The following is a 57671-nucleotide window of genomic DNA, read 5'->3' as shown; positions in this document are numbered from 1 at the left end:
TCGTTGAATTTACTGGGAGGGCTTAGCCTCTCATTTTTACTTTACACTTTCATAAGACCCTATATATTCCAGCCCGAAATGGAGGATGAGAGCTGGCAAAAAGCCAGAGATCTTGTGCAACGTTATGGCGACTCGTCCCTGGATTATTTTAAAACTTATCACGATAAGCTGCTTTATTTTGGCAGAGATACGGAGGGATTTATAGCTTATCGGGTAGGTGCGGGTTTCGCGGTTGTGCTTGAAAAACCGGTTTGCAATGGTGAAAAGGCTATGGTTTTGCTGATTAAGGAATTCGATCAGTACTGCCGGGAAAATGACCTGGAATGTGCGTATTACCGCTGCGATGAAACAGCACTTCCTGTTTTTCAGTCTCTTGGCAAAAATTCGATCATCATCGGTGAGGAAGCCGTGATTGATTTAAAAACTTTTACGCTGGAAGGTGGTGATAAAAAGTCGCTGAGGAACGCTGTGAAAAACATTGCCAATAAAGGTTTTGTGACAAAAGTCTATACCGCCCCCGTGAAGGACGGCGTACTGCAAAGGTTAAAGGCCGTAAGTGATGAGTGGATTGAAACGACGGGTTATAGCGAGATGGTTTTTTCGCAGGGGATTTTCAGTAAGGAAGAGCTGAGGGGACAAACGATTATTGCACTTGAAAACGACGAAGAGAAAATCATTGCCTTTGCCAATATTATACCGGACTATGTCATAGGCGAGGGGACCTATGATCTGATTCGGAAAACGAAGGATGCACCGGGGACAACGCTGGACGCGATGATGGTTGAGATTATCAACTATTTTAAAGCCATGGATTTTCAATATCTGAATATTGGTATGGTTCCGCTCTCTGGCGCCGAGGCCGGGAAAGATATCACAGAGCGGGCTATCAAATTCGCTTATCAGAATGTTAAACAGTTTGGCTACTACAAATCGCTGAGAGAGTACAAGGACAAATTTTCGCCTCAATGGAAGAGCAAATACCTCATTTACGATGATGCTTATGCTTTGATCAGAATTCCTGCGGCGCTTAATAAGGTTGTTAAAATGAAGAAGGGGAGTTTATGAAAATGAAATTGTTTTTAATCCTCACCTTGCTGGCCAACAGAGCCCATGCCATGGTTGTCGATTCACTGGAATTTGGGATTTTTGGTAAGATAAAAGTTTATCAGCCGAAAAGTCCGCCGAAAGAGCTGGTACTTTTTGTAAGCGGAGATGGTGGCTGGAATAGCGGCGTCGTGGATATGGCCCTGAATTTCGTTGATCTGAATGCAACCGTGATTGGCATCGACATCAGGAGTTATCTTGGCAATCTTGGAAAAACAAAGTCGGCGTGTTATTATCCTGCGGCCGATTTTGAAAACCTGAGCAAATTCATCCAGAAGAAATATCATTTCAGGAATTATACGAATCCGGTTTTGCTGGGATATTCCTCAGGTGCCACTTTGGTTTATGGTATACTGGCCCAGTCTCCCGCAAACACGTTTTCAGGTGCGATTGCGCTGGGTTTTTGTCCTGATATTCAAATTCCCAGGCCGTTGTGCAGCGGCTCGGGGTTGAAAGTGCATGCCTTGGGAGGCAAAAAGGGTTTTTACCTTGAAGCCAATACCAATTTGTCAGAGCCGTTTTATGCCTTACAAGGAATGACGGATCAGGTGTGTGACTTTAAGGCTACGGCCAGTTTCTTAAAAGAAATTCCCAATGCAAAATTGATTGCGCTCAGCAAGGTAGGGCATGGCTTTTCTGTTAAAAAGAACTGGGTTCCTCAAATGAAACAGGCTTATGCGGAAATTGTAACAAAAAGTGCTGCCGAGACTGCGAAGGATAAAGAAGAAATAGAGGAAAATCAGATGAAAGAATTACCGATCCATGTGATACCGGCTGCGGGAAATCCGGAGAAACCCATGGTGTTTTTTATCACCGGAGACGGAGGATATACCAGTTTTGACAAATCCTTTTGCAGTGAGCTGGCGGCGAAGGGTATGCCTGTGGTGGCATTGGATGCCTTGAAATATTTCTGGAATGAAAAAACACCGGCATCCGCAACGGCAGATGTCGAAAAACTGATTAACCTTTACAAGGAAAAATGGCAAAGGCAAAAGGTTGTTTTGATCGGCTATTCGTTTGGAGCTGATGTGCTTCCCTTTGTTTTTAACAGAATGGATAAGAAGTTACAGGAAAACGTCGCGTTGCTGGCCATGTTGTCCCCCTCAACCGAGGCTGATTTTGAAATACATATTACCGATATGCTCAATCTGTCGGTAGGAGGTAAAGAATACAATGTGATTTCGGAAATTGAAAGGATGAAAAATGTCCGGAGTTTATGCCTGTACGGCTCGGAAGAAGAAGCTGAGATCAAAGGAAAAGCTGCTAACCCGGATCTCAGTTTTTCCATAATTTCCGGTGGGCATCATTATGACAATCAGTTTAAGGAGCTGGCAGAAATAGTAATATCGAAAACAGCAAAGTGATTGGACGTTAAATATTTAGCAGCTCGATGATAAAGTTGTTTTGAATATGTCTTAATTACCACGAAAAGTCGCTGATCCTGAAAAAATCAAAAAATATTTTATCACTTTAGGTAATTAAAAAGAAAACGACCAGTCAGTGACCAGCCGTTTGTCTGTATTATTATTAACCTATGATAAAATGTCTGGCACGGAATCTAATTTCGTGTCAGATTTTAATTCCGAAAGAAACGACAAAACTACGTCCGTCTGATGTCCAGATCCCTGCGCCCGGATACATTGTTGGCCTTTTTGTATAATATTTTTTATCCAGAAAATTGTTTACTCCAAACCTTAACGTGTAATTTTTGGCAATACGCAGCGTGCCGTTGAAATCCCATATACCATAGGACGGCACCTTTCCCCGCGCACCATTAACCGACGGTTCAATAGTATTCAGGGCATCGGAATACAATTCGCTTACATAACTGTATTGTAAAGTTGCAAAAAGCTTGTTGTGTGCAAATTGCAAACCATTTCTGCTGATCCAGGTCGGCACGCCTTCCAGTTTATTTCCTTTGACATCCGTATTTTCGTTGTTCAGAATAGAACGTCCTTTGAGGTAATGCGCATCGAAATAAGATGTTGAAGTGAAGACAGAAAGTTCGGTTTTGCTGCCTTTTGTGCCAATGGTTGAAAAGGGAGTATATTCTGCATAAAGCTCAACTCCTTTGGTCATGGTATTACCTGTGTTCGTGCGCAGGATATAAGCCTTTCCCTGGTCGTCCGAGAGGGCGAGCGTCCCCATCCTGTTTTTGTACAACATCTGAAAAACGCTCAGATCGTAGGAAAACACGGATCCTATTTTTCCGTTGATACCTGCTTCGAGATTATAACCTTTTGCATCTTTCAGATTTTTGTCAACCTGCTCCAAAACAGAGCCAGGGATAATATCTTTGAAAACCACCGGACGATAAGCCTGAGAAAAACCTGCATAAATCCGACTCTCCGCACCCAGTTTGTACTGCGAACTGATACCAAAAAGCGGGAATTTATGCTTAATGCTATTTGGCAAAGCCTCCGGCTGATAATATGTGATCGTACCGGTCATGTCCGTAGCACCGCTTTCAACACGGAACCCTGGCGAAACGGTCAGCTTTGGCGTGATGTACAACAGATTTTCCACAAAAACAGCAACGTTTGTGGTTTTCATATGAAGGTCTCTGCCCCAAACCGGATTTGTCAGCGTCAGATCGAAATCATTGCCCGTTGTACCTTTGCCGAGCTGTCGGCGGCGCAGGTGATTTTTCATCAGCTGCACCCCGCCCGATACAAAACTGGTAAGTCCGGCGACACGGTATTGGTGCACAAGACGCAGTTCGGAGGTGAAACTTTTGAAGTTATCAATATCAACCTGTCTGTTTTTGTACTGATTGGTGGTCGGGTCGATCACGTCCGGAACGTTGGCAAAAGCATCGATCATCACACTGTTCCGGCTTCCGAAAACGCCTGAGTTGGTCAGGCGCAGCTTGGTTGATGCGTTTAATTTCCAATCTGCCACAATGGAAGGAACGTAGATATCCGGGTTGAAATAATTGCGGGAACGAGTTGCCTGACGAGAATCTTCCGCAAACATTGCATCGGTTAATGGTCCGGGAATCTGGTAAACATAGGAGGAACGGCCCAGTTCGGCTTTAACCTTGAATGACTTGCTGAATTCGTAAGTAAGGCTTGCAAACTGGGATTGCGCATCCGACCTGGCGTTTTTACGATATCCGTCGGAATGTCTTTTCTGATAGTATGCCGAGTAGGTCAGTTTTCCGACTTTTCCGCTGATCGCGTTATAGGAACTGAACAAACCAAAGGAACCGCCGGAATTTATGGTCTCAAAAGTAAATGCTTTGGTCGTGTCGGGTTGTTTGGTTACATAATTGATCATCCCGCCAAACTGAGCACCATATTGTAACGACGCTGATCCGCGCACAAGCTCAATACGCTCGATCGATTCCATAGCCGGGCTGTAATGACTGGCCGGGTAGCCGTACATATCGGAATTGGTGATGATTCCGTTCTGCCGGATATTGTATTCCCACGAACGGTGCGGGTCGAGTCCGCGGGTGGAGATGTTAATCTGATTGCCGCTGCCGTCCATATCATATACAAATACGCCGGGAATTTTTGCGAAAATCTGACGGCCGGTTTTTTCCGAGATATTGGCGTTTACACCGCCCAGTTGAATTACCTCATTTTTCTTTCCAGCTGGCAGGTAAACACCCTGTACATCAGGCAATCGCTCTACCTGAATACTATTTTTCTTTTCTTCGATCACGACTTCTTCCAATCGCTGGATATCTTCACGGAGCGTGACGGTCACATGATTACGCTCACTGGCCATAACCTTGGTTTTCAGCTTCTGCGAAAAATAGCCAACCGAAGAAATATGGAGTGTTTGTTCGCCAGCCAGTACCGCTTCGATTGTAAAAAAGCCTTCCTTGTCCGTAATTGCCCCTTTTTTTGTTTCTTCGATTCGTACACTTACACCTTCAATCCCTAATCCGTTGCCGCCAATAATCCTGCCTGTGAGCGAATTTTGGGCATAACAGATTACGTTTACCAGCATAAGAAAGGCCAAGGTCAAAATCCGTCGCGGGTTGGTGGTGGAAAGAAGGTTTTGTTTTTTTATAGTAAAAGTTTTCAAGAGCATATGGGCTATCTGGTATTCTGATTAATCATGTTTTATGCAGGTTTGCTTGCTCACGCAATGGCGGGAACAAACAATCGTTCAGGGCTATAACCCGGAGTATCAATGTGTAAAACACGGAGAAAACCATGCCCTATACATCTCACACCTGGAAAAAGCCTGACAGGATTTCCTGAGAAGTAAAAACGTAATTTAAATCAGATCCGGGGGAGGAGACTGGATGCTTGCAGCGGGTATTAAAGGCCGTTCTGCCACATAATGGTATGTTGCCGGAGAAGACCATTCAAAAAAGTAAAATGTATGCTTCCGGCCAATGGCCATGTACTCTTTCAGGAAGTTTTTAAGAATAGAAAGCGGCAGCCCTTTGTGGGCGTCGTTATTGGTGCTGGCTTCATCATCAAACGTTGAAACGAGGCTCCAAAAGCGTTCGCGTGCAGTCTGACTAAATTCGCAGTGCACGTACAAGGTGTCATTTACAATTTGCCTGGAAACGATTTTATAGTATTCATTACCTGTAAGAAGTTCTTCATCCGATGGTTCCGGATTCTGCCAGTTGTTTAAATAAGGCATCGCCAAGGGGAATTTTAGCAGCAGATCGTTGCTGTCTGATGCTGCGGACCGGTTTTCTTTTTCACTCAGTCCCAGTATATTATATACGGAAAACCCCATCATATTAAAGAAGAGGAGTCCGAAGAGTAATATGGAAACAAGTGTTTTCAAACGGCCGGGTTTTTGAACAAAAAGCTTATTATTACAAATATACTTTGAAGTCGATGAAATTCAACTCTTTATAATCCGGTCCCGGTAAAATTATTTCAGCGTTTAAGAAGTTTTAGCGAACAATTTTCTTTGTCGCAGTTTTACCTGTTTCGTCCACAGCTTTGATGATGTATAAACCGCTCACAGTTTGGCGAAGATCCAGCTGCTCACTCCATTCCAGGCTTTTAGCGGTTGTTTTGATCTCTTTTACCACAGTGCCTTCCAGACTGATTAGCTGCACTTTCAGGGTTGTAGGATTTTTGCTCGAAACTTTCACCGTCAAATAATCCTGCGTAGGCACCGGATATGCTTCAACGGCCAGCGTTAATTCATCGTAGTTTTTATCCGGAGTCCCCGTGATAACCCCTGACTCCGTTGCCGGGACGTAAGGCGGAATTTCGACCACAGGGCCTGGTTTATCAATAACCGAAATCACCCCTTCACGGTATGATTCCGAAATTTTAATGCCACCTCTCCATTCATCAATAACGACTGCATATACATATTTCCCTAAGGCTTCCGGTGCATTCCAAATCAGTTTTTTATCGGCCTGGTCGATAGAAAATGTTCCTGTTTTGCTTACATCATTAGGGTAAACGTAATTGTAATCGATCAAACGAACACCGCAGGTCCCCGGGGAGGGAGCACTTAATTTCTGCAAATGAGCCGATACGCTGTCGGCATCGCTGTTCACCGGCTTAAGATCAATTTTGAGCACCTGTTTTGCACCCGTGGAAAATAGCGGAAAAGGTAGCTCTGGTGTGTTATTCGAAACGGATGTGTTTATGACGGTCCATAAAAACATTTCAGTCCCAAAGCCGGTATAATTGAGCATTCCGTCTGTCCGGTTTGTAATGGAAGAGGAAATCTGAAAGACTCCCGTGGACGGATAGGTATGCGTTAATTCGTAGATGCCCACTGAAACGCCCTTTGAATCTCCGGTTAACTCTGTATAGCTGATCCTGTCCGCCTGCCCGGTATTACCATCACCGAAACAAACCAGAACATTGCTTTGCGCGCCAGCTGCCGGGGCGCCACTCACTGCATCAAAATAAAGCTGAACCTTGATTTTGTAGGTCAGCCCCGAAGTATTGGTTGCGTGTATATCACCCCCAAGCAAATGCGTTGCTGAGCAAATGGAAGTGGTTATGAAAAAAAGTAAAATCGTTTTGTAAAGGGTCTTCATATAGAATAGGGTTTTTCGTCGAGAAGTCCGTATGTAACTCTTCAACGAAAGAAATGGAACAATTCGTATCTGCAATATAATAGAATTGTCGTTGTCATCAACCGGTTATTTAGAATTTGAAAAAAACATAAATTTAAGGCGCTGATAACCTTTAATCTATGTTTTTAGATTTTTTGAAATCGCTGAATTTAGAGTAGAGTTGCCTGCGGTTAAACTTTTGGCATGGATAAGATTTCGAAATTTTAAAGCTACTATGGAATGAAAAAATTACTGACCAGTATGGCTATGCAGGCAGTCATATCTTTTGGCGCAGTTCACGCACAGCAATCCGACTGGAAAATTGTCGAGGGAAAAATTGTAACACCATGGGCTGAGAAAGTGAATGCTGCGACACCCCATCCTGAATACCCGCGTCCGCAGCTGGTCCGTGAAAAATGGGCGAATCTTAACGGGCTTTGGAATTATGCAATTATTGCAAAATCCTCATCAGATACAAAACCTGCGGCCTTTCAGGGAAGGATCCTGGTGCCTTTTGCGGTGGAGTCTGCATTGTCGGGCGTAGGGAAAACGGTTGGCAAAGACAGTGTGCTTTGGTATCAGAAAACCCTTACGCTATCGTCAAAATTGAAGAACCAGAATATTTTACTTCATTTCGGCGCTGTTGACTGGGAATGTGATGTTTTTGTAAACGGAAAAAAAGCGGGTTCGCATAAGGGCGGTTATGATGGATTTTCCATCGACATCACATCGTTTCTTGTAAAAGGAGAGAAACAGGATCTGGCGGTTCGTGTCTGGGATCCGAGCAGCGATGGCCCTCAGCCCCGCGGAAAACAAATCAAAAATCCGAACAGTATCTGGTACACACCGGTGACAGGAATCTGGCAAACGGTCTGGCTCGAAACGGTACCGACAACCTACATTGCTGCTACAAAAAACACACCGGATATCGATAAAGAGTCTGTTACGATAAAATCGGTTGTTAAAAATTCGCTCGCAGGTGACGTGGTTAAAGTGACAGCGCTGGATGGTGCTTCTGTGATTACAGAAAAGGAGGTGTCTCCTGAGGAAGACGCTGTTCTGGATATCAAAACACCGAAGTTATGGTCGCCGGATACGCCGCATTTGTATGACCTGAAAATTACGCTGATCCGGAAAGGCAAAGTTGTGGATGAGGTAAAAAGCTATTTTGCCATGCGTAAAATATCGATGAAACCGGATCAGAACGGGATTCAGAGAATGCTGCTCAACAATAAGTTTGTTTTTCAATATGGACCCCTGGACCAGGGCTGGTGGCCGGACGGACTTTATACTGCACCAACGGATGAGGCGCTGAAATTTGATATTGTGAAAACAAAGGAAATGGGTTTCAACATGATCCGGAAACATGTGAAGGTGGAACCGGCAACCTGGTATCGTTATTGCGACCAGCTTGGCATGCTCGTTTGGCAGGATATGCCGAGCGGGGATTTGGGAAATCGTTGGGAGCCAAATCCGGGGATAACGGGAAATGAAACGGATCGTGATCGTACGCCTGAATCTGAAAACATTTACAAGACAGAGTGGAAAGCAATCATGGATGCGACCTACAATTTTCCGTGTATCGTGGTATGGGTTCCATTTAACGAAGCATGGGGTCAGTTTAAAACGGAGGAAATTACGAACTGGACGATGAACTACGACCCGAGCCGTTTGGTTAACAGTGCGAGTGGTGGCAATTTTCTTCCCGTAGGACACATCATGGATCTTCACCATTATCCGGCGCCGGTAATGCCGAGACCGGATTTATTCGGAGCGAAGCAGGTGATCGTGTTGGGCGAGTTTGGCGGTTTAGGTTTACCGGTTGATAAACATACCTGGCAACAAAAGGATAACTGGGGATATCAGAGTTTTAAAAGTAAAGAGGAGCTTTACAAAAAATACGAGTCTTTCATCAACAGTTTTGAGCCGCTGATCAAAAGAGGGCTGTCCGCTGCGGTTTACACACAGACAACCGATGTCGAAGTTGAAATCAACGGATTAATGACCTATGACAGAAAGGTGATTAAAATGCCGGAGGCAAAACTTAAAGAAATCCATTCCAAGTTGTACAACACGGCATGGGGAAATGTGAATCCGTAATAAGTTACTTTATATTACAAAACGGCCCGGGATCTCCGGGCCGTTTTTGATTATTTATTGTTTCAGTTGAGCCTCTACGACGGCAATAGCGACCATGTTGACGATTTCACGTACCGAACTTCCCAGCTGAAGAACGTGTACCGGTTTTTTCAAACCTAACAGGATAGGCCCGATCGTTTCCAAATTCGCGGCTTCCTTCAAAAGGTTATAGGCGATATTGCTGGCCGAGAGATTTGGGAAAATTAAAGTGTTGGCTCCTCCATCGACCAGGTCGCTGAAAGGGTGATGTTGTTTGAGAAGTTCTGTGTTGAAAGCCAAATGCGCCTGCATTTCACCTTCAACGATCATATCTGGGTTCCGCTTTTTCAGAATGGCAGCGGCTTCACTCATTTTCTCCGCATCCACGCCGCGCGCACTTCCGTAATTTGAATAAGTTACAAGCGCAAGTCTTGGCTGAATGTTGAACCTTTCGACAGTTCTGGCCGTGAGTTCGGCAATTTCAACAATATCATTGACGCTTGGATCCAGGTTAACTGTTGTGTCCGAAAAAAAGAGCGGCCCGCGTGGTGTGAGCAGAATGTACATACCGGCCACTTTGTTGACATGATCCTGTTTTCCAATCACATGCAAAGCCGGACGGATGGTATCCGGATAAGTTCGGGTAAGTCCTGAAATGAAGGCATCTGCGTCACCGTTCTCGACCATCATGGATCCGAAATAACTGCGGTAATAAATCGCCCGCTTGGCTTCAAGCGGAGTCATCCCTTTGCGCTTCCGTTTATCAAAAAGCTTGGCAGAATAAGCTTCTATGATCTCCGAATTCTCCTCGGCACGTGGATCGATGATTTTTACATCCTTTAAGTCGAGCTTGCTTTCATCAATCAGGTGAAGGATCATTTCTTTGTTACCCAGCAAAATCGGCGTTGCGATACCTTCGTCGCGTACCTGCTGTGCGGCTTTCAAAACCTGCAAATTTTCAGCATCAGCAAACACAACACGTTTAGGAGATAATTTCGCTTTGTTGAGTATGACGCGGGAGAGCTGTTCGTTGCGTCCGAGTCTGCTGGACAGTTCCTGTTCATAGGCCTCCCAGTCAGTGATTACTTTGCGCGCAACACCGGTTTCGATTGCAGCTTTTGCAACGGCAGGTGCCACGGTTGTGAGCAAGCGGGGATCAACCGGCTTGGGAATGATGTAGTTTCTGCCAAAAACGATATTGGTTTCTCCGTAAGCCAGGTTAACGATATCAGGAACCGGTTTACTGGCAAGGTCAGCCAGGGCATGAACGGCCGCCAGTTTCATGGCTTCATTAATCTCCGTAGCTCTGACATCCAGCGCACCCCTGAAAATGTATGGGAAACCCAGTACGTTGTTCACCTGATTGGGATAGTCAGATCGGCCGGTTGCCATAATTACGTCTTCTCTTGCCTCAATGGCGTCAGGATAGGGGATTTCAGGGTTTGGATTTGCCATTGCCAGCACAATCGGATCTTTCGCCATGGACCTGACCATATCCTTGGAAACAATATTCGCAGCCGACAATCCGAGAAACAGATCGGCCCCGACCATCGCATCTTCCAGCGAGTCATAGGCAACATCGGTCGCGAATTGTTTTTTCATTGCATTAAGGTCGGTGCGCCCATTGTGGATATGCCCCTTGGTGTCAAACATGGCGATGTTTCCCGGTGTGGCACCAAGTGAGAGGTATAATTTGGTACAGGATACCGCAGAAGCTCCTGCGCCTGAAACCACAATTCTAATATCTTCAATATTCTTTTTGACGATCACAAGAGCATTCAGCATAGCGGCGGCACTGATGATCGCGGTGCCGTGCTGGTCATCATGCATGACCGGGATATTGAGCTCTTTTTTTAAACGTTCCTCGATTTCGAAACATTCAGGAGCCTTAATGTCTTCAAGATTGACGCCGCCAAAAGTGGGTTCAAGAATCTTGACCGTTCTGACAAATTCGTCGACATCTTTGGTGTTAAGCTCGATATCGAAAACGTCGATATCTGCATATATTTTAAACAGCAAACCTTTCCCTTCCATCACGGGTTTGGAAGCTTCCGGACCTATATCGCCTAACCCTAAGACCGCCGTACCATTACTGATTACAGCAACCAGATTGCCCTTGGCAGTATATAAATAGGCATTTTCGACATTGTCCGCAATTTCCAGACAAGGTTCTGCAACGCCGGGCGAGTAGGCGAGAGAAAGGTCTCTTTGGGTGTTATATTCTTTGGTGGGAACTACCTGAATTTTGCCAGGTCTGCCTTTTGCATGGTACTGCAAGGCATCTTCTTTTCTTATTTTTTTGTTCATACCATTGTGAAAATTTTTCACACTAAGGTACAAACATTCGTTGCAACGCAATGAAAAAAGCCGGTTATTATAACCGGCCGGGATTCACATAAAAAGGTCGTTGATTTGTAGCTCAGAAAGCCTTTTTAGATGAAGATATATTTTTGCTTTCGAATGAAGATTTGGCAAATTTATTTCGCTCCTTGATGATTACCGATCTTCTTTTCAGGTAATGTGCCAGCACCATGTAGGCGATGAACATGCCGATATAAATGTACAGTGAAGCGGTATTGGAAATATTTCCGTGGAATGTAAAGAACAAAGCCGTGTTGAGAATGGTGATCATCCAAAGCGTAAAGGAAGCCCAGAAGTGATTTAAACCAGAGTCAATGAGGATGTGGTGCATGTGGTTTCTGTCGGCCACAAAAGGCGAACCGCCTTTGACGATACGGACAATAAAAACGCGCAGTGTATCAAAAATAGGTACGATCAAAAGTACCATCACAATAATAGGTGCATTGAAATAAGCCTGGCTATCGTTTTTGTAGCCAACGTTGAGCGACAGGAATTCCACAGCGAAAATCGACAGTAGATATCCGATGATTAGAGACCCGGTATCACCCATGAATATTTTACTCGTTTTCGAAAAGTTAAAACGCAGAAAACCAAGCAAAGAACCAGACATCGCAAAAGCAAGACAGCCAAACGAAAAATGGTCGTTCAGAATAAACCAGATTCCAAAACCCACACCGGCGATGAGGCTGATACCACCGGCAAGACCGTCAATTCCGTCGATCAGGTTGATGGCGTTGATGATGGCGATGAAGATAAACACGGTAAGCGGGATGCTAACGAAGTAAGGGATCTGGTGAATCCCGAATATTCCATAGAAATTATCAACCTTGAAATTCCCCATAGCCACCAGGATCAGCGAAGCGCAGATCTGGACCAGAAGTTTTTTCGTGGAATCCAGGGCCAGAATATCATCTTTAAGGCCGAGAAAAAACAGTATGATCACGCCCGTCATGGACAGACTGATGATATTGGAATCAACGATATTTTCCGAATGAGGCCAGAGAAAATAGGCAATCAACGTAGAAGCAAAAATGGCGATACCTCCCAATGTCGGTGTTTCTGTCTCGTGTGAGCTCCTGAAACCCGGTTTTGCCGTTAAATGCAGCAAATTAGACAGGTTGATGATAATGGGAATGGAAATGATAGACAGGAAACAGGCAATAAGGAAGGAGAGGATACATTGATAAACATCATGGTGAACCATGTTGTTAAATGATCCTTCGCTTACTATATATGTTGGTAGTTGTAGTTCCATAATTCTGGTTGTTGAACGATCCGATTAAACAATCCTATTTAAATCTGATTTTCATCTCAAATTTGACGAATTTCCCGGAAATTTTAATGCGCTTTACCGGAGGAATTCAAAATACTTATTTAATGGCCTGTTGTGATTATTTAAAGGTTTAGTATGTGTTTTTGTATAATTCTGGTCTTATATAAACTGTAAAATTTTCCTCGCCGGTTTTAGCCAAAGTGTAAAAGGATAAGGTTTTAATCCATTGATCTTCCACGCTTTCCTGTCATTTTTGTTTGCATCAAGGCGGTTCTGAAAATTGCTGTTACTGACACCACCCGTTCGCATTTTTACGATGACACTAGGAACATATGCAAGCTTTATGCCATGCTTGTAAATCATACGTAACATCAGCTCATAATCGGCGGCACTTCCCATATCAAGCCGGAAATTACCGTACTTTTCGTAACAATTTCTCTTTAAAAAGAACGTCGGGTGCGGAGGCATCCAGCCCATTAAAAAGGAATTCGGCTTATACTTGCCCGAGATCCATTTCCTTTTGATAACCGACTCGTCCTGCGCATCCACATAGTTTAAGTCTCCGTAACAGGCATCTGCATCGTTTTTTTTCGCGGCATTAACGATTTCGGAAATCACCGTATTACTGGCGTAAAAATCGTCCGCATTCAGGATACCGATCAAATCTCCCGTTGCAAGTTTAATGCCTTTATTCATGGCATCATAAATTCCTTTGTCCGGTTCACTCAGAAATTTCTGAATCTTACCACCGTAAGACTCAACGACTTTCTTGGTTCCATCCTTTGAATTTCCGTCGATAATAATATACTCAATCGAATCAAAATCCTGTTTAAGAACCGATTCAATGCAATGGTTTATGGTTGAAACGCCATTGAAGACGACCGTTATAATACTAACTTTCAATGTGTCAGATTTCTTGTTTTAATAAATACACAGGGGTTTCCCTGATAAATTCCATAGGCTTCCAGATCTTTGGTGGCGACAGAATTCACGGTCAATACAGCATGCGAATGAACAGTTACTCCCGGGCAAACTGTGGCTCTGGCGCCGATCCAGGCTCCGCTTTCAATCGTTATCGTTTTGACAATCAAATCAAAGCCTGGCTTTGTGAAATTATGATTTCCTGTCAATAACATGGCTCCCTGGCTTAGACAACAATTGTTGCATAAAGTAACGGTTGTGAGGTTGTCAATCCACACATTTTCGCCGATCCAGATGTCACTTTCTGCGATAAAAAACCAGGGGTATTTGATGTTAACCTTGGGTTTGATCGTGACATTTGAACCAATTTTTGCTCCAAATACTCTCAATACCAATATTTTAAAAAACATTGGTATGGGAAGGTATGTATTAATTGTAATTCTTCCAATAATGTACCACGCAACCTGTTTGAAAATGTTACCAGGTTTGTACCAACTGTTGTTATAACTTGACAGACTGGTTTGGGCTCTGGAGGTCTTTTCCATATTCTGTCCTAAAATGTGATATTATATCGTTCTTCTCTTTTCCGGCCCGCTGATAAACTTCATAAATTTTGGCATCAACCAGAAACCGGTACCAGAAGCCTTGGAGGAAATGCCAGATTAATCCTTTTTTCCCGTCCAGAAAACCTCCCTTTACGATAAACCGGAATAAAAAATACATAAACGGCCTCGTGAAAAGGGGCAGATTCGCATACTTTATTTTAAGATAACGCGTCCTTTGCTCCTGGCTGCCCCAGAAATTGGGAGTAACCGTTTCTTTATTGCCAAAGTTATATTTTATATTTAATAAATCTATGACTTCACGGATTGCGTAATTATTATGTTTCTGTGTCCACCAGGTTAAATTATTCAGATTATGGTCGACGATATCATTTTGCAGCTGCGCCGTGGTGCCACTGCTTAACTTGATATGCTCGTCCATCCATAGTTCCTCACACACACCAAGTCCGCGGCGCCAGATCCTCAATAGCCAGATCGGGTAATAACCGCCGTGGTTGATCCACTGGTCCATAAAAACGACGCGTCTTTTAACATACAACCCCGAGATATTTTCAGGTGTCGATGCCAGTGATGTTTTTAATTCTTCGGCAAGTTCGGGAGTGATATATTCATCCGCGTCCATTCTCATCAGCCATTGCGTCTGATGCGGATTATTCTGAATACCGTAATTAAACTGGAAGGCGTAGGAAATCCAAGTATTCTGAACGACAACAGCGCCCAGGCTTTCGGCTATTTCAACTGTGTTGTCGGTTGAGTAAGAATCAATTATGAAAATTTTATCCGTAATCAGCAAAAGGCTTTTTATGCATCGGCCTATGTGTTTTGATTCATTATTCGTTAAAATGATGACGGATAAATCAACCATATTGTGGTCTGGAATTGTGGAAATTACGGTTTAGTGTATGTTTTACTCTGCCAAAGGTAATTACATTTTTTTAATTTTCTTGTACTCTTCCAATAATTGGTTTGCAACGACGGTGATGTCAAAATTCTCCGTCACCATCCTGAAAGCCTGATTTTTTAATTGATCAGCGTACGTTTTATCTTGCAATATTTTAAGAAGTCCTGCTGCTACTCCTTCGCTGGTCAGCGGAGTTAGATAAGAAGCATTGTATTTTTTGATGTAATCGCCAAAACCAACACGGTCAGAAACCAGCGTGGGTACTTTGGAGGTCATCGCTTCAAGCACAGCAATCGAAAAACCTTCGGAATAGGAAGGAAGGACGAAAAGATCGGCATCTGCCAGTGCTTCTTTTTTGATCGTGTCGGTAAGCATACCTACAAGTTTGATCCGGTCTCCCAGATTATGCTTGTTAATAAATTCCTCAGTTTCTGCCTGATAACCGTCATCCGGCCCGGCAAGGATTAACACCGCATTTGGCAATTTTTCATATACCTGCTGAAAGGCCGGAAGCAACAGATCCAGGCCCTTTTTAATATTAAGACGCCCCATGAACAGCACCATTTGCTGGTCCGGACGGATGCCATGTTTTTTTCTGAAAATTCCCTTTTCCGGCAAATTAATGTACTCCGAAACCTTCATTCCGTTGGGAACGATCACCATATTGGCCGGGCGATAGCCAAGATACCGGATCACATCTTCCTCTTCATCGGTATTATTAATCTGAATCAAATCTGCCTTGCCCAGGATTTTTTTCTGATACAAAGCTGTAACAATATCTTTTTTCCACTTGCTGTGTGCAACCGCCCAGCGGTCAAGCAAACCGTGAATGGTGATTACCAAGGCCGCTTTATGCGGGATCAGGAACGGTGCCAGACTTCCAAAATGCCATATCCCGTGCATATGGATAATATCATACCGGTGAATGTTCTTTTTGAGATAATCATACATTTCGATCGAAAACTCGCGGTAGAAATTACTGATCGGCGTGGTGCGCTTGCATGGGATCAGTCCGGCGCCCTCCGGGGCCGGGTACATTTTTTCGCCCGGGGTCATCGGGCTTAGAATATCTACCTCGTGTCCCTGGCTTAATACCTCCGTGGTGTGGTCGTAAATAATTCTTGCAGGGCCTCCAATAGCCCAGGTATAAGCACAGATATTTAGAATTCGCATAATTTATATAATGTGTAATAACTTGTTACCGGTTCACCGATATCCGTCGTGTCAACCTAAACTTTTGTAACAGGCTACCATTTCTTTGGCAACAGTTTTTGATGAAAATGGTTTTATTAATGCCAGCGATGCGTCGCCCATGGGCTCTATCTTTTCAGGATGTTTCGCAAAAAACTGCATGGCGTTTTCTAATTGTGATTTGTTATCAGGACTGAATGTAAAGCCGTTGACATTGTCTTTGACAAGATCTTCTGCACAACCGCACTTTTCGGATACGATCACCGGCATACCGCATACCATGGCTTCGTTGACCACCAGACCCCAGGGTTCTGACTTACTTGGCAATATCAGCACATCGCTTTGGGCAAGCCACTCCGGAACTTTATACCAGGGATGGCCGCCTGCAAAGATGATGCTTTTATTTTGAAGATAATCTCCGGATAGTAATTCGAGGCTCTTTCGGGCTGGTCCATCCCCGACAAACAGCAGGTTCCAGTCCGCTCCGGCCGGTTTTTCTTTCAGCGATTTGAATGTCTCAATTAACATTTCCAGATTTTTCTCCTCAGCCAGCCTGCCTACATATACAAACTGCCTTTTTGTTGGTGCGGACAAATCCTGATCAAAGGCTTTTTTTGCTTTTTCAAAATGAGTTCTGATAATGTCTTCATCAATGACCGCAGCGTGTTTGACCGCGATTTGTGATTCTTTCACACCTAACGAAAGCAGGTAGTCCGCAGAAGATTTTCCGAAACAGAAAAAGGCGTTCGCATTGCTCACGATCCAGCTTTTGATCTTTTCTTTAATCGGCGAACGGTTGTGGTCCATCGTGGAAGATTCTGACGAGAGTACTACTTTCACGCCCTTCCATCTTGCGTAGACCATCAGCGCAACCTGGGCGTAGTCGAAATACCCGGTTACATTTAAAATCGTTGGCTGAAATTCATTGAAAGTTTTAAAAAGTGCTTTTACGCGTTCCTTGAAACCGACAGAATCCAGACTGCGGTTGAACAAAACCTTATATGGGTAATCATACTTCACCGTTTCGTCATCTTTCATGACACTTCTGCTCGCCTCATGCAGTGCAATGTGGGCGACAGAAAACACGCTTCCCGGCTCGGATGAGCTCAGGTTCGAATAGATTTCACTAAAAAGTTTAGACTTATAATGCGCCCATAATTGATTGTGAATAACCAGTATACGCATTATTGTTTCGGTTTTAAGTAGTCAAGAAATAGCGGGTAGAGGTTGTTTGCCAGAAAAACCTGACCTGCATTGTTAAAATGCACAACATCCATTTTGCGATAAAGCTTTTTAGAAATGCCAAACTGAAACTCGTCAATAAGTCTGACGTTATTGTCTCTGGCAAACTTAATGATTTCGGCTCCCTGGTCGTTGAAACGGCCGGAATCAATTTCCGAAATCTCAGGATGCAGATATATGAAAAACGGAATGGAATTTTCCTTTGCTATATTTACAAGCTGCTCATAACCCGGGTTAAATCCGATTCCGGACTTCCTAATACCCGCATCCGGTGTTGCAGGCGGCGGCGTGGCAACCGCAACAGATGTCGTATCAGTCTTTGGTTTTTGCGCAACCGGATCAGGTTCTTTTTGAGTAGAGAAAAACGGGATACGTTCCGAATAATACTCTACGTAATAGGGGTACAGGTATTTATAACGGTCCCACACTTCCAGAATCGCCGATTTATATTGTTTATTCGGCATATTGGGATCAACACCAACAACCATCTCATGGCCCATGATATCATGTGCATCGTGGCTGCTCGTCACCAGACAAATCAATTTTGCCTTAAACAATCCGAATTTTTTCAGGTAAGCCGCCACGTTATCAGGGCCCCAGGAGCCCGCGGAGATGTTTAATACACGAACACGCTTGTTTAATTTGGCTGAAAGCCGCTTTTCCAGGAAAGTAGTCGCAAGGCTGTCCTGATCCGTCAAACTGCCTCCATTGACAACCGAATCACCTACGAGTAGGATTGTGATGGAATCAGCAGGAGAGATAGCCTCATTACGCATGGAGAAATTATTGGTGCGAACGACGTTTCCAAATCGCTTTACTTCCTGATTTGGAGCGTATATATATTCAAAGTCAGGATCAGAAACATAGAGCGGAGCATTGCAAAATCCATATTTAAAACGGAGGACAGCCTCGGCAACGCCTGCAACGATTATCAGAAAAATAATAAACCTGAAAATAAATTTTAGCATAAAGTAATTCTATTTTTGCGATGTTCGCAGATGCAAATTTATAATTACTTTTTCATTTTTGATTTTTTATTGAAATTCGCAGCATGATTTCTACTAAATATCGCAAAACAGTTACGTACACATTACTAGGTTTAGTCATATTTTTCATATTTTGTTGCAGTGTAGTCTATCCGCCTTTCCATGGATACTACACCACAGATGAAAATTTTGTCGCCGATTCTGGCGTCCTGCTGTGGTACGGCAATACCCCACGCGGCCTCGACTGGCCGGCAGCGCCGAGTATGCTGTTTTACTTTATTGCCTTTGGAGCGTCATGTTTCATGTCGGTGCTCCAAAATCTGGGCAGTATCACCGGACTTATTTCCGTATTTGATATTTTTGATAAGCAAGCCTACCAATTTCTGGCAGACCGTGAGTCGTTTATATTGCTGGGCAGAGGTTTTCAAATACTTGCCGTCGGGTTAATTCTCTGGCAAACTGCAAGCGTTATTTACAAACGGGATCATGTGCTGTTGACGGATTCTGCACGGTTTTTCCTGCCGGTTATTTTTATTACGTCAACACTGGTTTTGGACACAACGCCTGTGTTAAGGCCTGAGGCACTTGCCGGTAATTTATTTATTTTGCTGATCGCCAGGATCTTGTTTTCGAAAAGGCTTACGTCAAGAGAAGTCGCGATCGGATCCGTAATCTTTGGTCTGATATTGGCTGAACGATTGATATTTGCATTTTTTGTACCGTTTTTTATTGGCGCCGTCTTCTTGCTTTCCGATGAGAAAAAATTCAGAGCCGTGTTGTTCTCGTTGCTGATGATGTTGTTGTCTTTTATTGTTTTCTGTCCGTTTATCATCTCTGATACGCTGGTGGTTCTCAAATCGTTTGTTGGGGGGATCATTGCCAAAATCAATGACAAACCCATGGGGACTTTATTCAATATGGAGTATATCGGCCTGTATCTGAGCCAGCCAGTGAATTACATCATTCTGGCATTAAGCGGACTGGGAATTTTTCAATTGCTGAAAACCGGAAAGCTGGTTTATTATTTACTGATCGGTAACTTGTTCTTGTTTCTCTTTCTCGTTTTAAGGTCCTCACTCATTTACGATACCCATGTATTGCCAGCCGCCGTGGTCAATATGTTTCTGATTGGTTTGGGGTTAAGTTTTGTCGTGGAAAAAGGCAAAACAGTTGGATCGAAGCTGGCTTTGGCCATGGTTGTCATGGTTGCTGTGGCCAATATTAGTGCTTCTTACGGATATCATACACGTGTGCACAAGAGAGTGAATATGAATGATGCCCATGACTGGATCCTGACGTTACCATCTGGGACGAAAATGCTGCTTAACCCTGAATTTGAATTCTTTATTCCAAAAACATATAATTGTTTGCTGCGTGAACAGGAGCAAAATATGGATAAACAGAAAATGATCAAGAAGCTAAATTATCTTTTGGGAAGTAAGGCTGGTATGGAGGTGGACGGCAAGGATCTGCCGATTATCGCCAATGCATTTGCGTTCGAAGATGAAAGGCAATACGATACGGAATACAAAATATTGCTGAAATACACGCAGCAGGAAAAACGAAAAGTATACGATTATGACATCTATTTTGATGCCGTAGAACTTGCAAGCCACAGCATCCAGACAGAAATAGCTTTTCAGGATTTCAAGGATGGTAAATACGAGTACGTAGTAACCGAGAAAAAACTCGACGGATTAGAACCCGTGAAAGTTTTCGATAAAGAATGGGGGAGTCCTTATTACGTTTACAGGGGAGAGAAAAAGTGAATCGGGAAATTTACAACCTGTATTCGTTATCATATAAAATATAAATTGTGCAAAAGGCCGTTCTTTTAGAATGGCCTTTTTTGTATATTACATATTGGCAATAGCTTGTTCACATTGGCTTAATCATGGGGTAATATAGGCAATGCACTTTTGCGCCTTGATTACGCATTAAGAGTTATTTTGAATACAAACGGATTGAGTTATTTACTTCATTACAACAACCTGACCTGGTTCTCAATACTTTCTTTTCAGACAAAAGATTTATTTCAAACGTTTGCAAAAAATTTCAAACGTTTGCATTGGGGTGTAAGCTATTTTATATTTTTTATATCAATAATACAATTTGTAATTTTGGTATACAATCTTACTCATACGGTATACAAACCCTTCCTGAATAGTTTATTATCAATCTTTAAAATCAAATAATCCACATTATGAGACAAACTCTATTAGTCAGCAAAAGAGGTATCTGCTGTTGCTTTTTGTCCTTCACTGCGGTGTTAAGCCTGAACGCAAATGCGGGCACACTCTCTGAAAATAAGCGGCACGGTTCCTATTTGTCTGTAAGGACAATGAAAGACATTCCACTGAGTGGAAAGGTAGTTACTGCCAACAACGAGGGACTTCCCGGTGTGACAGTAGTGATAGCGGGAACAGACGGAAGTAACAAACAAGGTACGACGACAAACGAAAAAGGAGAATTTACCTTCAGTGCCCTTGAAGCGGGTAAAAGATACACCATTGATTTCAGCTACATTGGTTTTGAAAAACAATCGGTAACAGATTTTCTACTGACCGAGTCAAACAACAGTTCTGTTAAAGTGACGCTGAAAGAATCGGCTTCCGATTTGAGTGAAGTTGTTGTGGTAGGTTATGGTAGTACTGCTAAAAAGGATATTACCGGATCCGTTAAATCGCTAAAAAGCTCTGAATTTAACACGGGGATTATCAACTCTCCTGAACAGTTGTTTCAGGGAAAAGTGGCCGGTGTAAACGTAACGTCTGCAACCGGAGAACCGGGTGGTACGGTTAGTATCGCTGTTCGTGGTCCAGGCGGGGTTCGTACGGGAAGTACGCCGCTGTTTGTCGTGGACGGCCTTGCGCTGGACAACAGCAGCACGGGTGGATCTACCAACCCGCTTAGCTTTTTAAACCCACAGGATATCGAGTCCATTGATGTTTTGAAAGATGCGTCTGCAACGGCGATTTATGGTGCAAGAGGCGCGAATGGAGTTATTTTGATCACAACCAAAAAGGGTAAGTCCGGTATGGCAACCGTTAATTACTCAGGCAGTTTTGGAATTTCAAAAATGGCAAGACCATTGGATATCTTGTCAGCAGATGAATTCCGTACCGAGGTAACCAAGTTAGGCGGTACGCTGATCGATGGAAAAGGTGATACTGACTGGCAAAAGGAAATTTCCCGTACCGGCATTACGCAAAATCATAACATATCACTGGGCGGGGGAACCGACAAGCTGACGTATTATGCTTCGGTAGGTTTGCAAAAACAGGAAGGTATTCTTAAAAACAGTAATCTTGACCGTTATACCGGTAGAATTAACCTGAACCAGAAGTTGCTTAATGACCGCGTTAGTCTGGATATCAATCTTAACGCGACCAATACCAAGAACCTGCGTCCTGCACAAGGGATGATCGGTGCGGCGATTTCGGCAAATCCAACTTATCCGGCATACGATGACAAAGGTCAGCCATTCCAATATGTAGATGGTACCAACCCTTTGATTACCCTGGCATTGGAAAAGGACCTTACGACGACAAATCGTGTGATCGGTAATATTTCTCCTTCGGTGACGATTATCAAAGGCCTTGTCTATAAGCTTAATTTTGGTATCGATAACTCAACTTCGACGCAGGATCTCCAATCGCTCGCCAATAAGGTGCCTTTTCAGGATGGTCGTTTAGAAACCAGGGACGTACGAAACAGCAACAGACTGATCGAAAACTATATCACCTATACCATCGACAAGAATAATCATAACTTCTCTGCGTTGGCGGGTCATTCTTATCAGAAAATATCGTTGCGAAAAAGAACTTACAGCATCAACAAATTTCCGGTGGGTGGGGTAGAACCTATCTACAACCCGGGTACCGGACAAGACATCAGCCTGCTTAACAACCGACCAACGGGAGAGGCCACGCTGAACGAATTGCAGTCATTCTTTTCAAGGGTTAATTATGCCTTCAAAGACAAGTATCTGGTAACGGCAACGGTTCGTGTGGATGGTTCTTCGAAATTTGGTGCCAATAACAAGTACGGGGTTTTCCCTTCGTTCTCTTTGGGATGGAGACTTTCTGAGGAAAACTTCCTTAAATCATCTGCGTTCAGCGATCTGAAAATCCGTGCAGGCTGGGGACAAACCGGTAACCAAGAAATTCCTTCCAAAATCACCCAGGCGTTGTTTACTTCAACCATTACGGACAAAACAACTTATCCTTTATTCAATGCCGGTGCTTATTTTGGCGGAACGACTTATGCCCGTTTGGCAAACCCGGACATTCAGTGGGAAACTTCGGCTCAAACCGACTTAGGTATTGATTTTGCCCTTTTCAAAGGAGCATTGAGCGGATCGATTGACTATTTCAGAAAAACATCAGAAAAAATACTTCTGGAAGTAATTCCGTCCGATCCGGTACAGCCCGCCGGTACGTTCTGGACTAACGTTGACAATATGAAAATCATCAATGAAGGAACAGAAATCGACCTTGCGTATAGAAAATCGCTTGCGAACGGCATACGATTTGGGCTGGCGGGTAACATTACTTTTATCAAAAACAATGTTAAAAATTCTCCTTATTCGGTAATTCCATCGGGATCTGCCCAGGGATCAGGACTTACGTCTGCAACGATCAATGGTTATATCAGCGGCGAACCTATCGGTACGTTCTATCTGAAAGAGTTTATCGGCTTTGATGATAAAGGTATCAGCAAATTCAGAGATGTGGACGGTGATGGCATCATCACGGATAAGGATCGCGTTGCGGCAGGTTCTGCACTTCCTACCAAAATGTACAATTTCAGCGGAAACATCGGTTTCAAAGGATTTGACCTTACTGCCAACTTCAACGGTGTATCAGGAAACAAGCTTTACGACAACACGGCCAACTCCAATTTCTATAAGCTGAGATTGTCAAAAGGACTTAACGTGATACCTGAGGCCTTTGCGAATGCAGAAGAATCAACAAGCAACTCGGCTCCTGTATCGACACGTTACCTGAAAAATGGCGCGTTTTTAAGATTGAATAACCTTGCATTGGGTTACAACCTGAACACAACTGCTTTGGGAATCAATAAGTGGGTCCAAACGATCCGTGTTTCGATCACTGGCCAGAACTTGTTTGTTGCCACCAAATACAACGGCTACGATCCTGAGGTGAACAACGACAGATCGATCAACGGTATCACTTCTTACGGTATCGATTACCTGAGCTACCCAAAAGCGAAGACGGTGATTTTTGGTTTAAATATTGGTTTTTAATCTTACGACAATGAATAAGAAATTACCCATCATACTGACGGTTGCAAGCATGCTGATGATTACCAATGCCTGTACCGATTTGAAAGAACAAGTGCTGGACGAAACGTTGGGTTCAACACTTACGGACGAACAGACTGCGAATGGACTTATTGCGCCGGTTTATGCGCTTTTGCCTGAGCTTCATAAGCATACCAATTATTTCGCTTTACAGGAAATTTCTACGGACGAGGCGATTTTGCCTTACCGCGGAGGTACAGACTGGGGTGATAACGGTATCTACTTGGCTCTGCATGCGCACAACTCTACCAGTACCGATCCCAACATCAAAGCTACCTGGGACCAGCTTGTACAGAGTATTTCGAGATCCGTTACTGCGATTACAACGCTGGCTACGGCCAAGGATGCCAACTCGGCATTGTTTCTGGCTGAGGCACGTGGGATGAGAGCTTATTATTCTCTGATGACGCTGGATTTGTTCGGGATTGTTTTCGTAAAAGAAGATCCGGGAACGCCTTCTAAGATTGTTCGTGGTGCCGAGGCGGTTTCCTATATCGAAAAAGAATTGCTTGCGATCGAACCGCTTGTGCAGAATAAAGCAGCGGTAGGTCCGGGAAGGTTAACCAAGGCGGCAGTTTGGGGACTTTTGGCAAGATTATATCTTAATGCAGCCGTGTACCGTGATATTTACGCAGCTCAGTTTACTTTTGCCAGCGGTGATATGGACAAGGTAATCGAGTACACGGATAAGATCATCGCGCTGGGCGATTACAAATTATCGGCTGATTATTTCTCGATTTTCGGGAATGCAAATCATGATAATTCAGAATTGATTTTTGCCGTTGATCAGCGCCCTGACCTTAACGGTCACAACCGTCTTGCTTACTTCTCGCTTTCCGGTGATCAGTTTCCTTTGGCGGCTTTCCCGGCGGCAAATGGTACAGATGGTCCTGCAATTACTTCCGATTTTTATCAGAGCTGGGTTCAGGCCTATGGTACTGTTGATCCAAAACGTGATCCGCGTTTTTATCAGGAAAATATGTCGGCTTATTCAAACCCGGCGGATACATGTATTACGGATGCAAGCTACAAAGTTAACCGTGGGATTCTTCGCGGACAGCAATATGGTGCGGTACGTGTAAACGGAGCATTTTTAAGATGCCCTGATGGAAAACTCAGAATTGGTAAACTGACAAACCTGAGCCGTAACCGTGCAGACTTGCCGGTAATTTTCACAGAGAAAATTGACTTTACAACGGCTGGCAGTGGTTACAGTTCCGGATATCGCGTTGAGAAATATGAGTTCAGCCGGGTGTCTGATACGGGTAGAAACAAAGGTGAGGCAGATATTTCAATTTTGCGTCTGGCTGATATCTATCTGATGCGTGCGGAAGCGAAGTTGCGCAAAAGTGCCGGTGATGCAACGGCCCTGGCTGATGTGAACACCGTGAGAGCTGCGAGAACATCGACCACGCCTGCACCTGCACTGACTTCTATCACGCTTGATCTATTGTTCCGTGAAAGAGGTTTTGAATTGTACTGGGAAATGGTGCGTCGTACTGACATGATCCGTTTCGGTAAGTATGAAGGCACATGGACGGAAAAAACAAACACCGATGTTCACAAACGTATTTTCCCGATTCCGCAAACGGCAATCGACGGAGCTTCAAACCTTCCGGGTTATATGAAGCAGAATACGGGTTATTAATATCCGGCGATTGAGCTGATACTTTTCAGTTATTTACAAAAAGAGTTTTGCGGAAATTTTCCGCAAAACTCTTTTTGTTTATGATTAGGAAAGGAATTTTGGTATACTTAGTAATAATTTCAACAGGTGACGAATTTGGTAAAACAGTTGATTTTAAAATCATAAAAAGTGATATTTTATCATCAGTTTTTATGGCCTGAAAGATATTAAAAACGGAGAACTCTATTATGAAGCGCGACTTAACAAGATGGATAGTAGCCCTGGGTTTTTTGACTGCACTGCTGTATGTAGGCAGGGCGCTGTTCATACCCTTGTGTTTCTCCTTTTTGATAAGTTTCGCCTGTTACCCGTTATGCCGCTGGCTGGAAGACAAGAAGGGTTGGCCCCGATCATTGGCCATAACGGCCTGCTTGCTGGCACTTTTGGCATTTGTCGGCCTGCTGACTGCCGTGGCCGTTATTGGCATTGCCGAGCTGGCGAATCAGAAAGAGATCATTAACGATCAGCTTCAGATAGCCAATCAACAGTTCAGACAGTTTATGACGGATCAGTTTTCAATTTCGAAGGAGAGGCAGGATCTGTATTTACAACAGCTGGGAACCGATGTGTTATCGTCGCTTGCCGGTATGTTACGATCATTTATGTCATTTTCAGCCTCTGCACTGGCTACGCTGGTTATCATTCCCGTGTTTGTGGCGCTGATTCTGGCTAGCCGGGAAATATTGGTAGCCGCTTTAATGAGTGCAGTTCCTTTAAAACACAGGATGATGTGCCACGAAATTCTGCATGAAAGCATCACTACTTTTTATGAATTTGTGAAAGGAATGGCTATCGTGTACCTGTTCGTTGGGATTATGAATACGGTGGGGCTGGTCGTACTGGGAATTCCCAATGCGATGTTTTTTGGATTTCTGGCGTCGATCCTTACCATGATTCCTTATGTCGGGATACTCATTGGTGGTGCGGTTCCGGTTGCTTTGGCGCTAACCGATAGCCCGGCGAAAGCTCTGGGCGTGGTGGCGATTTTTACCATTGTGCAGTATCTGGAAGCCAACGTGATTTTCCCACGTGCTGTTGGGCACCGGCTAAAAATCAATACGCTGATGATGTTAGTATCGCTGATTGCAGGAGGAATTTTGTGGGGAGGTGCCGGACTGATCCTGACACCTCCGATTATCGGAATCCTGAAAATCATTTCAGACAAGATACCTTCCTGGCGTCCGCTGGCTATTTTGTTGGATGACAAACCACCGTTAAAGAATAATCAGGAAAAAGCCTGAACCCAAAATTATTTGGATATTGGTCCGCTGCTCACTTCCTTACCGTCTTTCCAGACAGATTCTATTTTTCGGGTATTGCGGATATTTTTTTCTGGACTGTCGGACAGAACGATAAAGTCAGCCATTTTTCCTTTTTCCAGCGTTCCGTACGCTTTGTCGATTTTCAGGACCTTCGCAGCATTTTTTGTTCCCGCCGTGATGGCCTGCATCGGACTTAACCCTGCCTGCACCATTAATTCAAGTTCCAGGTGTTCTGAAAAGCCTTGCGCACGAATCGGGAAAGCACCGGAATCGGTTCCTAACGCCACAAGGATACCTGCGTCATGGATTTTCTTCACATTGATCAGCGCGATTTTGAAGCCATTCATGTTCCTGTCAAAGTCGGGAGAATTTTTGACCTGATCCTGATATTTCTTAGATACGATCATTTCATAAACGCCCGGTTCCAATGCAGCCTGGAAAAAAGGCTCATCAACCCATTCCGGTTTTCTGGCGTAGATGTAGGCGAATTCATCGAGTGACAGTGTCGGGATATAGGCAACACCTTTTTCTTTCATCTTTTTCAGAAGATCTGCGTCAATTTCCTTGTCACGGATGCTGTGCGCCATCATATCCAGACCTGATTCTGTCAGGGAACGAGCGTCTTCGAGATTGTACAAATGGCTGGCCACCGGAATCCCTTTTTTATGTGCCTCCGTAATGATGGCCTTGTAAATTTCAGGTGTGATTTTTACCGCTTTTCCACCATGGTCATCCACCCACATTTTCACAACAGTAGGTTTTACCTTGGCCAGTTCGGCGATTTGCCCGGGCACCTGTGCAGCGGATGTGGGCCTGATCAGGAGGTTCATCCAGGATGCCGGTGCCGCGTCCGGGGTATTGAACCCGTAACCGGCTGAGTATAATCTTGCACCGGGCAATAATCCCGCCTGCGTTGAATCAATAAATCCGTTGAATATCAAAGGGCGGTCCGTACCCATGGTAAGCACGGTATTCACGCCATAATCCTGATATCTTTTAAGCTGCCGCAAAATATTTTCCCGTGTATAGTTTTCCGCCGCGGCCGTATTTCCTTTCAGCGTGCCAATGTGTATATGCGCGCTGATGAGCGAGGGGATGATCGTTTTGCCTTTGTAATCGATAACAACGGCATCCTTTTCCTTCAATCCGGATTGGATGGAAATGATTTTTCCATTTTTGATCAGGATATCGGTATTCGGTTTCGACGCGGCCCCGGTTCCGTCGATCAGATTTGCATGTTTGATCAATATCAGATTACCCTGCTGCGCGTTGGCGTGAACGGAGATAACCGTCAGGAGCAGTAAGAGTTGTGAAAGCTTTTTCATGGTTCAGGAAGTTTTTTCAGGATAAGCATTATAATTATACCAAAGTGCAATCAGCAGGTAAAATAACGCAGATCAGCACAAATAAAAACCCCGGATCAGATTTTTATGTCTGATACGGGGTTTACAATGATCGGAAAAAAACTTAAAGCTGATTTTTGAAGAAATTCAGCGAGCTCTCCTTATCAATTTTTATTTGCTGAATCAAAGCATCCAGGCCGGCGAATTTTTGTTCCGGCCGAAGGTAATGCAGGAATTCGACCGTGAGGTCTTCGCCGTATATTTCTTTATCGAAATCAAACAGATTTGCTTCAATCGTCCTGAACGTTCCGTCGACCGTCGGCCGCACACCTACGTTGAGCATGCCCTTGTAGGCCGCACCCTGGTGATAGGCATTAATGACGTAAACGCCGTTGGCGGGAATCAGTTTGTAAGACTCCTGTAAGTGGATATTGGCCGTCGGAAAACCGATCGTACGCCCAAGTTGTTTTCCTTTGACGATAATGCCGGTGATCGAGTAGGGGCGTCCAAGCAAATGCTGCGCGTCATCCACATTACCCGATAACAAAGAGTGGCGGATTCTGGACGAACTGATCGCCAGGTCTTCGATGTCCTGTCTTGGGATTTCTTCTACTTCAAAACCGTAACTGGAAGCGTTTTTTTGTAAAAACTCAAAACTGCCTTCCCGGTTTCTCCCAAAACGATGATCATAACCGATCACCAGTTTTTTGGTGCCAATTTTATCAACCAATATCTGGCGGATAAAATCATCCGACGAAAGTTCAGAAAATGCTCTGGTAAACGGAACGATGGCAAGGTGCTCAATTCCCATTTGAGAAAAGAGCTCAATTTTTTCTTCAATCGTAGAAAGCAGCTGCAAATCCTGGCTGTCTTCCGACACCACCAAACGCGGATGTGGCCAAAAGGTGATCACCACGGACTCTCCACCCGACTGTGTGCTGATTTCTTTAAGTCTGGTCAGGATTTTTTTATGGCCTATATGCAGACCGTCAAAAGTACCACTGGTTACGACGGCGCATTCCAATCGCTGAAAGGAATCCAGGCTGTGGTATATATTCATTCGTCAACGGGTAACTTCAATTCAACACGTTTTTTATAAATGAAATCGGTAAGATTGGAAGCGTCTTTCAATTCGAACGCACCAATTCTTGTACGGCAAAGCACGCTCAGATAAGCTCCGCTTTCTGCTGCCACACCGAAATCCCTTACAATACTACGAATATAAGTGCCTTTTGAACAAATGATCCTGAAATCAATGGCCGGAAAGTTGGTGCTGTCAATTTCAAAAAGTGAAATTTCAACCGTTCTCTTTTTGATTTCTGCAACTTCACCACGGCGTGCTTTTTTGTAAAGACGCTCTCCGTCAACCTTCACCGCGGAGTAGATCGGAGGAGTTTGCTCGATGGAGCCCAGGAACGTTTTGCGGGCGTTTTCAAGCACCTCCGCTGTGATATGGGCTACGGGATATTCTGCATCGAATTCCGTTTCGAGATCAACAGAGGGTGTTGTTTTACCTAAAACAAAAGTGCCGGTATACTCTTTTTCCTGTGCCTGATAGGTATCAATGATCTTCGTTTTCTTTCCTGTACATAAGATAAGCAAGCCGGTGGCAAGGGGATCCAGAGTTCCGGCATGACCAATCTTATTGTATTTACAGGCCCTTTTTATTTTGTTGACAACATCAAATGAGGTCCATCTGAGCGGTTTATCAATCAATAAAACTTCCCCTTCGTCTTGTATGGTAGTCTCGTTACTCAAACTATACTGCTTTAACTAAAATGAAATCCTCCTCAACCAATCCCAATGAATTTTAAACAATATCCAGTTTATAACCGGATGCCAACAGTGCCAGCAATACAAGCCCCAAAATGATACGGTAATATCCGAAGACCTTGAAACCGTATTTCGTAAGGAAATTGATGAAAAATTTGATGGCCAGCATGGCAACAACAAAAGCAACCAGATTGCCGATAAGCAATGTTTGAATATCAGAAGCCTGAATGGTATCGTATGTTTTCAATAGCTTATAACCACCCGCCGCAGCCATGGTAGGCACGGCTAAAAAGAATGAAAATTCAGCCGCCTGCTTGCGGGAAAGTCCCTGAAGCATACCGCCAATAATCGTTGATGCAGAACGGGAAACGCCGGGGATCATTGCGATACACTGGAAGAAACCGATTTTTAGAGCATCGAAATAAGAAATTTCTCTTTCTCTGGTCGTATCATTGGCGATACGGTCAATGAACAAAAGAACAATACCTCCCACTAAAAGTGAAATCGCAACAACGATCACATTTTCAAGCATAGAGTCAATAAAATCATTGAGAAGAAAACCAAGAACCGCAGCCGGAAGAAAGGCTACGAATAACTTGAAGTAAAAATCTGTGGATTGAAAAAAACGTTTCCAGTACAATACAACAACGGAAAGAATAGCGCCGAACTGAATATTGACCGTAAACATTTTGGTAAACTCCAAATGGCTGATCCCCATAAACGAGGAAGCGATAATCATATGTCCTGTGGAAGAAACGGGTAGGAATTCTGTAATTCCCTCAACAATTGCTAGGATGATGGCCTGCCAGATGGTCATGAATTAACGGGTTTACGTAAAATAGCCCAGAACTCAATAATAAAACCCAGGATCGTGATCACAGGCCCAACGGTTAACCCAAGCAAACCAAAACCAAATTCTTCAGTATCAAAACTCATAATTAAAAATCCGCCAAGAATTACGGCTAGTCCGATCAGCATCATTTTGTAGTTTGATGCAGCAAACGGAAGATTGTTTTTTGTGTTGCTCATAAATTATTTGTTGATAGTCAATAATCTTATTTTCAGTCTTAATTAATACAAATCATCCAAAGCCATACGCAGATAGCGGGCAAGGGACTGATAGGTGCTGGCTATTCCAATTAAAATACCCAATGCAAGCACTACGGCCACGAGGATAACGATTTTGTCATATTCCTGTAACATCGCCAGGCCTTCTACATTGCGCACGGCAAGCTGCTGCAAGCCGATCAGCAAACCACCTGCCAATACGCCGCCAATGGTTCCCTGCATAGCGCCACGAAGAATGTAAGGCCGCTGGATAAAGCCGTTGGTTGCACCCACAAGCTGCATACTTCTGATCAGGAAACGCTGTGAGTAAATGGCAAGTTTGATGGTGTTGTTGACCAGAAGCACAATAATAATCAGCATGATCAATGCGAAACTGGCCAGTACCGCATATATTTTTGTCACATTCCGGTTGATATTATCGGCCAGATCTTCCTGATAAACGACTTCGTAAACACCTTTTATCTTTTCAAGATCTTTTTTGATAAGCTGTAATTTCGATTCTTCGAAATAGTCTTCGCCGATTTTTACGCGATAGCTGTCACGTAAAGGATTTTCGCCCAAAAATGCCGTGAAATCTTCCTTCGTGCCTTCGATAAATTCTTTTGCAGCCTCTTCTTTGGAGACGTAGGTAATCGGGTTTGGCGTTTCAGGTGTATTCAAAACGTAAGGTTTGCTTTTCAAAACCGTCAGGATAGAGTCCTGTCCGGCCTTGGTTTCGGCCTTTTCGATAAATACCCTTACTTCAATATTCTGACGTATGATAGAGACCAGTTTTTTCGATTGAATAACGAGAAGTCCGCAAAAACCGATCAGAAATAATGCGGCTGTAAGACTCATGACAATCATTGCATTGGGATAACTACCAATCTTCTTCTTTTTTTTAGGCATAAAAAGGAATATTTCGCAAACCGGGTTTATTCAAACTTTCGAATGAAGTAATGATGGCAAAAATAATGATTAATATAACATTGATACCCTTTTGATACCAACCTTAACTATTTTTAACGAATGAAAAAGAAACTTATTAGTTTCTGCGCCCCATCTCGTCGCGGATTTTTGCCGCTTTCTCGTAATCTTCTTTGGAAAGTGCATCGTCAAGCATACGCTGAAGTTCGTCATAGGAAAGGTCTCTGAGCTGGTCGGTAAGGCTTCCGCGAGACTGTAAAGTTTCCTTGATCGCTTCTTCTTCGTCCTCTTCCTCATCCTCCGTTATTGAACTTGAAATGATGCCGGCTTCTGAAAGAATCGCTTCATAAGTATAAATAGGTATGTCAAAACGCAGTCCGATGGCGATGGCATCAGACGGACGTGCATCAATTTCTACTTCTCTCAGACTGTCTTTACAAACGATTTTGGCATAAAAAATACCTTCTTTCAAATCGGAAATCACGATTTCTTTCAGGGTATAATTCATTCCTTCCGCAAAAGATTTGAACAGATCGTGGGTCATTGGCCTGTTCGGAACAATGTTTTCAATCTGCACGGCGATAGCCTGCGCTTCAAAGACACCAATGATAATGGGAAGACGTCGGTTTCCTAATTCTTCACCCAAAACAAGAGCGAAGGAACCGGCCTGAGACTGGCTTGGGGAAAGCCCCAATATTTCTAACTTAATTTTTTTCACGTTTGGACTTTAATGGGCTAACGCAACGTTTTTGTAAACAGTTCTGGTGATTTTGCGCAATGGGTACTAAGAATACTTCCGCTCCGCCTCAGGTTATCAAAAATGCACTTTTAGCTTATATTTAAACGAAATAGCACTGTTAATCAGTAGACTATAACAATAAAAATACAGTTTATTTTACATTTTCCTAACTTCATAAACGTTTCGGTATGCAAAAATAAATAACCCGCCCTGCATAAAAAAATGCAGAACGGGCTATAATCGAAAACAATTGGTTATTTGAGGTCTTCAACAGCCTTGGTAAGCTTGGGAAGAACTTCAAAAATGTCACCCACAATTCCGTAGTCGGCAGCCTTGAAAAATGGTGCTTCCGGGTCTTTATTGATTACAACAATATACTTTGATCCGTTAACGCCGGCAAGGTGCTGGATAGCTCCCGAAATTCCGCAGGCGATGTACAGGTTTGGTGCTACTTTGATACCGGTTTGCCCGATGTGCTCGTGGTGCGGGCGCCAGTCAAGATCAGATACGGGTTTGGAGCAGCCTGTCGCGGCACCCAGTGCTTTGGCGAAATCGAGCAGTGGCTGCCAGTTTTCGGGGCCTTTCATTCCACGACCGCCCGAGACAATGATATCTGCCTCGGTTAATGACAATTCAGAACTGGCTTTTTCAACCGAGCCGACGGAGGCCTGGAAGTCAGAGTCGCGCAACGCCGGGGTGAAGCTTTCAACCGCGGCAGTTCCTGTGGATTCAGCAGCTTCGATCGCGTTTTTCTTTACAACCAGGATTTTTATATCCGATTTTACTTCTACGTTAGAAAATGCCTTTCCCGTGTAGATGCTCCTCTTGACGGTAAAACTTCCATTAATAACGGGAAGCTCTGTAACACCGGACACAATCCCGGCTTTCAGTTTGGCAGCGGCGCGAGCAGCTACGGCGTCACCAAGTCCGGATTTGGATATGATCACGATCTTACTGTTTTCCTGCTGCACGGCTTGTGCAAGAACGTCTGCATAAGCCAGGCTGTTTTCATGTGTTAATTTTTCATCTGCCGCATGAAGGACTTTACCCGCTCCAAATGCACCCGTTTGAGCAAGGGACGAGGCATCAGCCTTACCAAGTGCTAAGACGGTCGCCGTCGTTCCGGTCAATTTTGCCACTTCGGCGCCATAAGCCACGGCTTCCAGTGATGTTTTTTTAACAGCGCCGTTATCTAATTCTACAAATATGAGTACTGACATGTTGTTCAATTTTTGAGTTTTGGATAAAAATCAGGTTATCCGGTCAATAAGTTTATTAAATCACCTTAGCTTCCGTTCTCAGCAGTTTGATAAGCGTTTCCGCTTCTGCCGCCGCGATCATTTTGCAGGCTCCCTTGGGTGCCGGAAGCGAATATTTTTCCGGTGATGTCAAAACTTCACCAGAAACAGGTTCTACAACATTCAAAGGTTTGGTCCTGGCCGTCATAATACCGCGCATATTCGGAATTTTCCACTCAGATATCGGTTCCTGGCAGCCGAGAACAAGCGGTAGTGATACAGACAAAGTTTCCTTGCCTCCATCGATTTCACGTGCAAGGGTGGCGGTTGTGCCATTGATATCCAGTTTCATAACCGGTGAATAGGAGGGGATACCCAGCATTTCACCCACCAGTCCATGAACAACGCCACTGTTGAAGTCGATAGACTCGCGCCCCATCAAAATAAGGTCATATTTATTTTCAGCTGCAACATGTGCAATCTGTGCCGCTGTGAAATAGGAATCCAGGGGTTCCGCATTCACACGGATGGCATCATCCGCACCGATAGCCAGGGCTTTACGGATTTGTGGATCTGCATCTGCCTCGCCCACATGCAGCACGGTCACCGATCCCCCAAGCTGCTCTTTAAGCTCAACGGCACGGGCAAGGGCGTAATCATCATAAGGTCCGATTATATATTGTACACCAGCTTTATTAAGTTTGGTGTCGTTATCGGTAAAAGTTATTTTGGCCGTCGTATCCGGCACATTGGTAATACATACGAGTATTTTCATGATTAAGGTAAGAAGTTGATGAATGCATCCCGGATGCGATACAAACAGTCGTTGGTTATAATTTTTTTAAGAATTAATTTATAATGGCGAATATACAGAAAAACTTAAATAGTATGCAAGCATAACAATATTTTAAAATGAAAAACTCACTGCTTCAAAATCTGATTGCTTTTTACGAGGAAGATCCCAACGATCCGTTCAATATATATGCGCTGGCCCTGGAATATCAGAAGACCGATGCCGGACAGGCCGAATTGTATTTTAATAAATTATTGGAAGGGCATCCGGATTATCTGGCGACCTATTATTCGGCTGGGGCATTCTTTGCAGCACTTGAAAAAAATGAAAAAGCGGAGTCAATTTATCAGAAAGGCATTGATCTGGCGTTAGATAAGCAGAATACGAAAACACATCAGGAATTAGTCAGAGCCTACCGTTCTTTTCTGGACGAGCTGGAAGATTAAGACTTTTGAAAATATTTTATTTTGTAGTCTGCCCAAAAAGTAGTAGTTTTCCTAATTGGTAAGAAATGTGGCTTGTTTGGCGACTATTTTAGGTTACGACGCTTTCACTCTTCTCAGTTTTTAGTTTTAATATTTTACGTTGAGTTTCCCCGTTGGTCGGGGGAGAAAATCATTCATTGTTATTTATGGAAAAGGAATCATTTATTCCCATGGTTGTTAAATGGGCGCAGGCTCATGGATTTAAGGAAATTCAAGCCAATATGGAAGGCTTTGAAACACCTAAGTCGTATGAAAGAGCTGCTGATAATGAGAAGTTCACGCCCGATGTTACAGGTGTGAATATGTTCAACAGACATTATCTGGAAGTGTCCATGAAAACAGATCAACTTCGGGGAAGTGTTTCTAAATGGAAGCTTTTGAGTGAATTGGCAGGAATGAAAGGTGCTAAATTGTATTTAATGGCGCCGCGCGGTCATGTCCGTTTCACACGTGAGATTATTACACAATATAACATTCCGGCAGAGGTCATTAAAATCGACTAACTGCTTACAAAATAAAAAAACCGGCTTAAAGTTTTAAAGAAACATTAAGCCGGTTTTTTTCGTGTCCTTACTTATACGGTCGGATATTTCCACTCGCCGCGGTAATCGCGTCTCAACAGTTTGTTTGCTTCGGCGTCGCCGGGGATAATTTCCTTTTCACCATCCCAGACAATACTTCTGCCCAGTTTGTAAGACAACATCCCAAGCAAGGCCACATTTGTGGAGCGTTGCCCAACTTCGATTTCGCATACGGGAGGCGTATTGGTTTTGATAGAAGATAGGAAATTGGCCCATAGCTGCTGAATATTCTGGTCATCCGGTTTGTTCAGCTGAGCATCTTGATGGATGATTGGTTTGTTTGGGTTGGTTGGGTAAAATGTCCAGCCGTCGAGCCAGCCCATGTGAAATGTGCCTTCGGTTCCATAAAAATAAACTCCCACAGCCTGCTGCGGATGGGTTTTTTCCGCATGATTGGCAGCAAAGTTCCGGTGTTCCCATTCGAGTGTAAAACCGTCGAAATCATAAACGGCAACCTGATGATCCGGAGCATCCGTATTGTCCTGCCGGATAGCGCGCCCGCCCGTAGAATAAATTTTCTTAGGATATTTCTGCTCCGACCACCAAAGAACCTGATCCAGCCAGTGAATCCCCCAGTCGCCCAGGGTACCGTTGGCAAAGTTCAGATAATTCCTAAACCCTTTTGGGTGAATGGTTTTGTTGTAAGGAACAAGCGGGGCCGGGCCGCAATACAAATCCCAGTCAAGTCCTTTGGGTACTTCTTCGTTCGCCACTTTCTGTCCGGGACCACCACCGTAATGGACAAAAGCTCTGGCCATTCCAACTTTACCAGCCTTTCCGGATTTCAGAAACTCCATTCCCGAAACATTATGCGGTGATACCCTTCTGTGCGTACCCACCTGTACAATACGGCCATATTTTCGGGTAGCGTTAACCATGGCCCGGCCTTCCTGAATCGTGTGGCATATTGGTTTTTCCACATACACGTGCGCGCCGGATTCAATGGCAGCGATACAACATAAGGCATGCCAGTGGTCGGGTGTTGCAACGATAACAATCTCGGGTTTTTCCTTCAGGAGCATTTCCCGGAAATCTTTATACAATTTCGGTTTGTCCGGGGTTAGTTTCGAGATTTCCGACGAAGTATTTTTAAGTTGATTTTCGTCCACATCACAAAGTGCCACCACCTTGGATTCACCTGCCTGGATGGCACAGCGGAGAATATTGGTTCCCCACCAGCCCGATCCGATCAGTGCCGTTTTGTATTGGGTCGTTCTTTTGAGCGAGGTCAGGAGTGGCAGTGAAGAAAATGCCGCACCTGCCAGCACAGATTGTTCAATGAATTTTCTACGGTCCATTACTTTTGTCGATAGGTATAAGTTAGGAATCTATAAACTAAGCAGTGCTTTGATGATCAGCGTCATGCCGGGTTCAGCTTTTTCTGCCGCTGCGACAATTTTACTGAATTCAGCTTTTTCGAGTGTTTCAGGAATGCACAGATCGGTAATAACGGATAACCCGAAACATCTCAGGTTCATTTGTCTGGCGGCGATAATCTCCGGAACGGTGCTCATCCCGACGGTATCGGCGCCAAGCTGCCGGAGCAGACGGTACTCCGCCCGTGTTTCAAGCTGCGGGCCTGTGACACTCACATAAGTCCCCGCGTGTATCGGGATGTTGTTTTTTTTGGCAATATCCAGTGCGCTTTTTATCAGTGCCGGGTCATAAGGTTCGCTCATATCGGGGAACCTGTCTCCGAATTCGTTCATGTTTGGGCCGATCAAAGGATTGCCGGGCAGGAACAGACTGATATGGTCTTGAAGCACCATCAGGTCGCTTACTTTGAAATCAGGATTTAATCCGCCAGAGGCGTTGGAGACAAACAATGTATGGATACCAAGCATTTTCATGACCCGTACCGGAAACACGACCTGCTGCATGGAATAACCTTCGTAATAGTGAAAGCGGCCCTGCATACAGATGATTTTTTTACCGGATAACTTCCCGAAAATCAATCTCCCCGAGTGCGATTCGACGGTTGATACCGGAAAATGTGGTATGTCGGCATAGGATATGGTAAAGGCTACATCAATCTCACCGGCCAGAGAACCAAGCCCTGTTCCCAGAATAATTCCATATTCAGGGGCATAGTCTTCCGTGTACTTTTTTAAAAATGCGCTGGTAACCTTTATTTCTTCAAATGACATCGGGACAATTGTGGAATGATTGAGTGATTGAATGTGAGAATGATCGGGTGGGCTGTTTATTTTGCTTTCAGCTTACTGACCAGCCAGTTATTCATTAGGTCGCGTTCTTCGGGATAGGTCCAGTGGCCGGTTTCCAGATAAAGTTTAAGATCTTTTGGCGCCGTCGTGACGTTGTACGCAGCATACATGGACGTGGGAGGACAGGTTTCGTCGTTGTATCCCCACATGTAATACCCTGGCACTTTCACGCGGCGGGCAAAATTAACTACATCGTAATAACCGACCGTAGCCAGTTTTTCCTTTGTGTTGTTGAATTTTACACTGTTTTTATCAAAATAGTGCGGCCATCCACCGGCTCTTCCGCTGAGGTAACCTGTTACATCACTAAGCGCCGGATAAAATGCGCCAAGCCATTTAACTCTTGAATCCAGTCCGGCCGTGATGATCGACAAGGCTCCGCCCTGGCTACCTCCGGTTACAGCCAGATTTGTCCCGTCATATTGCGGAAGGCTGGTCAGGAAATCGTTTGCCCGAACGCAGCCCAGATAAACGCGTTTGTAATAAAACCGGTCTTTATCGTCCAGATTATAATTCGGATAACCATTCAATGCCCCCTGCCCAAGGTCCGTGTAAACGCTCGGATCCATAATGACTGACACACCATGAATACCAATTTCAAAGGTGATAATGTCCTTTTCAGCCATGGCCACATCCCCGTAATAAGCACGCACACCTGCGCCGGGCACTTTCAGCAAAGCGGGATATTTCCCTTCTTTTTTAGGGATCGTTAAAATGCCGTACAAACGAACATTATTTCTGAAATTTTGAAGATTAACGTGATATACATTCACCTTTTCGGTGCAGCGTTCGGGCAATAGCGTCATTTTAGCGTCCATTGGTACGGTTGCCAGTTCTTTCTTGGCTGCGTCCCAAAAGGCATCGAAATCTGCCGGATTACTCACAGTCGGCTGAATATTCTGCGGTTCAAAACCGGCGGTGGCTAAACCTTTGTATTCACCGCCGTCTACGTTTGTCCAGGCGACACATCTTAAAAAGCCCGGCGATTTAAGCGTCCCAGCATCCACGGTGATGGTTCCGTTCGCAGCGGTTTTGCTTTCTTTAATCGTTGGCTCCATTTTTTCAAGCCCGATTTCATAACGGACCGGCGCATTTTTTACCGGGTTTCCGTTTTGAAAAACCGAGATCGTGAATTTGACTTTATCACCCGTTTTGTAAGTCCAGTCCTCGCGGTCAGGCGCTACCAGAATTTTTACGGGACGCTCGACAGGCTGTGCAAAGACGTTGGCCAGAGAAAGCCAGAGAAAACAGACTAAAAGGTAAAGACGGGGCCTCACGAAATCAGATTTTATGGTGTTTTGCATAAGAATAATTTGAATTTAATTAACCGTTGGTATAGAAAGAGCCAATGTCGCGGTTTCTTTGATTCCAATCCGATTTTTTTTGCAATCTTTATTCCTGCAACTTGAAATCATCATTCATTAACAAGAGAAGTACAGTTTGATTCGCATAAATAAATTTATAAGTGAGACGGGATTTTGTTCCCGGCGGGAGGCAGACAGGCTGGTAGAGCAGGGGCGGGTAACGCTGAATGGACAAAAAGCAGTACTGGGCGACAAAGCTACCGATGCTGACGAAGTGTTGGTGGACGGCAAACCATTGAAAGCCAAAAAAGCCGGTATTTACATTGCATTTAACAAACCTGTCGGCATAACCTGCACGACTGAGCGCCAGATCAAGGGAAATATTATCGATTATATCAAACATCCTGAACGGATTTTTCCGATTGGCAGACTGGATAAACCTTCCGAGGGATTGATTTTCCTGACCAGCGACGGAGACATCGTCAACAAGATTCTGCGTGCCGGAAATAATCATGAAAAGGAATATGTAGTAACGGTTGATAAGCCGATCAAGCCTGATTTTGTACAAAAAATGAGTAATGGTGTCCCGATCCTGGACACCATTACGAAAAAGTGTTTTGTGCGAAAGGAAAGCAGTTATGTTTTTACGATCATTCTGACGCAGGGTTTGAACAGACAAATTCGCAGAATGTGCGAATATCTGGGATATAGTGTCACCAAACTTAAACGGGTCAGGATCATGAATGTAACGATGGAAAATCTGCCGGTCGGGAAGTGGCGGAATCTGACCGCGGAGGAACTGAAAGAGATCAATGATGCCGTTGAAAGTTCAACGAAAACGGAGGAAGGGTCTTATTCCGAAGACTGGAACGAGGAATAATTCATTTTAATACAATCTGTCGGGTTTAGTCCAAGTTCTGAAATGCTCCTGAAAATTAACGCTATCGCTTTACTCATCTTATTGAGCCTGGCTTCACAGGCTCAGAAACCCGATACGGTTTTTCTTGAAAAGCTGCTTAAAAGTAAACACGAGCTGTTTTCGGTGATCCTGGATGACCCGGGGAAAAAGCAGGTTCAGATCCTGTACACGCAGATCGACCGGGATAAGGATAATGTCCCTCATTTTAAAACGTTCAGCTATAACCTGGATGACCATCATTATTTTTTCCCGGCAAGCACGGTAAAACTCCCGACGTTGATTTTTGCGCTTGAAAAAATCAATGAACTGAAAGTACCCGGATTGGACAAAACAAGTGCGATGATCACCGGGGCGGATTTTGATAAACAAAGCCGTGTTGAAAAGGACACGACTGCCGCCAACGGCCTGCCTTCGATTGAACATTATATCAAAAAAATACTGTTGGTCAGTGACAATGATGCTTACAATCGCCTTTACGAATTTGTCGGACGGGCAGAGCTTAACCGGCGGCTCAGAGATTATGGTTTGACAACGAGCAGAATACTGAACAGATATGCCGTTAAAGACACCGAAATAACCTCACGACATACAAATCCGATAACTTTTTTCAATGAGGGGCAGCAGGTATATGCACAGCCTGGGAAATTCGATCCTGAAAATTATCCGATCGATTTAACCAATCTCGTGATGGGGAAGGCTTATCTGGATAGCTCGGACCGTTTGGTGAACAAACCGTTTAACATGGCCAATCGCAATGTTTTCAGTATGACGGATCAGCAGGCGGTAATGAAAAAACTGATGTTCCCGGAAGTTTTTCCTGAAAAGGACCGGTTTAAACTGACTGACGATGATTATAAGCTTATTTATACCTACATGAGCAAGTATCCGACAGAGAGTGATTATCCGAAATATGATCCTAAAGAAAACTGGGCGACGAGTGCCAAGTACCTCTTTTACGGGGCCGATCTGAATATCCAGCCAAACCCCAATATCCGTATTTTTAATAAGTATGGAGATTCCTACGGCTTCATTATTGATAATTCCTATTTTGTTGATTTTGATAACAAAGTAGAGTTTCTGCTGACGGCTGTGGTGCAGTCCAATGATGATGGGATTTACAACGACGGAAAATACGAGTACAAAGAGGTTTGTTATCCATTTATGAAAAATCTGGGGCAGCTTATTTATCAGACAGAACTCAAAAGAAAAAAGAAATTCCTTCCCGATCTGGCAAAATTCAGGATGCGCTATTAACTGAAAAGTAAAAGCACGTCAGCCTATCGCGCCAGCGTAGCGCGTTGTGTAAAGGATTGCAGCAAAAACAACCCCATGCCTACCATGATCGAAACATCGGCCATATTAAAAATCCCCGTCTGGACAACTCCCAGGTTGATATGCAGGAAATCGGTTACGGAGCCGTGTACAATTCTGTCGTAAATATTGCCGATACCACCTCCGATGGCAAAACTCAGTGCAAGCATGCTCATTTTGGAAATATTCTTCCGTAAAAACATATAACCTACGCCAAATGCCAGGGCGAGAACGGGAATTCCGGACAGCAGGATAAATTTCAGTGTTTCAGGCAAGGCACTTCCGACACTTAAAAAGGCACCTGTGTTTTCAACCTTCGTTAATGTAAAATAACTGCTGATCAGGCTGATATTTTCATAATAATCAACTTTCTGCCTTACGATGTTTTTTGAAATCTGGTCGCAGCCGATGTTGGCAACGAGGACAAACAGGACTGCGATATTGGTAATAATTTTTTTCGTATTCATTTTTAAATTTCAGGATAACGGCTATTTAAGATGTGTCTTAAGAAAAGCTGAAATTTTAATTCTGTTTGACTCCACATCAAACATTTCACCATAATGCGGCGCATTAGGAACAACAGTTAATTCACTTTTTACATTCACATGACGAAGATAAGAACGCAACAAAACCGATTGCGTGTATGGTACCGACTCATCTTTTTCGCCATGGAAGATTAAAAACGGAGGATCATTTGCGTCAACATAGGTGGTTGGACTGGCCAACGTTGCCAAATCCGGTCGTTCCAGAATGGTGGCCCCGAGTAATCGGGCTATTTCGTCAGCAGGGTTTTCGGCCTCGGTTGGCGGGGTAAAAGCAAGGAAATTGGACGGACCATAAAAATCCACAACTGCTTTGATTTTGAATGGCACCTGCTTGCCGTCATGTGAAAACTGCCTGACATTGTTGTTGTTTGAGAGCGCGAGCAATGACGCGAGGTGCCCGCCGGCTGAAAATCCGACCAGAGCAATTTTATTTTTGTCGATATGGTACCGCTCAGCATTTGCATAAAGCCAGCTGACCGCCTGATTACAATCCTGGATCTGTACCGGAAAAATGGCGTCGGTGCTATAACGATAGTCTATGCTGGCGAAGGCATAACCTTCATCAATGAATGATTTAACCGTATTTTTCATATAACCCATGTCGGCAAACTTGTCGTTTAACCGCCAGGCGCCACCGTGAACCCAGATAACCAGCGGGACATTTCCTGTTACGGAGGCCGGCAGGTAAATATCAAGTTTATGCCGTTTTAACGTATCACCGGCATAAGCAAGGTTATTATGCATGACAGTTCCGGCGGGGAAAATGCTTTTGATATGGTCGGGAATCTGCGCGTGCACTGCGCTCACTGTTATTGCGGTGGCCGTCAGGATGGTTTTGGCTGTCCGGCTCAATTTTGAGTACATCAATTTCATATCCGTAAGATTTTCAGTGATTTGCGTTAGTACCAGTTAAAGCACCGATGCGGTTTATCATACTTTCTGGTGATCCATAAGGTTATTAAAATCAACCCATTTTTTAATGATCAGTTCGATGAACCGTTTCAGGTATATCTCATTAAGAAAGACGTTAGACCAGTTATCAAAACGCTGACACTGAACACCGAGATAGAATAAATACGCAGCCGTACTCATAATGGGAATAATGTGTTTTTCGTCATCGTTGATCTTCGTAACCGATTCATAACCATTCAGAAAACTTTCCAGCTTGATCTTGTGCTGGCTTTCATCTTTTTCCAGATTAAACAACTGCATCACGTAATAACCGATGTCAGAAACTAAAAAACCATTGCCGCAGAAATCGAAATCGAAAATGCTGACCGCACCGGAATCGGAAAAATGCATGTTGTCAAACCAGATATCCATGTGAATGGCGCCCAACCTGATTTTTGACTTGTCAATCTGCCCGATTGCTTCTTTCAGGAAATCTCTCAATGCCGCGATGTAAATCATGTCCTTTTCATTCCGGTCGAGGAATTGTGTTAGCCTTTCAACAGACTGGTTTAGCAAAAGGTCAGCGGTATAAGTCACCCGGTCGAGTACCAGATTATGTGTGATCTGATGCATTCTGGCCATGGTTTCACCCACTTTGAAATGTATATCGGTGCCGTAGTTTAATGCCTTGCTGCCCTCGGCGTGTGAAAATAACACACCAAACCGGATGCCTTCCGGGGCTTTGAATTCTTTGATATAGTTTCCCGCTCCGTCTGCCATGGCGAAAGAGACCGGTAGGTTTTGCTCTTTTAAAAGATTAAGCAGTCTAATTTCTTCTAGTATTTCCGTGGTTGTGCGCCAATTTATCGAGTAAACCCGGAATATAAACTTCTGATTTTGACTGGTAACCAGATAAGTATGATTGATCCCGGTTTTTAACAATTTACAGCTGACTGTGTTTTCAAGCTGGTATTCTTTTTGGATAAACCCTGCGAGGTGATCAGCCGAAAGTGTGGTGTTGGTTACCGGAAAAAAGGCCATATGCTATCGCGTGAATTTTGGAGGTAAAGTTGGTTTGAAAAAAGTGTTATTGAATTTTAAGAGACACAGCGGATGTGGTCTATTCATCTTCAATCAACACTTTTCCGACAAAAGTGCTGTATTTTTTAACAGCCAGCTGAACCGCAGCCTGCTGCTTTTTATTTAATGGTTTGAAATAATCGGTTTCGACATCCACTTCCTTGTTTTTGATCGTCCGTTTCCAACTGCCTACAATCTGTCCGTCCGCAACAATCATCCGGTTGTAGGGGATATTGAGTTTTGAGTTTTCCAGAATTTTGGGTGGGAGGCTGAACAACGCAGACCGGTCTTTGTAACTCATACCGTATTCGTCGTAATCCGGCATGAGAAACGTAGCCTGCATTTTTGCAGGAACGTCCGAAACCGGTAAGTGAATGTAGGTTTTACCGTCAAGTTGTTCATGTACAAAATCATCTGGCAAGGCGGATATCCCGATTTTAGCATCTTTAACCGTCAATCCTGACCACATCACGAAATCCTGTAACTGCGCAGGACCGCGGCTCGCAAAATATCCGTAGGCTAATTTGGCCAGCGATTCTTCCTTTGTCAATTCTTTTACTGCCGGCGCGCGTTCGTCAATCAGCGCGTAGGTAAACTGCTTGCCATCACGCGGGCCGCTGCATATCAGTCCGTCCAGTTCAGCCTTCATCATCAGACAGCTTAAACGTACACCATCGCCGGTGACAATCTCTTTATCCAGTTCCGATTTTAAAGCGTTGCGGGTCATATATTTCCCGCCTTCCAGCGTTTTGATCAGAATATCATTACAGCGGTTAAATGTTTTTTCATCGATTTCACATTTCCGGTACATAAACGCATTTATTGCATTGACCCGCGGCGCCGTCAGCGCAATCATCAAGCGAATGTCTTCCGGCGCTACAAAATGCCAGGTTGGCCGCATGATGTGCGTTCTGAGAATCGCCCCTTCGTTAAATGCTTTTTCAACGTCTGCTTCCGTAATGCCGGGCACACGCAGACCAATCGCCCATTTTGCCATGGCGTATTCCTGTGCCTGCATTGCCACCAGGTACTTCACAATTTCCGCAGGAGCAGTCATCGTGTTATGGGCAATTTTCTGGTTGATCAGCCGGGAATGAATAATTTCCTGGGTATTCATGGCTTTCAAGTGCTTGAAATGTTTTCTGATTTATTTGGTCAACTGGGTAATCGGTGTGATTTCAATTTTTTTGAACTCTACTTCCGAACCTTCCGACTGCAAAGCGATCTGGCCTTTTTGCGCCGTTGCATTATAACCGTAATTGACAAAAACACCGTTGATCCAAACTTTAATGGAGTTTTTCACACATTCAATCGTCATGCTGTTCCACTGACCAAGCGGTTTTTCAGTCCCGTCTGTCAGGTTGGGAATCCTTCTTAATTTATCACCGTTTACGCCCCATTTTTCTTTTGGGCCGCGTCTTTTTTCCATATCGGGCGTCGTGATATCTTCCTGAATACACCAGAAATCACCAGCGTTTTCATGCATCATCTGCACTTCGATGGATTTCGGGAACATGTCATACAATGCTCTCGGTGTGGAGACAAAAACCAGAGCGCCGCAATTTCCCGGTTTTCCGGCGAAACGATATTGGAAGGTAAACCGGAAATTTTCATACTGCGCATCGCTGATCAAATGTCCCCCTGGTGTCCCCAGACTGACAAGCAATCCGTTTCGGATGATAAACGGCGTCTTTAATTTTGGATCTTTGTCCATAACCGGCACGTCCGTATGCCAGCCCTTTAAGTCCTTTCCGTTAAAAATACTTTTGGCTTTTTGCGCTTGCGAAATAAGTGGTACAGTAATAAAAATGCAGATAAGTAAAAGGAAACGGTTTGTCATGGTCAGGTTATTTTGGTTTAAATTGTTAATCCCACTTATTTTCTGAAATATCGCTTTTTAGAATTTCATTAATGGAAACTTTCGCGTCCAATAGTGCATAAATGCTGGTCCCGCGTTCCCGTGCATACTGGTTTTCGATTTTCCCGGTACGTAAAATGGTTTTGAACAGCGGTTGTTCTTTTTTTCGTTCCTGATCGTCATCATCGGCGTTCTGAACGAGTATCACATTTTTAATTTCCTCATCAAGCGGTACCCAGTTTATATAATCCGCGTTCATTGTAACGGCCTGAATATTGTATCTGGAATAATAATTAATGGCACCAGCCTGGCCGTAATTATCACAAAGTACCAGTGTATGGCTTTTATCTTCAATCTTTTCATAAGCAGCATCAACTTTCTCCGCAAGTTCTTTCCATCCGAGCATATCTGCAAAGTCCTGCGGCAGAGCGTGATCCTTGCCGTCTTCCCAACGCAGCAAACCCAGCGCCTGATAACGTTTCGAATGCTGACTCATCACAGCCGGACTGTCAATCGGGAAAGCCACCCTGAATACGGGAATAAATAAAAGCAGAATAACCAGCACAGCTACCGGACGGAGCCAGGTAAATTTTACCCGGAGTGCGTTTTCAAGATAGACAGCGCCGAAAGCGAAGAAAATCGGGTAAAGCCCGATCGCGTAATAACCTTTGGCTCTCAGATAAGTGAACAGGGATAAGGTGAAAACAAAAGCCAAGAAAAATGCCTGGTATTTTCGAAAGGCTGGATAGCGGAAGAAGGAAAAAAATCCGGCAAAGAGCACGAAAATCGATCCCATAAAAAACAAGAGCTGTTCTTTAAGAAAGTCGAGCCGGTTCACGTTCACCAGCTGCGTTTTTTCAAGCAATTGCATATGATGGACAACCGGGAAGTTATTCTGAAACTGCCAGATAAGATTGGGCAAGGCGATCAGCAAGGCTATAATTCCCGCAAAGTAAAGATGTTTATTGGCGAAAATCTTACGCTGAGGTGTGATCAGAAGCGCCGGAATAAGTCCGATAACCTGGAAAATGATATTGTATTTGTTCAGAAAACCAAAACCAAGGGCGACCGCCGTGAGGTAAAGCCACTTGTTGTCCTCAGACTCTATGTATTTTAAAACCGAAAAATAGAGCAGTGTCCAGAAAAGCACATCGGCAGAATTTGGCTGATAGAGCATATTGATCCGGAGTAACACGGAAAAAGTAACGGCCGCTGCACCCAGGATCAGCGCAAACAAACCACCCTTTAATGCTTCTATCGCTTTCCAAACGACAACCATCGTCAGCACGCCAAACAGCGCTGGGAAAAATTTAACCCAAAAAACAGAATTGCCCAGGAGTAAAATCAGATAGGAAATCCAGGACGTAAACGGTGGAACCGACAGATAACCCCAGGCGAGATGTTTCGCCTGATCCAGATGCAGGTATTCGTCGCGATGCAGGTCATATCCTGGACCTATTATGACAGCATGCAACCCCAATTTTACAAGGATAAAAAGCCAGAGTATAAGTGTTTTCTTCAAGGGAAGTCTGTTTTCAGGGTTTGGAAAAGATCAGTTAACGTTTAGGTGTTTTCTATTTTCGGCGGATCGACGGTAAATTTCATAACCAAAGCCGTCTGATTTTTGTCTTCATGGGTGAAAACAATTTTCTTATCACCGTCAAAGACAAATCCCGCTTTTTCATAACAGCGGATCGCCGGGAAGTTATCCTCAAAAACGTATAGGTAAATCAGGTCGGGGGCGAAGACACGTTTACATTCGTCGACCAGCAAATTAACAAACCGAAGGCCTAATCCTTTCCCACGGCTGTTTTGGTTTCCAACGAGCAATCTCCCAAGCCGAGGAGTATTGATATCGTCAACGATTATTTCTCCAAAGGCAAAAGCTTCGTTCTGGTCGTCATAGGCCATGTAAAACTGGCGTCTTGGAAAGGAGCTTTGATAGGCTGCGATCTGTTGCCGGGTTAACGGAAATGTCCAGGCAGTACCTGCGAATTGGAACAAAAGATCTGCGTCTGTGATCCAGCTATTTAAAAGATCAAAATTGTCCGGCGAATAGTTTTGAAGCCTCATGAATTGAAACGCGCAATGGTTTTACGAAAAATTATTCAATTATGACATAAACTTAACCGAGAGTTAACATCATTCCTATATCTTTGGTAGGAGTGGTAAGCATTAAAGTAAAATCGTATAGTGACCTATGTTTTGGTATGAAGAGGAAGTTGTGAGAGTGGGGAAGGAATTGTCGCGTTTGGATTATTTGCCGGAAACTGTTTTTTACGGCAGTTCCACATTTACATTATGGGAAACGTTGTATACCGATTTTGAGGCATTAAAGCCTGTGAATCTGGGTTTTGGCGGTTCCACGCTCGCGGCCTGCGCGTGGTTTTTTGACCGGGTTCTGGCCCCGGTTACTTCGGCGAAATCGATTATTATTTATGCCGGCGACAACGATCTTGGCGATGGAAGACAACCGGAGGAGGTTTGCCTGTTTTATCGTCAGTTAATTAGTCAGATACGAAACCGGTTCGGAAATATTCCCTGTTCGTTCGTTTCCATTAAGCCAAGTTTGCAAAGATGGGAAATTATCGAACAGATAAAATCTGCTAACCGGCTGATTCTTGCAGAAGTTGAAAAAGACGAATTTCAGCACTATATTGATATTTTTCCGGAAACACTGAATGAATTCGGTTATCCCCAGAAAGCATTTTTTGAAGCAGACGGGCTGCACCTGAGCAACGAAGGGTATGCTGTCTGGAAGGAAGTGATAAGTAAACAGATTAGCCTGATTAACTAACTTTTAACGCAACGGTTTTAATTGTCGGAGTGCCATGGAAAGAGGATATCATAAGTGGTTCAGCAAGATACTTGATCGGGACATGGAGCTGTTGGCTTTTGGGCATTCAGGCGAGCCGGTGATTTTTTTCCCGACAAGAGGGGCCCGTTTCTATGACTTTGAAAACTGGAAGGTGATTGAAGCCATGCGCGACAAAATTGAATCCGGAAAGCTTCAGGTATTTTGCGTGGACAGTATTGATAACGAAAGTTTTTATTCTGATGCACTGCCCGAAGCCCGGATTTTGCGGCACGGACAGTACGAAAGCTATATTCTCAAAGAAGTGATTCCTTTCATCAGGAAGCAAAACAGTGATAAACGGCTGGTCTCGGCGGGTTGCAGCCTGGGCGGTTATCACGCCGTCAACATTGCCTTCCGGCATCCGAAACTTTTTACAAAGGTTGTGGGCATGAGCGCCCGATACGATCTGACGATATCGCTTCCGTTTTTTGATGACCTTTTCGACGGGTATTTTAACGATACGATTTATTACAACATGCCAACGCGGTTTATAGCCATGCTTTCGGACAAGCGGATCGTCAGGCAGATCAAAAAGCTTGAAATCATCCTGGTAATCGGACTGGAAGATTCTTTCCTGGAAAACAACCGGCAGCTGAGCAACGCGCTCACGAATCTCAAAATCCCGCATGCCTATTACGAATGGCAGGAGGAGGCGCATCGCTCGCGTTACTGGCGTCAGATGGTTCAGTTGTATTTGTAAATTTTATACGAAACGGATATTTTACAGAACTAAAAACGGTTTTGTCGTTTTGATGAATTCCATGTTTCGTGATTTCCTTGTTTCAACAATCTTTTTCTCGATATTCGGGTTATACTTTCAATAAACCTACCCGATAAATGATCCGACCTTTGAGCATGATTGCGCTGCTGGTTTCCTCCTATGCGGCTACTGCGCAGAAAATCAGCTATGATGTTTCTTTCCCCAATATCGTTCACCACGAGGCCAGCATTGAGGTTACGGTTACCGGCGCACCTCAAAAACAATTGTTGTTCAGAATGAGCAGGTCGTCTCCAGGGCGTTATGCTACCCACGAATTTGGAAAAAATGTTTACGATGTTATTGCCCTGGATAAGGCCGGAAAGCCGATGCCCGTGCAGCGCGTGGATGGCGATATCTATCAGGTGAACACAGCCGGCGGATTTGCCAAAGTTCGTTACACGCTGTATGCAAACCACCCGGATGGAACCTACGCCGGCGTTGATCAGCACAGTGTTCAGCTAAACGTTCCGGCGTCTTTTATGTGGGTAAAAGAATTGGAAAAGGCGCCTGTTGAGGTGAATTTCAGGTTGCCGGAAGGCAAAGACTGGACAATCGCGACTCAGCTTAAGCCTACCGGAAAAACGAATGTCTTCACCGCGCCTGATTTGCAGTACTTTATGGATTCGCCTGTTAAAATTGGTAAACTGACGATAAAGGAATGGTCTTTGAAGAATAAGGATAACAAAAATCTTGATTTCAGACTGGCATTGGAGGCTGACATAGACCCGTCAGGAGCAACGCAATTTGCCAATAAAATACAAAAAATTACAGAGGAAGCAGGAGCCATTTTTGGCGAATTTCCCGCGTTTGACTACGGTCAGTATACCTTTCTTGCGAGCATCAATCCTTATGTAAAAAGCGATGGCATGGAGCACCGTAACAGTACGATGATTGCGCTGCCGGTTAAATTTGATGGTTCCAATAACCTGCTGGGTGTTTTTTCGCATGAGTTTTTCCATAGCTGGAATGTGGAGCGTATCCGTCCGAAAAGTCTGGAACCGTTTAATTATGAAAAAAGCAACATGAGCCGTGAGCTGTGGTTTGCAGAAGGATTTACGCAGTATTACGGCGAATTGATATTAAAAAGAGCCGGTTTCAGGAATCTGGATGACATAACCGGAACGTTCAGCGCCCTGGTGAATACCAAGGAAAATACACCCGGAGCCAAAAGAGTATCACCGGCAGAGGCGAGTTGTATGGCTGTGTTCGTGGATGCGGGTGTAGCGGTTGACAAAACAAATTATCCCAATACCTACACGTCCTATTATCCCTACGGTGCGTCGATTGCAATGGCGCTCGAACTAGAACTGCTGAGCCGCAAGCTTTCGCTTGACGATTATATGAAAGCGGTGTGGGTTAAATATGGTAAAACAGAAATCGCTTACACGATCTCAGACTTGCAGCAGGTACTTGAAACGGTAACCGGTGATAAAGGTTTTGCTGCGGATTTCTTCAAAAAGTATGTCAATGGGCATGAGTCATTTGACTATGCGCCGCTGTTTCAAAAAGCAGGACTGACGTTGAAAAAGGAATTTGAAGGGCAGGCGTGGCTTGGCAATGTACGTTACAACACCGATCTTGTGATTGCGGGCAATACGATGATTGGCACCCCAATTTATGACGCAGGGCTCGATATCGACGACCAGATTCTTAAACTGGATGGCAAATCGGTTAAAGCGGAATCCGAGGTCAAAACGCTCCTGGCAGATCATAAACCGGGTGACGAAATCAGCGTAGAATATATACACCGCGGTGAAACGAAACTGGCTATGATGAAACTGACTGAAAATCCGAGACTGGTGGTTATTCCCAATGAAAAGCTGAATCTGCCGGTAACGGAAACGATGCAGGCGTTAAGAAAAAGCTGGCTGGATTCAAAAGTAAAGTAATTACCGGGTTTTTGTTTTGATTAATCCGCTGGTGTAGAGCAACAGTACGCTGTCCAGAATATCGAGAATCGTTTCCAGTGGCAGGTCCTCATTGGGATTAAATGTCATAATTTTCATTCTGGATCGATCATCCTGGACTAATCCGGGATGATCGATCTTTTTTCCTTCCACAATGCCCAGATAAGGGAAATTGGTTTTTTTATCAATCCACAAGTAACAGAACATTTTACCTTTGTAACAGAAAAAAGGCATACGGTATTTCCAGGCCTCCGTAATTTCCGGATTTCTGTCGAGTATGATCTTTCGTAATGCCGAAAGACAGCTTTTCACCGGCTCTTCTTTCTGTAAATAATAATTGTCTGTTTCTTTCATAATCTATTTTGAAATCTGCTTTACATCGAGCTGCTGAATCAGTGCAGGATTTTCAGGAGTTAATGTAAAATATACGTTCAATGTCCCGTTTTCACCTTGGATATGAAAGTTGCCGCGAAGCTGATTTTCCGGTATCAGTTCCGTTATATTTTTGATTTTACCAATTTTGGCGAAAAGCTGCTGCGTGTCTTTTCTTCTTATCTCTAATGATTTATCAGGGAAAAAATTAACAGCGAAAATCCCTGAAGCGGTGGATTCCGTCCAGTCTGGAAGCAGTTTAACCAATTCCGCTTTAAGTTGTTTCAAAACTGGCGATACCGGAAGCTCCCGAGGTTTGAGCCCTGCGATTGATATGAGCGTATCCATCACGGCAAAGTTGACGGTATTCATTCCCGCGTAGGTTAAATTTCCATTGGCAATTACGCCAATTCCGTATTCGGGCATAATCCACCACTGGCTGCCAAATCCCGGCAAACCACCTGTATGGCCTGCAAACAAACGATTTTCACAATCACGGCTGATCCGAAGCCCATATCCATAACTGCTGACCAAAGCACAGTTCCGGCCATTTGGATAGCTGAATTTTGTGTTCAGGTTATTGAAAGTCCAGGGCTGCTGCATTTCACGGACCGAGCTCCGTTTGACGGGTCCGGTTTCTTTTCCGTCTTTGGGAGGCCAGGCAGCGAGATGAAACGCCATGTATTTCCCGAAGTCTTCAATGGAAGTCAGTATGCCACCCATCGCGCCATAAGTGCCGTCGTGTAACAATTCTTCTTCTTTCCACTGGCCATCTTCCCGGCGATAACCATGGGCGAGCAAATCCGCAGGCGCCTTGGTATATTCCCAAAGGGTATTGTTCATTCCAAGTGGTTTGAAAATCTGATCATTGATGTACTGTTGGTACGAAATGCCGGTAACATGGCTGATAATCTTTCCAAGCATGGCAAAACCCAGGTTGCTGTATTCATACTGAACACCGGGCACATTGGAGTTTGACAATCCGTCTTGTATCAGTTTAATCAACGCCTCGTCTTGTGTATCAAGCTGTCGGTCGCCCCAGGGGTTATCTTCCGGAAAACCTGCGGTATGCGTCATTAAATTGCGAACCGTAATGGCTGGAGAATCCGTTGTTAGCAGAGGCATTGCTTTTAGTTCAGGAATATAGAGATACGCCGGATCGTCAAGTTTTAACTTTCCTTCATCCCTGAGCTTTAAAATGGCCATGGTAGTCACACTCTTACTCATCGAAGCAATACGGAAAAGCGATTTTCCCGAGGCCTTTGTCTTCTTTGCAAGATCGGTGTATCCATAACCGTCCGCATACAAAACCTGGTCATCCACGACCACGCCAAATGCAAGGCCTGGAAAATTGTTTTTCTCAGCGTATTCCCTGTACAGCTTCTCTACAACCGGCAAAGCGGCTTTAATTTTTGTAAGACGATCCGGGTCGGTGAATACCGGCGGCTGATAGGTTTGTGAATGTGTGGTAACGGACTTTTTTACCGGGTGATTTTTCGTTTGGCCGTAAGCAGCCGGATATAACAGAACAGATAAAGGGAGAATAAATCTTTTCATGATATAGTAATTGAGTATTTATTTCTTCGTGAAGGTAATGGAATCCACAATGTGTGTACTCCATTAACCTCACGAATTTCTCAATTTACGATATCAATCGTTTAATAATTTCATGTAAATCTGATTTCCCTCCGGATCCAGATGAATTTCGTAGGTATATTTTCCACCTTTGAGCTTGTCTTCTCCTACGTAGTCAATAGGCTGGATGATATAAGGTTCTCCGTTAATATCAAGTTTTACGAAGCTGTAACGATAGGCGAAATCGAATTTTTTGTAGTCAGACAGCTGACTATCAGGTAAAGTACCATATTTATTGACACCACCACTTGTGTTTACTTCGATGTTTTCAAAAGGGAGTAAACTTGCATTTTTAAGTCTGATTTCTACATCGCCTTTTGCTGCAACATCATTATCCAATGACTTCTCTTTTGAACAACTGAGATGTAGCAGTGCCACCAGGGCAAAGATGCATAATAGTAGTTTCTTCATAACGATTGGTTGGTTTACAGTTCTTTCTTAAAAAATCATTCCCGTTTCTACACAGGTTTTTGATCTTTTTTCAGTGCCAGGCTTATTTACAACGCATGAAAAGCGTTTTTTGTTTTCGTTAATTTTGTATTTCAGGGGCGAAACAATTCTATTTTTTGTTAATCAACTGGTAGAAAAGAAGTTAAATTTTCAATTTAAAAATAAATTCTCCATATCCTGACTCGATCTCGACGCGCTGTAAAACGCCGGCCCGGTAGGTGTATGTCATGACGTCGCCATCCGGGAGGGTGGTTTCGTAAACCGAAGCTGCAATTTCCTTGAATTTAAGAAAAGTCAGGAAAACTTCCGAATAGATTTCACTTTTTGCGATGGGTTCGTTGAAGTATAACCAGGTTACAGTGGCCGGTATATTGCTCTTCATTTTCACGACATCGTCCTTATCCTTTTTTAATTCGTAGTGATTATCGTTGTAGTGCGTGGTGCTTGTCAGCTTCTTTTTCTTATTCACGAAACGTTGTACCTGAGCTTCTTTAAGCTGTGAGTTTGTGAAAAGATTGGTCGTATTTGACTGAATGTGAAACGATAATAACATGTTCACGTTCATCTCGCTGTCCGTCGCATAAAACTGTCCGTGCGGCTGACTTTGGGATGTCGCCTTCAAAAAACCGATCTCTTTTCCACGCCACAGCACCGAATAATTTCTATATTGCTGGGCATACGTATCGTGGGCAAGCAAACAGATCAGCAGGATAAAAATCTGTTTGAGACCAGTGGAAACATATGTGTGAAATTTATTTACCGGCATACTGTCTTGTGTTAATGAATGATCGGGAGCGAATTTCTTCTATCGCCCTCTATCAAGGAAAGGTTTACAATTAGCATGCCATCTGATAAAATGCGCTTGCCGACGCATTGGAATCTTATCCCCATTTACATTTTGATGTCTTAGGCAACAATGATAGTAATTGCTTTCCTAATGTAATAAATAACTGAGCAAACGGAAAGGGGATGGGTAGAAAAAAGTGTTGGGTGTTGGGAGAAGGGCAGGGAGATGGTCTGAAAAAAAGAAGTCAACTTTTCAAAGGGTCACGCCCCTGTTGACTTCTTGGGGCCTGTGCCTCAGGATTGGTAAATAAAGTATAAGCTCAGGTTAGAGTGGAAAACGCTTACAAGCGTTTCCCCTGAATCCGGAATGCATTTAAAATTGCCAGCAGCGCTACCCCAACATCAGCAAATACTGCCTCCCAAAGGGTAGCAATTCCCCCGGCACCCAGTATCATGACCAGGACTTTAATACCCATCGCCAGCCCAATATTTTGGTAAACAATGGATTTAGTGATTTTTCCTGCCTTAATGGCCGATACAATTTTTGAGGGCTGGTCATTCTGAATAACGATATCCGCGGTTTCGATGGCCGCGTCGGATCCTAAACCTCCCATTGCCATACCCACATCAGCCAGTGCGATGACTGGTGCATCATTCACACCGTCGCCTACAAAGGCAATTTTCTTTCCCTGATCTTTTAATTCCTGTACAATTCTGACCTTATCTTCCGGGAGTAAATCTCCGTAACTTTTGTCGATCAACAGTTGCGACGCAATAGCCGAAGTGACAGCCAGTTTGTCGCCGGAGAGCATAATGGTTTCGATGCCCAGCGCTTTCAGGTCTTTTATTGTTTGTGCTGAATCTTCCTTTATTTCGTCAGCGATCGTGAGATATCCAGCATATTGATTATCAACAGCCACGAGAACAATCGTCTCAACAATTTTTTCGAGATCCTCGGGATATTGCACGGAAAACTTCTGCATCAGTTTGGTATTGCCCGCAAGAACCATTTTGCTTTCCACAGTCCCTTGAAGTCCTAATCCTGCATATTCTGTCACATCCACGGGTTTGGCGAGTACACTGCGATCGGCGTATTGCACAACGGCTTTGGCTACCGGGTGGGTGGAATAACTTTCCAGAGAAGCGGCAAGAGTCAGAAACTGATCGAGATTCAGATTTGTCTCAACTTTCTGCACAGCAAAAATACCTTTTGTTAACGTGCCTGTTTTATCCGAAACAACCGTGTCGATATTGGTGACAACATCCAGAAAGTTTGATCCTTTTACCAGAATCCCGTTTCTTGATGCCAATCCGATACCGCCAAAATAACCCAGGGGAATCGAAATCGTCAGTGCACAAGGGCAGGCTATTACCAGAAACACCATGCCGCGATATAACCATTGCTGGAAGTCATAATTTTGGACAAAGAAATAAGGCACAAGGATAATCAGCAATGCCAGACCGAAAACAATGGGCGTGTATATCTTGGCTAATCGGCTGACTAATAGTTGTGTAGGTGCTTTTCTTGCTGTTGCGTCCTGAACCATCTCCAATATACGTGATAGCTTGGAGTCTTTGAAGAGTGACTTAACTTCGATTTCCACCGTTTTTTCGGTATTGATCATCCCGGCCAAAATCGATTCATCCCTGGTTTTCACACTCGGTTTTGACTCTCCTGTAAGCGCAGCCGTATTAAATGTTCCTGAATCCGAAACCAGAATTCCGTCCAGCGCGACCTTTTCCCCAGCCTTTACCAGTATTCGTTCACCGGGCAGGACATCCAGAGGTGAAACCACCAGATTTTTGTGTTCGCGGATTACCGTGACAGCCTCAGGACGAATATCCAAAAGTGCTTTGATGGAACGTTTCGATTTGCTGACAGCCAGATCCTGAATTAGCTCACCGATTTCATAAAAGATCATAACCGCAACACCTTCGCTGAATTCGCCTATATAAAAAGCGCCAAATGTAGCGATCGTCATTAAGGTAAATTCGTTAAACAGATCACCCCGGCCGACACGTTGAAAAGCCCTGATTACCGTTTTGTAACCGGCAAGAAGATAAGCGGAAAGCATCAGCGCGATTTCCACATAACGATTAATCTCAATGTGCAGAATAAAGCTGGCAATCAGAAAAACTGCAAGTATCAGCAGGCTTAGCCACAAAGTCCAGCGGCTTTGAAGTAATCCGGCATTTTCACCACCGTGGTCGTGGTCATGGTCGTGGTCATGATCGCCATGATCGTGATTATGGTTGTGGTCGGACTTATGTTTATGATTGTGAGAAGTCGCGGTTTCGGAGCCGCAGCAGCTGTCTCCCTCGTGTACGTGTTTGATATTACTTTCGTTTTTCATGTGCCGGATTAAAAACCTGAATGATTCTAATACCAATCTGGTTTTTAGTTTAATGTTGATAACGTCAATTGATTAACTCCTGACAAAGATAACTTGTAAATGCGTGCAACAGGGTTACATGTGCTGAAAATCAGATAGTTGCACTATTGTTGCAATGTGTTTTTCGATCTGCCTCTGGCTTTAAAAATTTAATTCAGAGCACGTTATATCGGATGCGTCTGATCTGACGCCGTTGAAAAATTTTGTTCAAAGGGTTCATTAACGCGGAAATCAGTACATGTCAGCGACAAGCGTCCCCAGCTTTTTAAGACTTTTGTCGATGGTTTCATCGTACGGTGTGCCAAAACTGATCCGTATGTAATTGGTAAAACGGCCGTCGGTGCTGAAAATCTGGCCAGGCGCTATACTGACTTTTTCTTTGATCGCTTTCTCAAACAACACAAACGCATCAATTTTCGGGTTCATTTCGATCCAAAGTACATAACCTCCCTGCGGCCGGCTCACGTTGGTATCTTTGGGGAAATAATCCGAGATCGCCTGCGTGTAACGAAG

At 44.0% G+C, this 57671-nt stretch carries 50 protein-coding genes (2 of these 50 running past the window's edge); 14 read left to right on the top strand and 36 right to left on the bottom strand.

What is annotated here, in order from left to right; translation table 11 throughout:
* Positions 1 to 1065, top strand: partial view of a phosphatidylglycerol lysyltransferase domain-containing protein gene (locus tag M1L62_RS15410; RefSeq protein ID WP_256527695.1) — the 3' end only. It extends 1551 nt beyond the left edge of the window; only the last 1065 of its 2616 coding nucleotides appear in the window; the start codon falls outside the window, past its left edge; the stop codon is at positions 1063 to 1065.
* Positions 1062 to 2468 (top strand): AcvB/VirJ family lysyl-phosphatidylglycerol hydrolase, encoded by a 1407-nt coding sequence (locus M1L62_RS15405; RefSeq protein WP_254560477.1) that lies wholly within the window; start codon positions 1062 to 1064, stop codon positions 2466 to 2468. Before M1L62_RS15410 ends, M1L62_RS15405 begins: the two co-directional genes overlap by 4 nt.
* 205 nt (positions 2469 to 2673) lie before the next feature.
* Here the strand turns inward: M1L62_RS15405 and M1L62_RS15400 are convergent, their stop codons facing one another.
* From M1L62_RS15400 to M1L62_RS15390, 3 genes are all read right to left on the bottom strand, one after another.
* The gene (locus M1L62_RS15400) at positions 2674 to 5064 is read right to left on the bottom strand and encodes a TonB-dependent receptor (protein ID WP_254560476.1); all 2391 of its coding nucleotides are present in this window, start codon (positions 5062 to 5064) and stop codon (positions 2674 to 2676) included.
* 273 nt (positions 5065 to 5337) lie between these two features.
* Positions 5338 to 5865 carry a hypothetical protein gene (locus tag M1L62_RS15395; RefSeq protein WP_254560475.1) on the bottom strand — a complete coding sequence of 176 codons (528 nt, stop codon included), beginning with the start codon at positions 5863 to 5865 and terminating at the stop codon, positions 5338 to 5340.
* 112 nt (positions 5866 to 5977) lie between these two features.
* Positions 5978 to 7090, bottom strand: coding sequence for a T9SS type A sorting domain-containing protein (locus M1L62_RS15390; RefSeq protein ID WP_254560474.1), 1113 nt, complete (start codon positions 7088 to 7090; stop codon positions 5978 to 5980).
* A gap of 258 nt (positions 7091 to 7348) precedes the next feature.
* On the opposite strand from M1L62_RS15390, the gene M1L62_RS15385 reads away from it, so the two are divergent.
* The gene (locus tag M1L62_RS15385) at positions 7349 to 9208 is read left to right on the top strand and encodes a sugar-binding domain-containing protein (RefSeq protein WP_254560473.1); all 1860 of its coding nucleotides are present in this window, start codon (positions 7349 to 7351) and stop codon (positions 9206 to 9208) included.
* Positions 9209 to 9262: 54 nt separating this feature from the next.
* Here the strand turns inward: M1L62_RS15385 and M1L62_RS15380 are convergent, their stop codons facing one another.
* From M1L62_RS15380 to M1L62_RS15345, 8 genes are all read right to left on the bottom strand, one after another.
* Positions 9263 to 11533, bottom strand: coding sequence for an NADP-dependent malic enzyme (locus M1L62_RS15380; RefSeq protein WP_254560472.1), 2271 nt, complete (start codon positions 11531 to 11533; stop codon positions 9263 to 9265).
* Positions 11534 to 11645: 112 nt separating this feature from the next.
* Positions 11646 to 12842: an MraY family glycosyltransferase gene (locus M1L62_RS15375; protein WP_254560471.1), complete on the bottom strand. Its 1197-nt coding sequence runs from the start codon at positions 12840 to 12842 to the stop codon at positions 11646 to 11648.
* A gap of 177 nt (positions 12843 to 13019) precedes the next feature.
* Positions 13020 to 13763, bottom strand: a complete 744-nt coding sequence (locus tag M1L62_RS15370; protein ID WP_254560470.1) for a glycosyltransferase family 2 protein — start codon at positions 13761 to 13763, stop codon at positions 13020 to 13022.
* Positions 13760 to 14326 (bottom strand): WcaF family extracellular polysaccharide biosynthesis acetyltransferase, encoded by a 567-nt coding sequence (locus M1L62_RS15365; RefSeq protein ID WP_254560469.1) that lies wholly within the window; start codon positions 14324 to 14326, stop codon positions 13760 to 13762. Before M1L62_RS15365 ends, M1L62_RS15370 begins: the two co-directional genes overlap by 4 nt.
* Positions 14283 to 15209, bottom strand: coding sequence for a glycosyltransferase family 2 protein (locus M1L62_RS15360; RefSeq protein ID WP_254560468.1), 927 nt, complete (start codon positions 15207 to 15209; stop codon positions 14283 to 14285). Before M1L62_RS15360 ends, M1L62_RS15365 begins: the two co-directional genes overlap by 44 nt.
* Positions 15210 to 15269: 60 nt before the next feature.
* Positions 15270 to 16418, bottom strand: coding sequence for a glycosyltransferase (locus tag M1L62_RS15355; protein WP_254560467.1), 1149 nt, complete (start codon positions 16416 to 16418; stop codon positions 15270 to 15272).
* 51 nt (positions 16419 to 16469) lie between these two features.
* The gene (locus M1L62_RS15350) at positions 16470 to 17621 is read right to left on the bottom strand and encodes a glycosyltransferase family 4 protein (protein WP_254560466.1); all 1152 of its coding nucleotides are present in this window, start codon (positions 17619 to 17621) and stop codon (positions 16470 to 16472) included.
* Positions 17621 to 18646 (bottom strand): hypothetical protein, encoded by a 1026-nt coding sequence (locus tag M1L62_RS15345; RefSeq protein ID WP_254560465.1) that lies wholly within the window; start codon positions 18644 to 18646, stop codon positions 17621 to 17623. The genes M1L62_RS15350 and M1L62_RS15345 overlap by 1 nt, the downstream gene beginning before the upstream one ends.
* Positions 18647 to 18729: 83 nt before the next feature.
* On the opposite strand from M1L62_RS15345, the gene M1L62_RS15340 reads away from it, so the two are divergent.
* The 4 genes from M1L62_RS15340 (at position 18730) to M1L62_RS15325 (ending at position 26918) form a co-directional block, all read left to right on the top strand.
* A complete protein-coding gene (locus M1L62_RS15340; RefSeq protein WP_254560464.1) occupies positions 18730 to 20433 on the top strand; it encodes a hypothetical protein in 1704 nt (567 codons plus the stop codon).
* A 572-nt stretch (positions 20434 to 21005) separates the two neighbouring features.
* Positions 21006 to 23933 (top strand): SusC/RagA family TonB-linked outer membrane protein, encoded by a 2928-nt coding sequence (locus M1L62_RS15335; RefSeq protein WP_254560502.1) that lies wholly within the window; start codon positions 21006 to 21008, stop codon positions 23931 to 23933.
* A gap of 10 nt (positions 23934 to 23943) precedes the next feature.
* On the top strand, positions 23944 to 25638 hold the full coding sequence (locus tag M1L62_RS15330; RefSeq protein WP_254560463.1) for a RagB/SusD family nutrient uptake outer membrane protein: 1695 nt from the start codon (positions 23944 to 23946) through the stop codon (positions 25636 to 25638).
* A 227-nt stretch (positions 25639 to 25865) separates the two neighbouring features.
* Positions 25866 to 26918, top strand: a complete 1053-nt coding sequence (locus M1L62_RS15325; protein WP_254560462.1) for an AI-2E family transporter — start codon at positions 25866 to 25868, stop codon at positions 26916 to 26918.
* Between the two features lie 8 nt (positions 26919 to 26926).
* On the opposite strand, the gene M1L62_RS15320 is transcribed toward M1L62_RS15325, so the two are convergent.
* From M1L62_RS15320 to M1L62_RS15280, 9 genes are all read right to left on the bottom strand, one after another.
* Positions 26927 to 28264: an amidohydrolase family protein gene (locus tag M1L62_RS15320; protein WP_254560461.1), complete on the bottom strand. Its 1338-nt coding sequence runs from the start codon at positions 28262 to 28264 to the stop codon at positions 26927 to 26929.
* Between the two features lie 142 nt (positions 28265 to 28406).
* Positions 28407 to 29342: a bifunctional riboflavin kinase/FAD synthetase gene (locus tag M1L62_RS15315; RefSeq protein WP_254560460.1), complete on the bottom strand. Its 936-nt coding sequence runs from the start codon at positions 29340 to 29342 to the stop codon at positions 28407 to 28409.
* Positions 29339 to 30040, bottom strand: a complete 702-nt coding sequence (gene truB / locus M1L62_RS15310; RefSeq protein ID WP_254560459.1) for a tRNA pseudouridine(55) synthase TruB — start codon at positions 30038 to 30040, stop codon at positions 29339 to 29341. Before truB ends, M1L62_RS15315 begins: the two co-directional genes overlap by 4 nt.
* Positions 30041 to 30092: 52 nt before the next feature.
* On the bottom strand, positions 30093 to 30872 hold the full coding sequence (locus M1L62_RS15305; RefSeq protein ID WP_254560458.1) for an undecaprenyl-diphosphate phosphatase: 780 nt from the start codon (positions 30870 to 30872) through the stop codon (positions 30093 to 30095).
* Positions 30869 to 31084 (bottom strand): DUF3098 domain-containing protein, encoded by a 216-nt coding sequence (locus M1L62_RS15300; RefSeq protein ID WP_254560457.1) that lies wholly within the window; start codon positions 31082 to 31084, stop codon positions 30869 to 30871. Before M1L62_RS15300 ends, M1L62_RS15305 begins: the two co-directional genes overlap by 4 nt.
* Before the next feature lie 42 nt (positions 31085 to 31126).
* Entirely contained in the window at positions 31127 to 32011 is an 885-nt protein-coding gene (locus M1L62_RS15295; protein WP_254560456.1) for a cell division protein FtsX, read from the bottom strand.
* A gap of 136 nt (positions 32012 to 32147) precedes the next feature.
* Positions 32148 to 32747 (bottom strand): bifunctional nuclease family protein, encoded by a 600-nt coding sequence (locus M1L62_RS15290; RefSeq protein WP_254560455.1) that lies wholly within the window; start codon positions 32745 to 32747, stop codon positions 32148 to 32150.
* A gap of 275 nt (positions 32748 to 33022) precedes the next feature.
* Positions 33023 to 33988: an electron transfer flavoprotein subunit alpha/FixB family protein gene (locus M1L62_RS15285; protein ID WP_254560454.1), complete on the bottom strand. Its 966-nt coding sequence runs from the start codon at positions 33986 to 33988 to the stop codon at positions 33023 to 33025.
* Positions 33989 to 34043: 55 nt separating this feature from the next.
* Positions 34044 to 34781, bottom strand: a complete 738-nt coding sequence (locus M1L62_RS15280; protein WP_254560453.1) for an electron transfer flavoprotein subunit beta/FixA family protein — start codon at positions 34779 to 34781, stop codon at positions 34044 to 34046.
* A 137-nt stretch (positions 34782 to 34918) separates the two neighbouring features.
* Here M1L62_RS15280 and M1L62_RS15275 point away from each other — a divergent pair, with 137 nt between their 5' ends.
* Together M1L62_RS15275 and M1L62_RS15270 are read left to right on the top strand one after the other, a co-directional pair.
* On the top strand, positions 34919 to 35245 hold the full coding sequence (locus M1L62_RS15275; RefSeq protein WP_254560452.1) for a tetratricopeptide repeat protein: 327 nt from the start codon (positions 34919 to 34921) through the stop codon (positions 35243 to 35245).
* Positions 35246 to 35430: 185 nt separating this feature from the next.
* Positions 35431 to 35787: a hypothetical protein gene (locus tag M1L62_RS15270; protein WP_254560451.1), complete on the top strand. Its 357-nt coding sequence runs from the start codon at positions 35431 to 35433 to the stop codon at positions 35785 to 35787.
* Positions 35788 to 35858: 71 nt separating this feature from the next.
* On the opposite strand, the gene M1L62_RS15265 is transcribed toward M1L62_RS15270, so the two are convergent.
* From M1L62_RS15265 to M1L62_RS15255, 3 genes are read right to left on the bottom strand one after another with little or no spacing between them, the layout of a single operon-like run.
* Complete coding sequence (locus tag M1L62_RS15265) at positions 35859 to 37163, bottom strand: Gfo/Idh/MocA family protein (RefSeq protein WP_254560450.1); 1305 nt, start codon at positions 37161 to 37163, stop codon at positions 35859 to 35861.
* Positions 37164 to 37193: 30 nt separating this feature from the next.
* On the bottom strand, positions 37194 to 38012 hold the full coding sequence (locus M1L62_RS15260) for a purine-nucleoside phosphorylase (protein WP_254560449.1): 819 nt from the start codon (positions 38010 to 38012) through the stop codon (positions 37194 to 37196).
* 56 nt (positions 38013 to 38068) lie between these two features.
* Positions 38069 to 39394 carry an acetylxylan esterase gene (locus M1L62_RS15255; RefSeq protein ID WP_254560448.1) on the bottom strand — a complete coding sequence of 442 codons (1326 nt, stop codon included), beginning with the start codon at positions 39392 to 39394 and terminating at the stop codon, positions 38069 to 38071.
* Positions 39395 to 39530: 136 nt separating this feature from the next.
* Here M1L62_RS15255 and rluF point away from each other — a divergent pair, with 136 nt between their 5' ends.
* Positions 39531 to 40274: a 23S rRNA pseudouridine(2604) synthase RluF gene (gene rluF, locus M1L62_RS15250; RefSeq protein ID WP_254560447.1), complete on the top strand. Its 744-nt coding sequence runs from the start codon at positions 39531 to 39533 to the stop codon at positions 40272 to 40274.
* A gap of 42 nt (positions 40275 to 40316) precedes the next feature.
* The gene (locus tag M1L62_RS15245; protein ID WP_254560446.1) at positions 40317 to 41567 is read left to right on the top strand and encodes a serine hydrolase; all 1251 of its coding nucleotides are present in this window, start codon (positions 40317 to 40319) and stop codon (positions 41565 to 41567) included.
* Between the two features lie 23 nt (positions 41568 to 41590).
* On the opposite strand, the gene lspA is transcribed toward M1L62_RS15245, so the two are convergent.
* From lspA to M1L62_RS15210, 7 genes are all read right to left on the bottom strand, one after another.
* Complete coding sequence (gene lspA, locus M1L62_RS15240) at positions 41591 to 42091, bottom strand: signal peptidase II (protein ID WP_254560445.1); 501 nt, start codon at positions 42089 to 42091, stop codon at positions 41591 to 41593.
* A gap of 21 nt (positions 42092 to 42112) precedes the next feature.
* Positions 42113 to 43042, bottom strand: a complete 930-nt coding sequence (locus M1L62_RS15235; RefSeq protein WP_254560444.1) for an alpha/beta hydrolase — start codon at positions 43040 to 43042, stop codon at positions 42113 to 42115.
* A 57-nt stretch (positions 43043 to 43099) separates the two neighbouring features.
* The gene (locus M1L62_RS15230) at positions 43100 to 44101 is read right to left on the bottom strand and encodes a phosphotransferase enzyme family protein (RefSeq protein ID WP_254560443.1); all 1002 of its coding nucleotides are present in this window, start codon (positions 44099 to 44101) and stop codon (positions 43100 to 43102) included.
* A gap of 79 nt (positions 44102 to 44180) precedes the next feature.
* Positions 44181 to 45257, bottom strand: a complete 1077-nt coding sequence (locus M1L62_RS15225) for a winged helix DNA-binding domain-containing protein (protein WP_254560442.1) — start codon at positions 45255 to 45257, stop codon at positions 44181 to 44183.
* Between the two features lie 30 nt (positions 45258 to 45287).
* Positions 45288 to 45980, bottom strand: a complete 693-nt coding sequence (locus tag M1L62_RS15220; RefSeq protein WP_254560441.1) for a 3-keto-disaccharide hydrolase — start codon at positions 45978 to 45980, stop codon at positions 45288 to 45290.
* 25 nt (positions 45981 to 46005) lie between these two features.
* Positions 46006 to 47520 (bottom strand): glycosyltransferase family 39 protein, encoded by a 1515-nt coding sequence (locus M1L62_RS15215; RefSeq protein WP_254560440.1) that lies wholly within the window; start codon positions 47518 to 47520, stop codon positions 46006 to 46008.
* Positions 47521 to 47561: 41 nt separating this feature from the next.
* Positions 47562 to 48071, bottom strand: coding sequence for a GNAT family N-acetyltransferase (locus M1L62_RS15210; RefSeq protein ID WP_254560439.1), 510 nt, complete (start codon positions 48069 to 48071; stop codon positions 47562 to 47564).
* 127 nt (positions 48072 to 48198) lie between these two features.
* Between M1L62_RS15210 and M1L62_RS15205 the strand changes: the two genes are divergently transcribed.
* From M1L62_RS15205 to M1L62_RS15195, 3 genes are all read left to right on the top strand, one after another.
* Complete coding sequence (locus M1L62_RS15205) at positions 48199 to 48795, top strand: GDSL-type esterase/lipase family protein (RefSeq protein ID WP_254560438.1); 597 nt, start codon at positions 48199 to 48201, stop codon at positions 48793 to 48795.
* A 34-nt stretch (positions 48796 to 48829) separates the two neighbouring features.
* Positions 48830 to 49555 (top strand): esterase family protein, encoded by a 726-nt coding sequence (locus tag M1L62_RS15200; RefSeq protein WP_254560437.1) that lies wholly within the window; start codon positions 48830 to 48832, stop codon positions 49553 to 49555.
* Positions 49556 to 49692: 137 nt separating this feature from the next.
* Positions 49693 to 51504 (top strand): M61 family metallopeptidase, encoded by a 1812-nt coding sequence (locus tag M1L62_RS15195; RefSeq protein ID WP_254560436.1) that lies wholly within the window; start codon positions 49693 to 49695, stop codon positions 51502 to 51504.
* On the opposite strand, the gene M1L62_RS15190 is transcribed toward M1L62_RS15195, so the two are convergent.
* The 6 genes from M1L62_RS15190 to M1L62_RS15165 form a co-directional block, all read right to left on the bottom strand.
* Positions 51505 to 51876, bottom strand: a complete 372-nt coding sequence (locus M1L62_RS15190; RefSeq protein WP_254560435.1) for a DUF1801 domain-containing protein — start codon at positions 51874 to 51876, stop codon at positions 51505 to 51507.
* Between the two features lie 3 nt (positions 51877 to 51879).
* Positions 51880 to 53451: a serine hydrolase domain-containing protein gene (locus M1L62_RS15185; RefSeq protein WP_254560434.1), complete on the bottom strand. Its 1572-nt coding sequence runs from the start codon at positions 53449 to 53451 to the stop codon at positions 51880 to 51882.
* 93 nt (positions 53452 to 53544) lie between these two features.
* Positions 53545 to 53940 (bottom strand): hypothetical protein, encoded by a 396-nt coding sequence (locus tag M1L62_RS15180; RefSeq protein ID WP_254560433.1) that lies wholly within the window; start codon positions 53938 to 53940, stop codon positions 53545 to 53547.
* A gap of 181 nt (positions 53941 to 54121) precedes the next feature.
* The gene (locus M1L62_RS15175; RefSeq protein WP_254560432.1) at positions 54122 to 54745 is read right to left on the bottom strand and encodes a DUF6134 family protein; all 624 of its coding nucleotides are present in this window, start codon (positions 54743 to 54745) and stop codon (positions 54122 to 54124) included.
* Positions 54746 to 55106: 361 nt separating this feature from the next.
* Entirely contained in the window at positions 55107 to 57119 is a 2013-nt protein-coding gene (locus M1L62_RS15170; protein WP_254560431.1) for a heavy metal translocating P-type ATPase, read from the bottom strand.
* A gap of 270 nt (positions 57120 to 57389) precedes the next feature.
* A protein-coding gene (locus M1L62_RS15165; RefSeq protein ID WP_254560430.1) for an aminotransferase-like domain-containing protein crosses the window boundary here: on the bottom strand, positions 57390 to 57671 show its 3' end. The gene runs 1155 nt beyond the window's last position; only the last 282 of its 1437 coding nucleotides appear in the window; its start codon lies beyond the right edge, outside the window; the stop codon is at positions 57390 to 57392.

This window comes from Dyadobacter diqingensis (genome assembly GCF_024220585.1).
GTDB classification, from domain to species: Bacteria; Bacteroidota; Bacteroidia; order Cytophagales; family Spirosomataceae; genus Dyadobacter; species Dyadobacter diqingensis.
Note: the sequence above shows the minus strand (reverse complement) of the source record. Positions and strands in the feature narration are given on the sequence as shown.

Coding starts and splice junctions, on each gene's coding strand:
- M1L62_RS15405 (WP_254560477.1), top strand. CDS start 1,062: ATGAAAATGAAATTGTTTTTAATCCTCACCTTGCTGGCCAACAGAGCC.
- M1L62_RS15400 (WP_254560476.1), bottom strand. CDS start 5,064: ATGCTGGTAAACGTAATCTGTTATGCCCAAAATTCGCTCACAGGCAGG.
- M1L62_RS15390 (WP_254560474.1), bottom strand. CDS start 7,090: ATGAAGACCCTTTACAAAACGATTTTACTTTTTTTCATAACCACTTCC.
- M1L62_RS15385 (WP_254560473.1), top strand. CDS start 7,349: ATGAAAAAATTACTGACCAGTATGGCTATGCAGGCAGTCATATCTTTT.
- M1L62_RS15380 (WP_254560472.1), bottom strand. CDS start 11,533: ATGAACAAAAAAATAAGAAAAGAAGATGCCTTGCAGTACCATGCAAAA.
- M1L62_RS15375 (WP_254560471.1), bottom strand. CDS start 12,842: ATGGAACTACAACTACCAACATATATAGTAAGCGAAGGATCATTTAAC.
- M1L62_RS15365 (WP_254560469.1), bottom strand. CDS start 14,326: ATGGAAAAGACCTCCAGAGCCCAAACCAGTCTGTCAAGTTATAACAAC.
- M1L62_RS15360 (WP_254560468.1), bottom strand. CDS start 15,209: ATGGTTGATTTATCCGTCATCATTTTAACGAATAATGAATCAAAACAC.
- M1L62_RS15355 (WP_254560467.1), bottom strand. CDS start 16,418: ATGCGAATTCTAAATATCTGTGCTTATACCTGGGCTATTGGAGGCCCT.
- M1L62_RS15350 (WP_254560466.1), bottom strand. CDS start 17,621: ATGCGTATACTGGTTATTCACAATCAATTATGGGCGCATTATAAGTCT.
- M1L62_RS15345 (WP_254560465.1), bottom strand. CDS start 18,646: ATGCTAAAATTTATTTTCAGGTTTATTATTTTTCTGATAATCGTTGCA.
- M1L62_RS15340 (WP_254560464.1), top strand. CDS start 18,730: ATGATTTCTACTAAATATCGCAAAACAGTTACGTACACATTACTAGGT.
- M1L62_RS15335 (WP_254560502.1), top strand. CDS start 21,006: ATGAAAGACATTCCACTGAGTGGAAAGGTAGTTACTGCCAACAACGAG.
- M1L62_RS15330 (WP_254560463.1), top strand. CDS start 23,944: ATGAATAAGAAATTACCCATCATACTGACGGTTGCAAGCATGCTGATG.
- M1L62_RS15325 (WP_254560462.1), top strand. CDS start 25,866: ATGAAGCGCGACTTAACAAGATGGATAGTAGCCCTGGGTTTTTTGACT.
- M1L62_RS15320 (WP_254560461.1), bottom strand. CDS start 28,264: ATGAAAAAGCTTTCACAACTCTTACTGCTCCTGACGGTTATCTCCGTT.
- M1L62_RS15315 (WP_254560460.1), bottom strand. CDS start 29,342: ATGAATATATACCACAGCCTGGATTCCTTTCAGCGATTGGAATGCGCC.
- M1L62_RS15305 (WP_254560458.1), bottom strand. CDS start 30,872: ATGACCATCTGGCAGGCCATCATCCTAGCAATTGTTGAGGGAATTACA.
- M1L62_RS15300 (WP_254560457.1), bottom strand. CDS start 31,084: ATGAGCAACACAAAAAACAATCTTCCGTTTGCTGCATCAAACTACAAA.
- M1L62_RS15295 (WP_254560456.1), bottom strand. CDS start 32,011: ATGCCTAAAAAAAAGAAGAAGATTGGTAGTTATCCCAATGCAATGATT.
- M1L62_RS15285 (WP_254560454.1), bottom strand. CDS start 33,988: ATGTCAGTACTCATATTTGTAGAATTAGATAACGGCGCTGTTAAAAAA.
- M1L62_RS15280 (WP_254560453.1), bottom strand. CDS start 34,781: ATGAAAATACTCGTATGTATTACCAATGTGCCGGATACGACGGCCAAA.
- M1L62_RS15275 (WP_254560452.1), top strand. CDS start 34,919: ATGAAAAACTCACTGCTTCAAAATCTGATTGCTTTTTACGAGGAAGAT.
- M1L62_RS15270 (WP_254560451.1), top strand. CDS start 35,431: ATGGAAAAGGAATCATTTATTCCCATGGTTGTTAAATGGGCGCAGGCT.
- M1L62_RS15265 (WP_254560450.1), bottom strand. CDS start 37,163: ATGGACCGTAGAAAATTCATTGAACAATCTGTGCTGGCAGGTGCGGCA.
- M1L62_RS15260 (WP_254560449.1), bottom strand. CDS start 38,012: ATGTCATTTGAAGAAATAAAGGTTACCAGCGCATTTTTAAAAAAGTAC.
- M1L62_RS15255 (WP_254560448.1), bottom strand. CDS start 39,394: ATGCAAAACACCATAAAATCTGATTTCGTGAGGCCCCGTCTTTACCTT.
- M1L62_RS15245 (WP_254560446.1), top strand. CDS start 40,317: ATGCTCCTGAAAATTAACGCTATCGCTTTACTCATCTTATTGAGCCTG.
- lspA (WP_254560445.1), bottom strand. CDS start 42,091: ATGAATACGAAAAAAATTATTACCAATATCGCAGTCCTGTTTGTCCTC.
- M1L62_RS15235 (WP_254560444.1), bottom strand. CDS start 43,042: ATGAAATTGATGTACTCAAAATTGAGCCGGACAGCCAAAACCATCCTG.
- M1L62_RS15230 (WP_254560443.1), bottom strand. CDS start 44,101: ATGGCCTTTTTTCCGGTAACCAACACCACACTTTCGGCTGATCACCTC.
- M1L62_RS15225 (WP_254560442.1), bottom strand. CDS start 45,257: ATGAATACCCAGGAAATTATTCATTCCCGGCTGATCAACCAGAAAATT.
- M1L62_RS15220 (WP_254560441.1), bottom strand. CDS start 45,980: ATGACAAACCGTTTCCTTTTACTTATCTGCATTTTTATTACTGTACCA.
- M1L62_RS15210 (WP_254560439.1), bottom strand. CDS start 48,071: ATGAGGCTTCAAAACTATTCGCCGGACAATTTTGATCTTTTAAATAGC.
- M1L62_RS15205 (WP_254560438.1), top strand. CDS start 48,199: ATGTTTTGGTATGAAGAGGAAGTTGTGAGAGTGGGGAAGGAATTGTCG.
- M1L62_RS15200 (WP_254560437.1), top strand. CDS start 48,830: ATGGAAAGAGGATATCATAAGTGGTTCAGCAAGATACTTGATCGGGAC.
- M1L62_RS15195 (WP_254560436.1), top strand. CDS start 49,693: ATGATCCGACCTTTGAGCATGATTGCGCTGCTGGTTTCCTCCTATGCG.
- M1L62_RS15190 (WP_254560435.1), bottom strand. CDS start 51,876: ATGAAAGAAACAGACAATTATTATTTACAGAAAGAAGAGCCGGTGAAA.
- M1L62_RS15185 (WP_254560434.1), bottom strand. CDS start 53,451: ATGAAAAGATTTATTCTCCCTTTATCTGTTCTGTTATATCCGGCTGCT.
- M1L62_RS15180 (WP_254560433.1), bottom strand. CDS start 53,940: ATGAAGAAACTACTATTATGCATCTTTGCCCTGGTGGCACTGCTACAT.
- M1L62_RS15175 (WP_254560432.1), bottom strand. CDS start 54,745: ATGCCGGTAAATAAATTTCACACATATGTTTCCACTGGTCTCAAACAG.
- M1L62_RS15170 (WP_254560431.1), bottom strand. CDS start 57,119: ATGAAAAACGAAAGTAATATCAAACACGTACACGAGGGAGACAGCTGC.